General features: G+C 53.0%; 41 protein-coding genes and 2 pseudogenes (1 of these 43 cut by a window edge). 18 read left to right on the forward strand and 25 right to left on the reverse strand.

Annotation, left to right across the window (positions count from 1 at the left end):
• Window positions 1-112 precede the first annotated feature (112 nt).
• From IEX44_RS13150 to yjjJ, 3 genes are all read right to left on the reverse strand, one after another.
• Window positions 113-322, reverse strand: coding sequence for a helix-turn-helix transcriptional regulator (locus IEX44_RS13150; protein ID WP_229679086.1), 210 nt, complete (start codon window positions 320-322; stop codon window positions 113-115).
• A gap of 80 nt (window positions 323-402) precedes the next feature.
• Window positions 403-1,635: a MobV family relaxase gene (gene mobV / locus IEX44_RS13155; RefSeq protein WP_188694481.1), complete on the reverse strand. Its 1,233-nt coding sequence runs from the start codon at window positions 1,633-1,635 to the stop codon at window positions 403-405.
• 742 nt (window positions 1,636-2,377) lie between these two features.
• On the reverse strand, window positions 2,378-3,739 hold the full coding sequence (gene yjjJ, locus IEX44_RS13160; protein ID WP_188694487.1) for a type II toxin-antitoxin system HipA family toxin YjjJ: 1,362 nt from the start codon (window positions 3,737-3,739) through the stop codon (window positions 2,378-2,380).
• Between the two features lie 527 nt (window positions 3,740-4,266).
• Between yjjJ and IEX44_RS13165 the strand changes: the two genes are divergently transcribed.
• The 6 genes from IEX44_RS13165 (at window position 4,267) to IEX44_RS21370 (ending at window position 10,603) form a co-directional block, all read left to right on the forward strand.
• Window positions 4,267-5,043, forward strand: coding sequence for a metallophosphoesterase (locus tag IEX44_RS13165; protein WP_188694491.1), 777 nt, complete (start codon window positions 4,267-4,269; stop codon window positions 5,041-5,043).
• Between the two features lies 1 nt (window position 5,044).
• Window positions 5,045-5,737, forward strand: coding sequence for a metallophosphoesterase family protein (locus IEX44_RS13170; protein ID WP_188694494.1), 693 nt, complete (start codon window positions 5,045-5,047; stop codon window positions 5,735-5,737).
• Complete coding sequence (locus tag IEX44_RS13175; RefSeq protein WP_188694497.1) at window positions 5,737-6,267, forward strand: HAD domain-containing protein; 531 nt, start codon at window positions 5,737-5,739, stop codon at window positions 6,265-6,267. Before IEX44_RS13170 ends, IEX44_RS13175 begins: the two co-directional genes overlap by 1 nt.
• A gap of 50 nt (window positions 6,268-6,317) precedes the next feature.
• Window positions 6,318-7,646, forward strand: coding sequence for a type II toxin-antitoxin system HipA family toxin (locus IEX44_RS13180; protein WP_188694500.1), 1,329 nt, complete (start codon window positions 6,318-6,320; stop codon window positions 7,644-7,646).
• A gap of 563 nt (window positions 7,647-8,209) precedes the next feature.
• Window positions 8,210-8,671: a hypothetical protein gene (locus tag IEX44_RS13185; protein ID WP_188694502.1), complete on the forward strand. Its 462-nt coding sequence runs from the start codon at window positions 8,210-8,212 to the stop codon at window positions 8,669-8,671.
• 1,479 nt (window positions 8,672-10,150) lie between these two features.
• Window positions 10,151-10,603: a WapI family immunity protein gene (locus IEX44_RS21370; RefSeq protein WP_444544662.1), complete on the forward strand. Its 453-nt coding sequence runs from the start codon at window positions 10,151-10,153 to the stop codon at window positions 10,601-10,603.
• Between the two features lie 169 nt (window positions 10,604-10,772).
• Here IEX44_RS21370 and IEX44_RS13190 read toward each other — a convergent pair whose 3' ends face one another.
• From IEX44_RS13190 to IEX44_RS13210, 6 genes are all read right to left on the reverse strand, one after another.
• Window positions 10,773-12,104, reverse strand: a complete 1,332-nt coding sequence (locus IEX44_RS13190) for a HipA domain-containing protein (RefSeq protein WP_188694506.1) — start codon at window positions 12,102-12,104, stop codon at window positions 10,773-10,775.
• 211 nt (window positions 12,105-12,315) lie between these two features.
• Window positions 12,316-12,582 (reverse strand): helix-turn-helix domain-containing protein, encoded by a 267-nt coding sequence (locus IEX44_RS13195; RefSeq protein ID WP_188694509.1) that lies wholly within the window; start codon window positions 12,580-12,582, stop codon window positions 12,316-12,318.
• A gap of 584 nt (window positions 12,583-13,166) precedes the next feature.
• Window positions 13,167-13,322 carry a zinc-binding dehydrogenase gene (locus IEX44_RS21075; protein ID WP_229679088.1) on the reverse strand — a complete coding sequence of 52 codons (156 nt, stop codon included), beginning with the start codon at window positions 13,320-13,322 and terminating at the stop codon, window positions 13,167-13,169.
• Window positions 13,256-14,185, reverse strand: coding sequence for a zinc-dependent alcohol dehydrogenase family protein (locus tag IEX44_RS13200; RefSeq protein WP_229679090.1), 930 nt, complete (start codon window positions 14,183-14,185; stop codon window positions 13,256-13,258). Before IEX44_RS13200 ends, IEX44_RS21075 begins: the two co-directional genes overlap by 67 nt.
• A gap of 55 nt (window positions 14,186-14,240) precedes the next feature.
• A complete protein-coding gene (locus IEX44_RS13205) occupies window positions 14,241-15,245 on the reverse strand; it encodes a zinc-dependent alcohol dehydrogenase family protein (RefSeq protein WP_188694512.1) in 1,005 nt (334 codons plus the stop codon).
• Between the two features lie 54 nt (window positions 15,246-15,299).
• The gene (locus IEX44_RS13210) at window positions 15,300-16,037 is read right to left on the reverse strand and encodes an SDR family oxidoreductase (protein WP_229679093.1); all 738 of its coding nucleotides are present in this window, start codon (window positions 16,035-16,037) and stop codon (window positions 15,300-15,302) included.
• A gap of 152 nt (window positions 16,038-16,189) precedes the next feature.
• Between IEX44_RS13210 and IEX44_RS13215 the strand changes: the two genes are divergently transcribed.
• Window positions 16,190-17,119 carry a LysR family transcriptional regulator gene (locus IEX44_RS13215; RefSeq protein ID WP_188694515.1) on the forward strand — a complete coding sequence of 310 codons (930 nt, stop codon included), beginning with the start codon at window positions 16,190-16,192 and terminating at the stop codon, window positions 17,117-17,119.
• A gap of 377 nt (window positions 17,120-17,496) precedes the next feature.
• Here the strand turns inward: IEX44_RS13215 and IEX44_RS13220 are convergent, their stop codons facing one another.
• Entirely contained in the window at window positions 17,497-18,597 is a 1,101-nt protein-coding gene (locus IEX44_RS13220) for an NADP-dependent oxidoreductase (RefSeq protein ID WP_229679095.1), read from the reverse strand.
• 67 nt (window positions 18,598-18,664) lie between these two features.
• On the opposite strand from IEX44_RS13220, the gene IEX44_RS13225 reads away from it, so the two are divergent.
• Window positions 18,665-19,225, forward strand: a complete 561-nt coding sequence (locus IEX44_RS13225) for a TetR/AcrR family transcriptional regulator (RefSeq protein WP_188694518.1) — start codon at window positions 18,665-18,667, stop codon at window positions 19,223-19,225.
• 76 nt (window positions 19,226-19,301) lie between these two features.
• Here IEX44_RS13225 and IEX44_RS13230 read toward each other — a convergent pair.
• Window positions 19,302-20,463 (reverse strand): annotated as a pseudogene (locus IEX44_RS13230) (IS30 family transposase).
• Between the two features lie 742 nt (window positions 20,464-21,205).
• On the opposite strand from IEX44_RS13230, the gene IEX44_RS13235 reads away from it, so the two are divergent.
• The 3 genes and pseudogenes from IEX44_RS13235 to IEX44_RS13245 all read left to right on the forward strand — a co-directional run.
• Window positions 21,206-22,831: a toll/interleukin-1 receptor domain-containing protein gene (locus IEX44_RS13235; protein WP_188694522.1), complete on the forward strand. Its 1,626-nt coding sequence runs from the start codon at window positions 21,206-21,208 to the stop codon at window positions 22,829-22,831.
• Between the two features lie 1,198 nt (window positions 22,832-24,029).
• Window positions 24,030-25,382 carry a hypothetical protein gene (locus tag IEX44_RS13240; RefSeq protein WP_188694525.1) on the forward strand — a complete coding sequence of 451 codons (1,353 nt, stop codon included), beginning with the start codon at window positions 24,030-24,032 and terminating at the stop codon, window positions 25,380-25,382.
• Window positions 25,383-25,708: 326 nt separating this feature from the next.
• Window positions 25,709-25,879: pseudogene (locus IEX44_RS13245) on the forward strand (IS3 family transposase); the annotation flags it as partial.
• Here the strand turns inward: IEX44_RS13245 and IEX44_RS13250 are convergent.
• The 6 genes from IEX44_RS13250 to IEX44_RS13275 all read right to left on the reverse strand — a co-directional run bounded on the left by IEX44_RS13250 (window position 25,877) and on the right by IEX44_RS13275 (window position 33,484).
• Window positions 25,877-27,079 carry a patatin-like phospholipase family protein gene (locus tag IEX44_RS13250; RefSeq protein ID WP_188694528.1) on the reverse strand — a complete coding sequence of 401 codons (1,203 nt, stop codon included), beginning with the start codon at window positions 27,077-27,079 and terminating at the stop codon, window positions 25,877-25,879. The pseudogene IEX44_RS13245 and the gene IEX44_RS13250 overlap by 3 nt on opposite strands.
• A gap of 32 nt (window positions 27,080-27,111) precedes the next feature.
• Window positions 27,112-29,166: a tetratricopeptide repeat-containing protein gene (locus IEX44_RS13255; protein WP_188694531.1), complete on the reverse strand. Its 2,055-nt coding sequence runs from the start codon at window positions 29,164-29,166 to the stop codon at window positions 27,112-27,114.
• A gap of 30 nt (window positions 29,167-29,196) precedes the next feature.
• The gene (locus IEX44_RS13260; RefSeq protein ID WP_188694533.1) at window positions 29,197-29,586 is read right to left on the reverse strand and encodes a hypothetical protein; all 390 of its coding nucleotides are present in this window, start codon (window positions 29,584-29,586) and stop codon (window positions 29,197-29,199) included.
• Window positions 29,520-29,738 (reverse strand): pentapeptide repeat-containing protein, encoded by a 219-nt coding sequence (locus IEX44_RS21330; protein WP_373287788.1) that lies wholly within the window; start codon window positions 29,736-29,738, stop codon window positions 29,520-29,522. The genes IEX44_RS13260 and IEX44_RS21330 overlap by 67 nt, the downstream gene beginning before the upstream one ends.
• Before the next feature lie 181 nt (window positions 29,739-29,919).
• Window positions 29,920-31,590 carry a tetratricopeptide repeat protein gene (locus IEX44_RS13270; protein ID WP_188694539.1) on the reverse strand — a complete coding sequence of 557 codons (1,671 nt, stop codon included), beginning with the start codon at window positions 31,588-31,590 and terminating at the stop codon, window positions 29,920-29,922.
• Between the two features lie 1,267 nt (window positions 31,591-32,857).
• The gene (locus IEX44_RS13275) at window positions 32,858-33,484 is read right to left on the reverse strand and encodes a hypothetical protein (protein WP_188694542.1); all 627 of its coding nucleotides are present in this window, start codon (window positions 33,482-33,484) and stop codon (window positions 32,858-32,860) included.
• Window positions 33,485-33,502: 18 nt separating this feature from the next.
• On the opposite strand from IEX44_RS13275, the gene maoP reads away from it, so the two are divergent.
• The 5 genes from maoP (at window position 33,503) to IEX44_RS13300 (ending at window position 42,759) form a co-directional block, all read left to right on the forward strand.
• Window positions 33,503-34,249: a DUF413 domain-containing protein gene (maoP, locus tag IEX44_RS13280; protein WP_188694545.1), complete on the forward strand. Its 747-nt coding sequence runs from the start codon at window positions 33,503-33,505 to the stop codon at window positions 34,247-34,249.
• A 324-nt stretch (window positions 34,250-34,573) separates the two neighbouring features.
• Entirely contained in the window at window positions 34,574-36,415 is a 1,842-nt protein-coding gene (locus IEX44_RS13285) for a type I restriction-modification system subunit M (RefSeq protein ID WP_188694547.1), read from the forward strand.
• A 35-nt stretch (window positions 36,416-36,450) separates the two neighbouring features.
• Window positions 36,451-37,758 carry a restriction endonuclease subunit S gene (locus IEX44_RS13290; RefSeq protein ID WP_188694551.1) on the forward strand — a complete coding sequence of 436 codons (1,308 nt, stop codon included), beginning with the start codon at window positions 36,451-36,453 and terminating at the stop codon, window positions 37,756-37,758.
• Window positions 37,759-37,807: 49 nt separating this feature from the next.
• Window positions 37,808-39,655: a DUF262 domain-containing protein gene (locus IEX44_RS13295; protein ID WP_188694554.1), complete on the forward strand. Its 1,848-nt coding sequence runs from the start codon at window positions 37,808-37,810 to the stop codon at window positions 39,653-39,655.
• Window positions 39,652-42,759, forward strand: coding sequence for a type I restriction endonuclease subunit R (locus IEX44_RS13300; RefSeq protein ID WP_188694557.1), 3,108 nt, complete (start codon window positions 39,652-39,654; stop codon window positions 42,757-42,759). Before IEX44_RS13295 ends, IEX44_RS13300 begins: the two co-directional genes overlap by 4 nt.
• Window positions 42,760-42,906: 147 nt before the next feature.
• Here the strand turns inward: IEX44_RS13300 and IEX44_RS13305 are convergent, their stop codons facing one another.
• The 6 genes from IEX44_RS13305 to IEX44_RS13330 all read right to left on the reverse strand — a co-directional run bounded on the left by IEX44_RS13305 (window position 42,907) and on the right by IEX44_RS13330 (window position 52,609).
• The gene (locus tag IEX44_RS13305; protein WP_188694560.1) at window positions 42,907-43,632 is read right to left on the reverse strand and encodes a hypothetical protein; all 726 of its coding nucleotides are present in this window, start codon (window positions 43,630-43,632) and stop codon (window positions 42,907-42,909) included.
• 35 nt (window positions 43,633-43,667) lie between these two features.
• Entirely contained in the window at window positions 43,668-46,925 is a 3,258-nt protein-coding gene (gene zorD, locus IEX44_RS13310) for a type I Zorya anti-phage system protein ZorD (protein WP_188694563.1), read from the reverse strand.
• A 1-nt stretch (window position 46,926) separates the two neighbouring features.
• Window positions 46,927-48,666 (reverse strand): type I Zorya anti-phage system protein ZorC, encoded by a 1,740-nt coding sequence (zorC, locus tag IEX44_RS13315; RefSeq protein WP_188694583.1) that lies wholly within the window; start codon window positions 48,664-48,666, stop codon window positions 46,927-46,929.
• Window positions 48,663-49,403 carry a type I Zorya anti-phage system protein ZorB1 gene (zorB1, locus tag IEX44_RS13320; protein ID WP_188694586.1) on the reverse strand — a complete coding sequence of 247 codons (741 nt, stop codon included), beginning with the start codon at window positions 49,401-49,403 and terminating at the stop codon, window positions 48,663-48,665. Before zorB1 ends, zorC begins: the two co-directional genes overlap by 4 nt.
• A 12-nt stretch (window positions 49,404-49,415) precedes the next feature.
• Window positions 49,416-51,602 (reverse strand): type I Zorya anti-phage system protein ZorA1, encoded by a 2,187-nt coding sequence (gene zorA1, locus IEX44_RS13325; protein WP_188694589.1) that lies wholly within the window; start codon window positions 51,600-51,602, stop codon window positions 49,416-49,418.
• A 629-nt stretch (window positions 51,603-52,231) separates the two neighbouring features.
• The gene (locus tag IEX44_RS13330; protein WP_268238905.1) at window positions 52,232-52,609 is read right to left on the reverse strand and encodes a tyrosine-type recombinase/integrase; all 378 of its coding nucleotides are present in this window, start codon (window positions 52,607-52,609) and stop codon (window positions 52,232-52,234) included.
• 229 nt (window positions 52,610-52,838) lie between these two features.
• On the opposite strand from IEX44_RS13330, the gene IEX44_RS13335 reads away from it, so the two are divergent.
• Both IEX44_RS13335 and IEX44_RS13340 read left to right on the forward strand, forming a co-directional pair.
• Window positions 52,839-53,075: a hypothetical protein gene (locus IEX44_RS13335; RefSeq protein WP_188694599.1), complete on the forward strand. Its 237-nt coding sequence runs from the start codon at window positions 52,839-52,841 to the stop codon at window positions 53,073-53,075.
• Window positions 53,076-53,550: 475 nt separating this feature from the next.
• Window positions 53,551-55,212 (forward strand): arylsulfatase, encoded by a 1,662-nt coding sequence (locus tag IEX44_RS13340; protein ID WP_188694603.1) that lies wholly within the window; start codon window positions 53,551-53,553, stop codon window positions 55,210-55,212.
• Between the two features lie 174 nt (window positions 55,213-55,386).
• Here IEX44_RS13340 and IEX44_RS13345 read toward each other — a convergent pair whose 3' ends face one another.
• Both IEX44_RS13345 and IEX44_RS13350 read right to left on the reverse strand, forming a co-directional pair.
• On the reverse strand, window positions 55,387-55,800 hold the full coding sequence (locus IEX44_RS13345) for an Ohr family peroxiredoxin (RefSeq protein WP_188694606.1): 414 nt from the start codon (window positions 55,798-55,800) through the stop codon (window positions 55,387-55,389).
• A 109-nt stretch (window positions 55,801-55,909) separates the two neighbouring features.
• Window positions 55,910-57,671: the 3' portion of an ATP-binding protein gene (locus tag IEX44_RS13350; RefSeq protein WP_229679102.1), read on the reverse strand. 1,130 nt of this gene lie beyond the right edge of the window; 1,762 of the gene's 2,892 nt are visible here — the last part of the coding sequence; its start codon lies off the right edge, out of view — the gene reads right to left on this strand; it ends in the stop codon at window positions 55,910-55,912.

Raw genomic sequence — 57,671 nt, forward strand, 5'->3', positions numbered from 1 at the left:
CTGCATGCAGTATCAATGAGCAAAGAAAAAGGCCTGCATTGATGGCAGGCCTTGGCTGCTGGCTAGTCAACCCAGAGTCGGACGGGTAGGGCAGCATGCGGTGAGTGTTCCTTTATTCTTTACGATCAACCCTGGTCCGCTGCGAAATCCATTCCTGCAGCTCACTCATCTTCCACCCTGCTGCACGAGCGCCAATTTTGACGGGCAGTGGAAATGAGGGGTCGTGATATTTGCTATTTGGGTTCATCCGGTCGTAGATGCTGCTTTTGCTAAGACCAGTGAGTGCCTGGACAGTTACTCTTCTTACAATTGATTCAGTCACGATGGAAGCTCTCTTTTGAAAAGGTGTTGCTTGGTGGTTGGCGAGCCATGAAGCGCTTTTGGATTCTTGGCATTGGTCAATCAAGGGGATTTGCTGCTCCCTGGTGTGCCATTGGGGCTCTGGCTGCGCACTTCGGGTGCACTAGGTTGTTGAACCTGTCCCGGACGAAGTCCGCCTGACTTCCTTTCGTGTTGCTGCATCCTGAGCTGGTGCACGTCTTCTTCGAGCTTCTCGCGCAAGTTGGGTGTGAGGTCTTCTAGCAAATGCTGAAGCCAGAGTAGATCGCTGTTCAACTTCCGCAATTCATTGTTCTTTGTTGTTAAGTCCTGGTTCTTTTTGGTCAACTTGGTGTTTGCCTGCGCCAGATGTTCCAGACGTTCCTCATTGACTCGTTGCTTGTTGGCTTCGCTGATGCTTTTCTGAGTGATTTGCTCGCAGTACTTCCTCCATTCCTCGATTTCCCGGAGGTAGGCGGGGAGAGCTAGTTTTCGGCGCCTCTCGTGTTCTTCCCACTTTGAAAGACCATCTTGGTAACTGCGCTTGAGTGCCGAACTCGCCAGAAAACCAGGGTCAACAGGCTTCGGCAGCGTTTTGGGGTAGGTAGGGCAAGGCGGGATAGTGGGCGGTGGAAGAGAACCCTCTGAGGTCAACTGATAGAGCCGTTGGGGCGGGATATGTTTCCGTCCTGAGCCCACTTGCCCGCGTTCCAGTTGAAACGCCATGCCCAAGTGTTGATGCCAGTAATTCTGGAGCTCATGAAGTTTTTTCCGACCATCCAGCGTTGCTGCTGCGGACAGCTTGTAATGAGCGGGGCTTGTGTAGGAGTGTGTAACCGTCTCCAGCTTTCCATCCTTGCCCTTCTTTTTCTTGGGAATGAGCCGCCGTTGAGCGGATACCGAAATCAATGGCACTACATACGCAACGAGATGTGGGGTGGCTTCATCGAGTTGCAAATTAACTGCAATGACATTTGCTGACTCGTACATTTCCTCGAGCAGGTACAAAGCATTTTTGGCAAAGGTGTGCGGGTCAACCGGCATCGATTTACGAGACCAAGCCCTTGGGCTCGCAGTGATGAGGTATTCAATAGCCAGCACCGGATTAGGGGATTTCTTGCCAGCCAGAGCCACCCTTGCGTTGACAGCCATGAGCAGCGCGCGTGAGTTGGTTACCGGCTTCAAATCCTGATTTTGGTGTGTACGCGAAGCGTCGGCATTTGGGGTCGGAATTTCACGCCAGGTATGCTGGCCGCTGCCGAGAATGGCTGCTGCGGTTTTCAGTTTCGCAATCCGGAGAATGAGGTAATCGGTCATTTCGATGTCCTTTTGGAGAGGTGCCCCGTATACACACTACGGAGTGCGTAATTGGCATTGCTATCGGAGCTGTTCTTACTTGCGACGTGCGTGCCCAAGAGTGGTCGGTGGGAATGACGGATTTCCAGTGTTTCAGAGATGAAGGGAAGGTTCGAATGTGGCATGGCTGCGCCATTGTGTTAAGCGAGAGCCCAGCCTAGTGAACTGACAAGTGAAAAGAAAATCAGCAAAAATTTAACAGCCATAATTTGATCTGCTGTTTGATGTTGACGATATCTTATTTATTTAAGTAAATCAGTGGTTTGTATTTGATTTTTCAGTTTTTTAAAATTTGTTTTGTTTTTATTTTTTCATTAAAAAATATATATAAATCAGTCTGTTATGAAATTATTTTAAATTTTTTAAAACGACTTTTCGGGACTTGAAAAGCATGCACTATGCCGCGTTCCTCTTTGCTTCTAACTGATGTTGACGCGAAGTATTTTTGTGAAGATGTTTTGCGGTTGGGAGATATAAAAGCCTACAAAAAACCGGATTTTGGTAGGTAAATAATTGAGAATGATGTTTATTACCTACGAAAAACCTACAAAAAACCGGTTTTTAGTTGGATTGCTCTTGTTTTTGATTCGTTTGATCTTAAAGCAGACAAAAACCGGTTCTTGGGGGTAAGGGTTTCAGAGGGGGCTTTGTAGCTATCCGGGCCAGGGCGCTGCCAGGGAAAGAGGGGGGTACGTTTTGGCGTTTATGCCAACTGCCCGCGGAGGTTGGATAGAGTCGACACATTTTGTCGGCAGATTTTTTGAAAACTTTGACTGATTCTCAGATCGTCCGCGCAGAGCTGCCAGAAGTGTGTCGCTGCTTTTGCCGAGTGCTGCCAAACTGCTTCATCAGCAGAGGGTGGAAGTTCAGGCGCATACGGCCTCTCGAGAACAACCCCGTTTTTCATGGGCGCGTAGAACATCGGCAACATGTCATAAATAGGAGCCAGTAAGAGCCCGGGCCGAAAGGACAAATTGCCTTCATGCATGTCGGAATTTGCAATCAAACGCCCGAACCACCAGACGCGCTCTATCTGCTCGACTTGTTCTCCGCTCAGCCAACCTTCAGCGCACAACCGAGCTGCCACCTTGGGCCATGTGGTTGGTACAACCCCCAGCAGTGCGGCGTTGAGACTTCCCAGCGAGCATGTTGCTGATCGCCCGCTTAGCCCATGGCGGTCAAAACGACCCACTTCCAGAAAAGTTCGGCCAGCTAAGTGATAGACGCGACTTACGGATGCTTTGACATCCAAGTGTCTCGACAACGTTTCAAGGGCCAAGTGCTCGCAAATCAGTAAGTCGGCCCAGCGTTGGGTTGCGGCCGATTCGTCAGCGGCAGTGAACTTAACCAGGACATCAGTTGGTTGTCCCGCAATGATCCGGCTAGCTGTGAACTTTGGAAACTCTCCTCCCAGCAATGCGATGGGGACTCTTTCACCTCCATTGATTTCCGCCAGGCGGGGGTACGCTTCTTCGAGTTCAGCATCGCTCAGCAGAGTCTTGTTCGCAGATATAAATCGCTGATATGAGGCATCACCTAAAATCAGGTTCCCGGGTAAATCATGTCCTACCTTGACCAAGGCATGGACTAACTCGTCATCGGTCCAATCCTCAGGATTTCCTGATATCAGGAATCCCAGAATGTGCTGCCAGTCAACATGGCGCCCCAAAAAACCTTGGGGCCGGATGTCCATCAAGGGATAGGGCAAGCCGTCAAACCAACCGCCCTGTGATTCGCCTGGTAAGGGCCAACCTAGGTTGGTCGCCGTGATCAGCGCGGAACCTTCTGGATATACAAGGTCGAGCACACCAATCTGAGATCCGTGTCCTTCCCCATCAACCCGGTACAACGGAATCGGCATGGTCAGCCCACGTAGTTGGCGCCGCAATGCATGGCGCTCCTGGTCGAGGGCTCCAAGACTGACGATGTGACCCTTCAGTTCAGAAATCGCATGCTTAAGCGTTGATCGATCGGCCCACTCGGGACGTGCAAGCAAGCCGTCTGTAGAAATACGAGGGTTAGCACGCAACGCAGCAAGTAGTTTGTCTTGGGGTAACTTGGACATGCTGGCTCGCTCATGGATCGACGTATGAGTTGAAGGTAAGGCGGAAGTCTCTTCATCGCAATGCCCGAGAAAAAGCACCTGCGGGGATCCGCCACCTCCGATGGATATCTAGCCAAGTTCAGCACTTCTAGATACGGTCTGTTTTCAGGGGTTTCTTGGCCCCGGCAAAAAATGAAAGCATGCCATTTGTCTGCAATCCTCGACTTGTCGCTACACGTTTTCATCATTTTTGCGCCGTTTTCTTCGCACGTCATACCTCAAGTTCTTGAGCGAAAAACCACTGTGTACGTCTGCTAAAACCGACCAGATCTGCTCGATCTATAATTTCTCATTAATTACTAAAACTATATTGATGTTGACGTTTTTTAAAAATTAGCTTTCTTGTTTTGTGTAAACATTTGATAAATAACACAAATTTTAAATTGAGTAATTGAGGCGGGTTTTATTGCGATCTCGTGAAAACCAGGGTAAGCTTACAACACGGGTGCGACTTCCGCACCAGGCTACGAGGAAAAAGGAGGGGCTATGTGAACGTACTTCTTCTCAGCGATCTGCATCTCGAGTTTTGTGACCTGCGGTGTGACCTAAAAGATGGAGAAGTTGATGTGGTGGTTCTTGCAGGGGACATCCATACCGGTGACAGAGCTTTGGATTGGGCTACCAGGGAGTTCCGAAACTCGCAGGTGATCTACATTCCAGGCAATCACGAGTACTACCGCGGCGAGTACCACGAAGTGCTGGCCAAACTGCGAGAGGGTGCATCTGAACGGGGGATCCATCTGTTGGAGCGCAATACGGTCACTATCGATGATGTCAGTTTCTTTGGCACGACGCTCTGGACGGATATGGCGCTCTTTGGGCACGACCAGGAAGGCTCCCCAAGCGGCATTAAGGAGGCGGATCTCTATATGAACGATTTCAGGCAAATCCGGCTTAAGGAAGATGGTGGGGAGCGCCGCTTTTGTGCTGCGGACTCGGTTGAATTGCATAAGGAGAGCGTGACGTGGTTGCGGGATTCCCTGAGGAATCACAACGGGAAGTCTTTTGTGATTACCCATCATTCCCCCAGCTTTCGCAGCGTCCCCGACAGATACTCCCAATCTTTGCTGTCTGCTGCTTTTTCCTCAAATCTTGACGATCTTGTTGGTTTGGCAGATGTCTGGGCTCACGGGCATACCCATGATTCCTTTGATTACTTGGTGGGTAAATGCCGAGTTGTTTGCAACCCGCGCGGCTACACACGTCCTTGGAGCACCTCGCAGGAAAATATTGAGTTCAACCCTCGCATGATTGTGACGATCTAACATGCCTCGGCAAGAAGGCGTTTGGTTTGCCGGGGACCTTCACGGAGGGTTCCCGGAACTTATTCGATGCGCTCGGGACCTCCGTCCCGCGGCGATCATCCTTATGGGCGATATTGAGGCTCCTGCCATGCTGGACGAAGTTCTAGCTCCTCTACTCGAGCACACCGAACCGTGGTGGATTGTCGGTAACCATGACACGGATAGTCCGCAGACCTACGACCATCTATTCAAATCTAGGCTTGCCGACCGCAACCTGCACGGCAGAGTGGTCGACATCGCTGGGTACAGAATTGCGGGGCTGGGAGGTGTTTTCCGGAAACAAGTCTGGATGCCACCGCAAGGCCCGAAATTTGAGTCACCGCGGGATTATCTGGATAGCTGTGGCAAAGGGAATTGGTGGCGCGGCGGACTGCCGCTCCGCCATAGAAGTACGATTTTCAGATCGGACATGGGCTTTGCACTTGCCGAACGGGCAGACATCCTGGTCTGTCACGAAGCGCCTAGTTGCCATCCACATGGAATTGCCGCGATTGATGAGTTGGCGCGCACTCTCGGTGTGCGCCGTGTTTTTCATGGTCACCACCATCAGCTATATGTCCAACCTGACACCGGGTTGGGCTTCTCTACGGTGGGAACTGGCCTCCGCGGGATCGTCGACGTGTCTGGAGAGATCGTCTTCGCTGGGGAAAAGTGATGTTTAGACCAACCGGCTTAGCACCTCAGACTCACAGGCCCATATTGTTTCTAGATTTTGATGGGGTACTTCATCCCAATTGGGTGTACTGCGAAGAAGGCCGGCCTGTGATTAAAGAGGATCCTATCGATGGCACGCTCGGTGAGCTTTTCATGTGGGTACATCACTTGGATGCAGCTCTGAAAGACTACCCAGAGGTAAGAATCATTCTCTCTACCAGTTGGGTGAAGGGATACGGCTTTGAGCGAACTAAAGCTTATCTCCCCGAGAGCCTGCAGCTGAGGGTCATCGGCGGAACGTGGGATCCAAGTTTCAACAAAAGGGAATATGACAAGAAAACCCGCTGCCAGGAAATTGTTGCGTGCGTTGTCAGGGAAAGGCTAGAGCGTTGGTGTGCTGTCGATGATGACGTCTGGGATTGGTCGCCCAAATACAAGGAGCATCTTGTTGCAACGGACTCCAGGAAAGGGCTCGGTGATCCAGCTGCCTTAGCCAGGTTGGGCGAGCTACTCACGGCGATGGTCGTATGACAAAAACTACTAACTGTCAGGTTTGCTAATCAATATGAATCCAAAATTTTATGGACATCAAAAATACTCCGGTCTATGGCTGGCCTCCAGGCGAGGTGACGCCTCGGCTTGCCGGCACATTGGTAAGCGACAACGTAAATCGCCGCTCTGTGTTCACCTATGAGGCAGATTGGCTTGCGTCTGGTTATTCGTTTCTCAGTCCGGACTTTAAAGCGAGTCCACAGAGCCTCAGAGTACCTACCTCTCCAGGACAGTCTGGGCTCTACGGCTTGTTTCAGGATACGAGCCCCGATCTGTTTGGGCAAAAAGCTCAGGAAGTAAGGTTTGGTCGAGAAGTTGCTGGGCGCTTAGAGGCGGCTACTCGATGTCAGGTAAACGGTGCTGGTGCTTTAGCTCTTGGAGAATTGCTCCCGGAACGATTGCAACTCGTTGCACAAGAGGATTTTCTGGATCGATTGCGTGCACGCCGTCGAACCAAAGCGCCAGAGATCGAAATTGAAGAACTGATTTTGCAAGACCTTAAGCAATTGCCCGGCATCGGTGGAATGAAACCCAAACTTACCGTCCTCTCTAAGAGGGATGAGTACATTTTCAAATTTAAAGAACTAGGCGACGATCCGTGGTCACTACATGCTGAGTCAGCGTTGTTGGAAATGGCCAAAGCATCTGGAATCAATGCTTGTGATTCGCAGGTAGTGGAGCTCCCGTCAGATTACGGAAATGGAATTCTGATCAGAAGATTTGATCGATGTGCGGTTGCTGAAGGGCAGTTGAGAATTGGATATGCAAGTGCGGCTACAGTGGCAGGACTGGATCAACCCTCTCGAGTTAACGCAGATTTGACCATGTCCGCTACTAATACCGTTCCACCCCACAGGATCGCTCGCAGTTACCCGACACTGGTGGCCAAAATGCGGCGCTGGGTCGGGAGTGATGAACAGCATCGGAGACAAGCACAAGAACTGTGGCGGCGAATTGTCTTCAACCTGCTGACCCGGAATTGTGACGACCACCCACGTAATACGGGCTTTCTCTTCAATTCAAACTCGCGGATCTGGGAGTTGTCCCCAGCTTTTGATATTTCGACTCTGGTTTTGAATTTAGCTTTGCCCTGTGCTGCGTCGGATTATTTGGTCGAAACATCCACCCGTGCCCGTCGGAAGCCCTTGGGCGTGATCAACGTTGCGAATCGCGAGCGCTTGATTGACGCAGCGGAACTTCATTACTTTTGGGATCGTACCGCAGCCGCTGATTGGTTTGATTCGACCCGGGAATTGGTCCGAACGCGGTGGCGTGAATTTCTTGTTGAGACTGGAGTACCCGAGAAGTTCGTAGGGGCCTACGAGACCACCCTGGGGACCGATTGGCCGCAGCGCTGATAATAATATTATCTGCAAATGTAGTGATATGAGGGCGATTGAAATCATTGAAGTAGCCGCACAACTTGAGACGCTGACTGATGCAGCGATTCCAGGCAAAGAGTTTCTCTCCTGAGGGAGGGTGCGCTGCTCATTTTGGAGGGAATCGGAGTGATGGCAGGAAAGGCGGCGAATTTCTGATGACGTTTTATTCAATTTTCTGCAAGTAGATATGTGGCTTTCTTCAAATGGAAAAGTTATGACCGCACATTATCGAAGGATTTGGAGATTGCCACTTTTGGATTGCTGCGATGGTAGTGGGGACCAAATATTGGAGCTATCGGAAGAACTACTGATCGAATTGGGTTGGCCCGAAGGAACGCTCTTGCTGATCGAATCGCATCCTGAGGGGGTGTTGCTTAGGAGAACTGATCAACTGCACCCGACACAGGCACAAGATGGGGTTGTGCCGGAATAATCTACTCACCAAAAAATCTTAGATTCCTTACCAAGGTTAATCGTTGAACGACGATTAACCTTGCACGAGTTTTTTGTAAATTTCTTGCTTTTAATGGGGATTTAATATGTTTGATTATGTCGAAATTAAAGAAGAAAATATTGTTGGTCTTTCGAATGAATTGAAAAATTATCTTCTGAGCGTTTTTGGAAGAAAAATTAAATGTAGTCCGAATGTTGTTTCTAATTCTATCGAAGTTTCTTCCCCTGAGTGCGCGCTCTATCTTAGGGTCGGGGGGACTTCAGTAAATTGGCCAAAGAATACACTCGTCATCGCTCGTCTTGGCTTTAAGGAAACTAGATATGGTCACGGGGCAAGGCTCCTTAGGTTCTTCTTGGAGACACAGGGTGTTCATGGTTGCAGCTATATTGGCATTGAGTCTGCCAATGAGAAAGCCGTAGCTTTTGGTATGAAATTTGGCTTGGCCTGCCTTCCTGGCTATTCCGACATGCTTGCGGCTTCTATAGAGGTTGTTAGGGAGCATCTGCTCGCACATGGAGTTATGCACGAAGAAAGGGAGGTTTACTAACCATGGGCACATGTCTCGATGTGTGATTCGGCCCGCGCCCGGGCGACGGGGTGTAATGTGGAATTACACTCCCTCTCTGCATGAAGGTTTTGATGCTTGGGTGGCGGGTGCAATGACCGTTCACTCCTTCGGTGCGCGAGTGGGCCCGCGTCCGGGCGAGGGGGTGTAACGTGGCATTGCACCCCCTCTCTGCATGAAGGTTTTGATGCGAGGGTGGTGGGTGCAATGACCGTGCACTACCTTGGTGTGCGATTCGGCCCGCATCTGGGCGACGGGGTGTAACGTGGCATTACATCCCCTCTCTGCATGAAGGTTTTGATGCGTGGTTGGCGGGTGCAATGAACGTTCACTTCCTCGGTGTGCGAGTTGGCTGGCGTCCGGGCGAGGGGTGTAACGTGGCATTACACCCCCTCTCTGCATGAAGGTTTTGATGCGAGGGTGGTAGGTGCAATGACCGTTCACCCCCTCAGTGTGCGAGCTGGCCCGCGAACAGGCAATGGGGTGTAACCAGCGTCGTCAATCACGTGAATGTGATGGAAACCAACTGTGTTTTTCCTAAGTGCTACGCGGGAGACAGAGAAGCGGCCTAGGTTGCTTCTTTTTTTCTTGGGCTTGAATCTTTTACGATCGGTATTCCGATTGAATATTAATAAGGGGACCGTAACGTGGCATTACACCCCTTGCCTCGGGATGAGGTTTTACTAGGTGAACGGGGGGGGCAAAAAGACAATCCATCCGCTCGGCGTTTGACCTAGAACGTGTTCTGACAAGGGGGTGTAACGTGGCATTCCACCCCCCCGGCATGAGGCTTTACTGGGTGAACGGGGGTGCAAAAAGACAATCCATCCGCTCGGCGTTTGACCTGGAACGTGTCCTGACAAGGGGGTGTAACGTGGCATTACACCCCGGTCTCGACAGATGTTTTAATGGGCGAACGCCGTGTACACATTACTTGGGTAATGTGTACATGAGCGACCTTAAGTGGTCGGCACTAATTGTGAAGAGCCAGGATAGTGCGTGCATTGGGCCCGCGCCTTAGTGCAGTGATCCAAGCACAAGCGCATGGCTTGCTTCGATATGACTGGGAAGTTGAGTGTCGGTCGCTTATATGCACCGAACTGGAAATGATCTGGCGATGACCGCCAATTCACCGAGCAATTTTGCGTAAGAGCGGGAACGCCAAGATTTTAAGAGAGGAGTTGTCTGAAAAAGTAGAGAATAGATTCGAGAAAGAGCGTTGTTTGTCGGAAAATGTCGCGTTTAGCTTGTTTTATGTCTAAAAACTGTCGTGGTAGCTGGTTTTATGAAAAATGCGATCACAGCAATCATGAGGCCCGGATTGCCTTCTTCTACCTAGGGCAGGTTGTTGGCCGAAGTGGTCACGAGGGTCGCTGGGTTAAATTGCTGATGTCGGCCAGTTGCTGATTCTCACTACATCGCTACACTCCAGTCATTGGCACTCTCAAGTCTGCATAAGTAATGCCACTACTCCTTTCAAACCCAGAAGGTTTTACCGTCGAGTTCGATGTAGATGGCTACCAATTTCCTTCGTCCAAAGATCACTGGGACAGTAATTGGTTATATGTCAAAGGGAACGTGCATCATCCTCGAGGCTCATGGACCTTCCGCGACCCATCGCTAACGACGTTTGAACTTGAGCAACTAGCCGCTTGGTTTCGCCAACTTCGGCCATTGTCCAGTTCGATACGGCCATGTTTTTTTACTGAGCCCTGCCTTACGTTCAGTTTTGCCGACGAGCCAGAGCCAACCATTAACCTGGCACTCTCTCATGAATGCTCTCCCCCCTGGCTGCAAGGCCAAGAGCGCCTCGACGGCATTTCAATGTCTTTCCCCACGAAATCAACCAATCCTGGCCACTTGGAGGGAGCTGTCCTGGATATGTTAAAGAAATTTCCAGTCCGTTCCGCGTAATGTTATTACGTATTAGATGCCTTGTTACCAGGATGCGAACTTCCGTTTTACTGCGTCAGGTGGGTTAGGTTTGGGTGCAAATCAACAGCAAGTGCTTGGCATGCCAGACACCCTCATCGAACTGGAACACAAGCTCAGGTAGTTGACCAACCAGCCCGACCCCGGGATATCAGCTGAGTTGCTGGGCCATCTCCTGGATCACAACGTGAACTATGGTGCGAACCAGTCGTTCTTCGCCGCTCAGTGGGGCGCCCAGTTCCTTTCGATGTTGCCGAAGTAGGTCATTCTCGCTCAGCATCTCTTCGTATAGTTGCTTCGCCTGGCCGACGATTTGGCTCACCAGATTGTCCAGCACACGTTCGGCCGGCTTCTTGGGCAGGCCCAACTTCACGCCAGCGGCAATCAGCACCCCCCGATTCATCTGCTCGAGTCGCGCTACGCCGTCGTCTAGCGGCCATGCCATTTCTCGGTTCTTCCAGTTCGCGCCTCCACCATCGCGAAAAGCAGTTGTGTCGTATACAGCCTCGGACAGCAGATCGTAGGTCGGGGTCAATTCAAAGCCGGTGCTGAGCATGAAAAAACTCAGGTTCTTTAGATGAGCGTCGGTATTCCCAACGAGCACGTTGAATACCAGCCACTCAAACAACTTCAGGCGTGACTGAAGTGTGCTTCGGCTGCGTTTAGCGAAGGACTCGAGCCGCAACAGGCTCCCTTGGCTGTATTTGTAGACGGCAGCCAGATTGTCGAGCTGACAGGCATCGATGATGTGTCGGCGCTGCCAGATGCCGTCCTTCTCAAAACGGTCAAAGCGCTCGACCAGGTAGACTGGGGAGGGTGTGTAGTGCCGAAAGACCGCAGGCACCTGCATTTGAGTGTGACCCAGCCGACGAGCCAGACTCATCACAAACCACTCATTGATAACCGAATGAGGGTAGGCCTCATGCTCATGGTTCGGTTTCAGGATGTGCGTTGACATGGACGCACCCTCCGGCTCGTACAACACCCCATCCTCGTACACTACGGCTAACTTGTTCTGGGCGCCAGCCAGCGACATCCGTTTTGGTGCCTCATGGGAGAGTGGCAGACGTGGCAAGTTTTCGATGCGCCGTTGCAAGTTGGCATCGTCCAACAAGCAACGCAGCCCATCTGCAGGGACATCAGCCCCCATTGGCAGTAACGTCAACGAACCGGCAGACTCCTGACCGTAGTGCTCGAGCAGGCCGAACGCATCGCTGGCTGTTACTTTGGCGTCGTTGGCCAGTGCTTCGCGGTGTGCGGCCTCCGGCAGCAGGTTATCGAAGTACCACTGCACCGGACGGTTGGTCCCTCCGTCGAGCAGCTGTCCCTCCTGAAGTGGCAAGTGTGGGCTGAGCGGAAATGCCGAGCGCAGGGTTAGCCAGCTCGAGTCGTACTGGAATGCCCATATGCTGCCGACCTCGTCCAGGCGACCCACCACTTGGTGGTTGATGTAGACCATCAATTGTCGGGCTGGCAATTCCATTACGATCCCTTTTTATTCAGTTTCTTTAACTCGGCGCAGGAAATACCGGGCAGGCTGCTGTCTCCCCGAGAAGCGTGCTGGATTAGTGTTTGTCCAACCCCATCTTGAGGCACTAGCCAAGAGGCACGCTTCAGAGGGAGCTTTTTACCCAGCATCAGCTTTCAAATTCAGCACCCTGATATGCGGTCAGTAAAAGCTTCAAACAATTACTTCAAGGGCTTCCCGTTTTTTTCGCACGCCGGACCAATTCCTTCTCGGCCCCTTCGGGAAGGTCAACGATGACCTCAATACCGAGGGCCTCGAGAACCTTGAACAGCTTGCCCCACTGCACGGTATCTGCACCGTTTTCGAGCCGCCCCATGAAGTTCTCGCTGACACCGAGAATCTCGGCAAGCAAGTCCTGCCGAATGAACTGGTGTTTCCTGGTTGCACGCACCAGTTCACCAAGCTGGTCGGGGGAGTCGAGTTTGATTTTCATGAGAGCCTCCCGAGACATCATCAAGTATTCCTTTGTAGACGAAGGATTATAATCACAAGGAGAAACTTTGCTGACAATTTCCTTCATTTATGGGGGATTATTATCTGATACAGGAGTGAAAAGGCGCTTTTCCTGAATCAGTGAAGGATTACTCAACAGGAAAAATGAAAATGGAAATTTTCCTTCGTTGAGAGAGGATTTTGCGTCTCAGACAAAGATTGCAGGAGCTTCTGCAGACTCCGTCGAAGTTGGTGTTTTTCTTATGAGTGCTTTCGTAACATGACACGACCGCCGTCGTAGTCATTCTTACTAGAGATAGTAGATCGCATCGCAGGGCAAACATCCGTAGTTTGCTGTTCATCTGCTTAGAGTTGATTCGGATGCTTATCGGCCGAAGCGGACGTTCTTACTTCATGGCTTCGCCGTCCGTTTTCGATCCAAAGCGGACGCGCTGCCCAGCAACAGCGCCTGACTTGAAGTCCGTAAAATTGTCAGCATCGCTCTCCTGATCTCCCAAAAATGACCGTACCATGAGTGGAGTATGGTGTTTTATAGCCGGCCGCCATTCCTTCAAGAAGTGAGCGCTACAACGTCACGACTATTTTGCCGATCTGTTGATTGGACTCGAGATACCGATGCGCATCGACAATATCCTCAAATGAAAAACTGCGGTCTATCGCTGGCTTGAGCGCCCCCCGGCAAGTCCGTCGAGGATAAAACGGGTTGCGCGGGCAAGGCACTCGGGGTCATTGACCACTTCACTGAAGACATATCCGCGCACAGTCAGGCTTTTGCGCAATGCTGTTTTGAGCGGATACAGCGTCGGCTCCGGGCTGAGCGCACCATGAACAATCAGCATGCCAAACGGGCTCATGGCCTCGGCAATGTCGGCGAGTTGCGGGCCACCTACCGCATCAAAAGCAACCTGTAATCCCTTGTCACCGGTCATTTCTCTTATGCGCGCCAGTAGGGGTTCTTCTTGTGTGGCAATAACATGCTCGGCACCGCCGGCAATCACTGCAGCCTTCTTGGTGCTTGTCAGTGTCGTGCCGATGGGCGTAGCTCCGAGCATTCTGGCGATCTGTATCGCTCCGAGCCCAACACTGCTTGACGCTGCTGTAATCAGTACCGTATCACCCGGACTCAAAGCTGCCGTTTCAACCAGTGCGCCATAGGGCGTCAGGTATTGCATCCAGGCTGAAGCAGCTTCTGCAAATGACAAACCGGCCGGCTTGAGGGCCAGATATTGCTGCGGCACCACCAGCTCGTCTGCATAGTAGCCATAGCGGGAAGCGCCAAGCTGGGGAACAACACACACAGGATCCCCAATCCGCAAGTCGTTAACCTCTGGGCCAACTCCAATCACGACCCCAGCAGCCTCGTAGCCTACGGTCGAGGGTAGAACTGCCTGCTCAATGTACTGGCCACGCCGGAACATGGCGTCGGCGCGATTCAGCGCAAGCGCTTTCACGGCAATCCGCACATCGGTTGATGCGAGGGTCTGTCGCGGCAGGGTTTCAATTTGCAGGACTTCGGGACCGCCCAGTTGATGAAAACGCACAACCCGCACGGTTTGCCTTTGGTTATCAATACTTATGCTCATCGCGATACCTCCTGCCGATGGCGCCACGCGACGCGGACGCCATCGCAAACAGCAATCAGGACTCAATAACGTCGATCACAACCTTGATATTGGCACCTTGTTCGACGGCATCATGTGCGGCCATGGCTTTATCAAGTGTGAACCTGCGTGAATCGAGCACTGCGCGAACCTGACCGGCTTCCACCAGCGCGGTGACGCGACGGAGAATCTCGCCGTGATGCGCACGGCGCTCGCCACTGAGCATCGGGTGCAACACGAAGACACCACTGACGTCTGTCGAGCGCAGGGACGATGAGGCCAGGTTATGCGGTCCGAAGGCAGCGCAGCTCACTACCCGGCCATAGTGGCGGGTAGCGCCCAGCGATGCTTCCAGCGTAGGACCACCCACAGTGTCGTAAATGATGTCAAAACCCTGACCCTGGGTATATTCCTGCAAGTACTGCTCTAGAGGGGTCTTGGTGTAGTCAATGGCCGTCGCGCCCAGTTCTTTGACCAGCGGCAGCTTGTCGGTGCTAGTCGTCGCAAACACCTTTGCGCCGAGTGCTTTTGCTATCTGGACAGCCATATGGCCGACGCCACCTGCGCCGCCTTGTACCAGAACGGTCTGACCTGGCTGGATATTGGCACGATCCACCAGGCCTTCCCATGCAGTAAGGGCGACCAGCGGAATGGCTGCTGCTTCACGCATGGAAATGTTCTTCGGCTTCAGGGCGATCAATGCAGCATCGACATTGGCATATTCAGCCAGAGAGCCCTGCAGGCCTCGCACGCCCCCGGTCAGGCCGTAGACCTGGTCGCCGACGGCGAATTCGACAACGCCAGCGCCGATTGCAACGATTTCACCGGCCAGGTCAGTACCCAACACAGCTGGCAAAACCGGCATGGCATAGGGTGCCTGACCGGTCCTGATCTTGTAGTCGATCGGATTCACGCCGCTTGCATGGATTTTGACCTGCACTTCGCCTTGGCCAGGCGCGGCAAGATCAATCTGTGTGTCACGGAAAGGTGCACCTTCGTAATTGTCGAGAATAAGTGCACGCATGGATGTTTTGGTAGTCATGGTTATGTCCAGAAAAGCGGCCTCCGGCGCCAAACCAGAGGCTGAAAAATACAATCAGAATTCCTGCACTGTGGGACGCAGAACGATCTCGTTGATATCTACATCGGCGGGCTGTTCGATGGCATACGCAATGGCGCGAGCAACCGAGTCAGCTGGAATGGCAATCTTGTAGAAGTCTTTGACGAAGGCCGAACTTTGCTCGTGCGAGCTACCCAGTTTGAGCTCGGTGTCGATTGCACCCGGTTCAATGGTGGTGGTCCGGATTGCGCCACCCACTTCATGCCGCAGACCTTCCGAAATGGCGCGCACTGCAAACTTGGTGCCGCTGTATACAGTGCCACCGGGGCTAAACACCTTGATGCCGGCAACGGAGGAGATGTTGATGAAATGCCCGCTGCCTTGCTGCTGGAAGACCGGCAAAGCCGCAGCGATGCCGTAGAGGACACCCTTGATGTTGATGTCGATCATGCTTTCCCATTCGTCCACTTTCAGTTCTGACAGTGGCGCGATTGCCATCAGACCTGCGTTATTGACCAGAACATCGATGCGGCCAAAAACGCTCAGGGACTTGCTGATCAGGGCTTTGACATCGTCGACGGCGGTGACGTCGGTTTTCACGACTTCAACCTTGCCACCCTTGGCGCGGATGTCCTCGGCGATGGCTTGCAGTTTCTCTACACGCCGAGCGGCAAGTACAACCGAGGCACCAAGGCCGCTCAGGTGACGTGCCGTTGCTTCACCCAGACCACTGCTTGCGCCAGTAATAACAATAACTTTGCCCGCGATACTCATGATTTTGCTCCTTGCTGTACACGGTTAAATGAAAAACGAATGCTTTGGATGCGTGACAGTATGAGTGAGCCGATAAGCACAGAAAATGGAAGTGTTTGGATTTCAAAAACAACTAAAATGGAATAATTAGGATCAACCTGCAGGAACGCACCGTGCTTAACCGTCTGGAAATGCTGCGTATTTTCATTGCCACCGCTGAAGCGAGTAGCTTCAAGGAAGCTGCAGCACGCCTCGGCATCTCACCACAGGCTGTGACGCGTGCGATCAAAGAGCTTGAACAGCTGCAGGGCGAACTCCTGTTTCATCGCAATACACGCAATATGCGCATCACCAGCTTTGGAGAAACCCTGGCAGGACAAGCCCGGGTGAGTGTGGGAGCCCTTGACGAGCTATTCTTGCGTGACAAGGCTGAGGCAGATTTCGAATCAAGCGGTCTCGTGCGGGTTGCCGCACCGGTGGGTCTGGGGCGATTGCGGTTGCTGGATGTCCTGACCGCGCTCGCTGTCGAGCATCCACGCATCACCTTCGATTTGCATCTGAGCGATCAGCACTCTGATGTGGTGGACGAAAAAATCGACATCGGGGTCCGCTTTGGCTTCATGCGGGACAACCGCTTTGTTGCCCGCAGGGTGACGAGTCAGCGCTTCCATGTGGTGGGCACCCCCGATCTGATCCGTCAGGTCGGGGCGCCGCAGGATATCGGGCAGCTTGATACGCTACCCACCACCGCTTTTCTTGATGCCAGTACCGGCCGCGCCTGGCCCTGGTTATTCAAGGGCGGAATACAATGCAATCCCGCCCGACCACGATTCACCGTCAATGATGGCGAAGCGGAGTGTCGCGCCGTCCTCGCCGGGCTCGCATTTGCCCAAATGCCTTCTTTTCTGGCTGAGCCCTATATGGCATCGGGTGAGCTGGTTCCCGTATTGGCCGAACTGGAACCGGAACCATGGGATATCTACGTATATCGCCCCCAGAAAGGCCCTGTGCCCGCACGTATAAGGCTGGTACATGACCGCCTTGTTGCGGCACTGGCGGGAACATCCGGAGTCAGCGGGACTGAAGCGGCGGCAAGCCCATGAAGGGCGTGCCACCTGCGATGTTCTCCCAAGTTTGACTAGGGCAGCGATTCAGTGTCCATGGATGCGTAGGTTTTCGATTCAGGTGATGGACGCTTTCCAGTGCAAAGCGGACTTGCGCTGCCGCATGCGCCAACTTCCGCTTCGGCCGAACACCTGCCAGCGGTTGTTTAGTACTGGCGCCAAGTCGGCCTTCCATCGCATCTCACCGTTCTGCTGCGGCCGCATGCAGGCCAACAGGTGGACCGGTGTCCGACTGCAAACAGGAGGGCAACCCGCCGGACCTGACTACGGATATCTCGACCATCAACGTGAAACAATCGGCCTCGCACCACAGCTCCAGGGATATCCGAAACATGTGATGCGAGAGGCGAGTGCTGTCACGACATACGGTCAGGGATCAGAATCAACTTGCCCCGAGCCTTGCCACTAAGGCTGATTTCGAGTGCGGCACGCCATTCCTTGAGCGGGAAAGTGCGTGCAACCGGAATCATGAATCTTCCATCTGCGGCTAGGCGGGCAAACTCACCCAGCACAGTATGGCGCAATTCGCGGGCGAGCCTTTCCGCAGCTGCCGCATCAACCACCGGCTTGCCGGTGTCATCAATAGATATACCCTCGTCAGCATCAAAACTGGTACGCGTACCGAGCCTGGCTGCTCCTGCGAAATCAACGATGGTGAGTACTCGCCGGGGATCATTTCCGACAGCCTGAATCAGGTCAGGCAGTGAGCTGAAAACCGAACTTGATACGTTGACCGGGGCAGTATCGAGTGCAAGATCTACGGAGCTGCCAGCGAGCGTTTTGATACGCTCAGCCATGCCCTCGCCATAATTGGTTACCTGCGCACCAAATGCGCGCAGCTGATCCGCATAGGTTGCCCCGGCCGTTGCAAACACCTGCGCGCCGCGAAGGAGTGCAATCTGAACTGCGGCAAAGCCAACGGTCGTCCCTGCGCCATGAACCAGGAGCTTTGTACCGGCCACCACCTGTAGTTGATCGAGACTACGGTAGGCCGTTTCCACCGCCATCGGTAATGACGCTGCCGCAACATAGCCAAGGCTGGCCGGGATAGCAGACCAATAACTGAGCACTGAAAATTCCGATGCACCGGCAACTGGCATCCCCACATAGTCAGGCACGCCGAGCACCCGGTCACCCGGGACGACATCCGTTACGCCATCACCGACAGCATCGACCGTTCCAGCTACCTCAAGCCCGATACCTCGCGGCAGGCTGCCGGGAAATAGACCTCGGCATAATGCCCAGTCTGCCGGCGTCAGCCCACAGGCGTGTACAGTCACCCTGATCTGTCCTGGACCGGGTACGGGAATGGCTGTTTCCTCAAGGTTAAGGACGTCAGCGGGTTCTCCAAAGTACTGAAAGCGAAGGGTCTTCATGGTGATGGATTCCTGGTGATCATATTGGATTTGGCAGGCGACGGATGACCGGGCCGCTTGGCCAGACTTGTGCAATTCCATGCATGAGATAGAATTGTCAGTGACTGACTTTACCTCGTAATGTCAGTCACTGACAATAGGGTTTGGTATGCCTCGGAATCGTGAAGTAGTACGGCGTCTTCTTCAGCAAGCGGCGCTGGCGTTATATGACAAGCAAGGATATGAACAGACCACCACGGCCGAGATTGCCGCTCAGGCGGGGGTGACGGAGCGGACGTTTTTCCGTCATTTCGCTGACAAGCGCGAAGTATTGTTTGGGGGGGAGGAGCTGCTCATTGGCATGTTGGTCAATGCAATCCAGAATGCCCCGGCACACTTGGGGCTTCTGGACACTCTGCTGGTAGCGTTCAAGGCGGCAGAGCCTGTGTTTATCGAAAATCAGCCCTTGTATGAGCCGCTGCGCAGGATTGTTTCCAGTAGCCCGGCATTACAGGAACGTCATCTGGCCAAGGTGCAAGCGATGACTGTCGCTTTGACCATGGCGCTAAGGGAACGAGGCGCAACAGAACACATGGCGAGCCTTGCCGCACAGATGGGGATGTCTGCGATCAGTCACGCAATTCTTGCCTGGCATAAAGAGAGGGCGGGTACGCCGAACGAACATCTTGAAAAAGTGTTCCAGGACATGCGTGCGCTATCCACAAATTAGTGCATTGATGGCTTCTTCAGCCGCTGTGTTGCGGCCGGAGTATGTGAGGCCGCAATGTCCGCTTTTGCTTATGGATTCAACCGGTCGATGCAACAGCCTGTTGGAATCGTTGTGCCGGTGTCTCGTAATCCAGTGTTTTCCTGGGCCGTTCATTCAGCCGCCCGGCTACTGCATCCAGTTCCGCCTGGGTGTAGGCCGATAGGTCTGTTCCCTTGGGGAAGTACTGTCTCAACAACCCATTCGTATTTTCATTGGTCCCGCGTTGCCAGGGGTGCTGCGGGTCGCAGAAATAAACCTGGATGTCGGTGGCCAGCATAAAGCGTTTGTGGTCGGCCAGTTCCTTGCCACGATCCCAGGTGAGTGATTGATACAGCACAGTTGGCAGCTTGCGGGCCTGTTTGATGAGCGCGTTCACGACACTCCCGGTGTCTTTGCTCCTCAATTTCACCAGCATCACGTAACGCGTCTGCCGCTCTACCAGCGTGGCAATCTGGCTGTTCTTGCTGCCACAGAGCAGGTCGCCTTCCCAGTGGCCCGGCAGTGCTCGATCCTGAACCGTGGCGGGACGTTCACGGATGGAGATGGCATCGGTGATCCTGCCGTGATCTTCTGCCTTTTGCGTGTAATGACGTGAACGCCGCATGGCGCGGGTGCGCCGCAAATGAGCCAGCAACTCTTTCTTCAGTGCGCCGCGAGCCTGTATGAAGAGGCTGCGATAAATGGTTTCGTGGGACACCTGATTGCGCTCGTCGTGGGGATGCTCACGCTTGAGCCAGCCAGCGATCTGCTCTGGCGACCACTGCCTTTGCAGCCGGTCTGCCACAACCTCCGCCAACGCTGGATTCTCGACCAGTTTACATCGCTTGGGCCGATGCGCCCGATCCCATGCCGCTTTATCAGCATCAGCGGCCCGATAGGAAGCACATCCGCCATTCCGCCGAATTTCACGACTGATCGTCGAGGCTGCGCGACCCAGATGGCACGCAATGCATCGAATGGGGTTTCCCACCGCCAAAGCGCGTGAAGTCTCTTCTCTTTCGGTGAGGGTGAGTGCCAGGCGGGCGCGTTTTTCTGGGGGCGGGACGTATCCCGCCAGTCTGAGCCAGGATGCCCAGAATGGACGAATGATTGCGGTCAAACAGTTGAGCGATGTGTTGAAGCGATTCGCCTTGCTGCCAGCGATCCCACATCAGTGCTTTCTGGCTTTCCGAGTAGTAAATCCTGGGGCTTTGTTTCATGTGCCACACTCCTCCTGCTTGCGCAGGTTCTAGTGTGTTGCATCGACCGGTTGAATCCACACTTGGCGGACATACTCCGCCAGTCACCCTCCCATCCGCTTTGGCCGATCAGCTGCCCGCTGTAGGTCAATACTGGCGGCTAACTGCCTATACCGAGGGTTAACTCGACCAATTCGCCTAACCCCGGTCAACGAGCCACTGCTCGCACGTACTCGACGTCATTCTTGTCCGTGGTTTGTGCCAAAGCCAGCTAATAACGAGCGTGTGCGTGTACACATTATTTGGATAATGTGTACATGGTCTAGCAAAAATAAAGCTAGGGTGGCTGACAAAGTCCTGCATTCGGCCAAGTGCAGACTTGGATGTGTTGGGGATTCAGTTGAAAGTTTATTTATAAAATTGGCGACAAAACTTTTTGCAGTCTCTGCTGATGCCTAATGTGCTCGTTCTACTTTATCCGGAGATTGATACCAAAGGGGCACGGTCCGGCGCGTTTGCCTTGGGTTAGTTTCTGTCGTTAACCAGAGACGCTGGGCTTCACTGACGCAGTAGTGGCGCGTTTAAGTCCCTTGTCGGCACCGATTGCTTGGGCCGTGTTGCTGCAGACTCGCTTGGTGGACAGGTGTAAAAGTGACTTTCTTTATCGTTCGCGACTGCTGTTGGTCGAAAAGATGCTTGAAATCTGCATTGCTTCCAACCACGCTGAGATATCTATCTGCTCGAATTCTGAGAGGAGCAGCCCGTGAAGCATTTTCCTTACGATATCTTCTTGTCCCATCGGATTGGCGATAATGCTCACGAGTTTCGCGACAAACTAAAGGCTTGTGGCTGCACCGTCTGGTTTGACGAGAACCGAGCTCTGATGGACCGGCGACTTTTCCCATTGATCCGTAAGGCACACGCCGAATCGCGAGTGACGATCGCCTACCTCTTGCCTTGCCAAGCGCCTTCACCTTGGACTGTGCTGGAGATGTTAACTGCCTTACGCAACGAGCGGCATTTCGATATTAAATGCCTCTTTATATACGGGCCTTTGGAGGCGTTCGACTTATCCCGTTCTTGGTCGCTGCCCGAGGAACTCAGTACGGCTCTCGCCGACCCGGTGCGCTGGCTCGAGCACGATGTAACTCTTTTCGCTGGCCGGATAAGAGCGCTTAACAGGGAATTGATGCCCATCAATCCATTCGCTCCCTTGTCTCGCGCCCGCTACATTGCGCGACTGCGCCGCTCCATAGAGGGCTATCTGCGTCGACCCGTCGAAGCGCTAGACCCTCCGACGTCGACTGATCTGCCAACGGATATCGTGGGGCATTCCATCGTCTCGAGTCGGCTACGCGTAGCGTCGGCTACTCTCGGTTGGTTGGAAGGCAACGAAACAGAGCATGATTTGCAGTACTCGGCCTTTGGTTTGCGTGGGTTAGAGCAGCATTTTTCTGAGGGATCAGCCGGACGGACACTTGAGGAAGTTACTCTGTTGTCCACGCTCTGTTGTTGCCTAGTGAGAGCTGAAAGCACGAATACAAGAGCGGAGGGTATGTACCTGTTAAAGGCGATATCGGCCGATGTCGGGCGGCGACGCGCAAACCGCTTGCTGAAATGGAGCTTGAAAAGGGAGTCGGAATGGTCGCTAATTCAACTTTTTATTTCTGAGGCCGATGGCGACGGACCTCAGGCGCAGGCCGGACAATTTCCCGGGTTGGAAGCCGCTCTGCTCCAGTCCGAACAGGCCCCCCCAAAAGAGGCGCTCGATTATGTCCATCCAGATGTCCGTATGCGCTTCGATACCCGCAGTCAGATGAACCCCGAGGATCTTCCTTTTGAATACCGTCTCGAGCTGGAATTGCATTGGCTCCGTATGTTAGCCGCCGAAGTGCGTGACGCGGGGGAAGGGCAGATTTCACTGAATACGTTCAGCGAGCGAAACAGAATGCAGATGATCGAGATGGAGTTGGCCCACCGGAACTTGAATACACTGCTTGCTCAGGCTTATAAGACACCGGTGCAAACCCAGCTAGAGGATGCACTAGGTCGCATCGCACATGTTGAGCGTGACTTGGTCGAGACCAGCGAGCACCATGACGGTGCGCCTTTGACTAGCTTTGCGTTGTACTTTATCGACTATCTACTCCCGATTTTGGGGCTTGGGATTTTAATCGCGCAACAACCTAAGGAATTCAAACTGCTCGGAGAGAGGTGCTGTGAGATTTTCTCCAAGTATACCCAGCTAGACCCACAAGAGTTCATCGCCTACCGCGCCTATTGGTCGGCTTGCACAGAATGGCGAGAAGCAAATGGGGCGGGTCTAGCAGATCATCTCCTCCGGCGCGCTTCGAAATATGGACTCCATGCGGAGATCACATCTCCATAGCTATCAACTGATAGAGGTCTGTTCTAACCTGTATCGGCACCTTTTGCGCGGCTCGGCTCTCGCTAAACATGGCTCGTTGGCGGCGATTACGGCAATGCGCGTCGGCTTCGGGTCTGCTTGGTTTGGTGGTCTGCAGTTCGCAGTTGTAGCTTTCGAAAGTCGGATTGTCTGCCGGGTTCAAAATGCTGCTAAGCGGGTTTCCTTCTTCGTACCCTTTTTGCTCAGTGGTACCGTCAAAAGGTTCCTTCAGTCGTTCGGATATCTGTACGCCAATGATAGATCGAAGGTTGTGGAGGGGACTGCAATCAGGTCCGATCGCGCATGGCCTTGGATAGCACAAGCTCAGTGCAGGTTCTAGTAAACCTACATGATTAAGACGTAGCAACTGATAGTGTGAATCCTCGTGAACGCGCCATGCAGGGCCATTAGATAATTTCATTTGCAGAGACGTCGGCGTTCTTCAGCATGTATACCTCCGCCGGTGGTCAAACGCTCCTTGTCCAAATGGTCACACCCCGTAGCCCTTTGATTTGCTGGTAGTTACGCTGTGTACTGTGACCTGTCCCTGCCCCGTAACTTGGGCAGACTACTAATCGTCGGAAAATTCGGACCCACGACTGTAGATTTAGTACGCTCATCAGAAGCCGCGAGTTCATTCTCCCTCGTGAGTTTCTGGTCAGAGTCGGCTCGGGTAGAGGCACATCCAACTGAAACGGATTGCTCTCCGGGACTTGGCTGTTACTGTTCATCTTTAATTTTGCCATCTAGAAGATATGGCTGACCGTTGTGGTCCATGAATTTCATGTTAGGTCGTGACCGCTGTAAGACCGCGTGGGCCAATTGATTTATTTACCCTAGCATTTGGGGGGCTTACAGGAGTGCTGCTCTCTTTTTTGGACTGTTCGGGCGGAACGCTACCGGAGGCCTCTGCAGTTTCAATGTGGTTGTTTTGTAGGGTGGCTTTACGACTCCTATGGCTGGTGGGCGTAAATGGAAGGAAATGACCAAGAAAAGCCTATGCGTTGGTTTTGTGATATTTCATTTTAATGAGTAAAAAGCTAAATCTTTTGATTTTCCATCGCGAAGCAATGTCTGCGATGGGGCATCAACCTAAATTTGGTCAGAAAAAAGGGGGAATTCAGTATCGTAGATTCATGATCTAGTAACGCCATGGGTACGGCTATGAAGGAGCAGGGCAATGAGTTCACTTAAAATTTTTGTCAGCCACACAACGGAATGCGCAGATCTGGCAAAAAGCCTAAGAACATCTTTACTTGCTTTGCAAGCAGGCGGCGAGTTGGATATAAGAATCCATGAAGAAATGCCTGGTGGCATTGACTGGAGAAAATGGATAGAGCAAAACACGCGGCTTGCGAACGCTTTTGTCTTCTTATACCCCCATTCTGACATTGATATGGGATGGCCGAATTTTGAGGTGGCTCGTTTTTTGGGAGGGAATGAAGAAGATCGAGAAAGTAAAGTGGTGTGGATACGCAATCCAAAAATAGCAAAGATGCCAGCAGTATTCGAGCCCCATCAGGCCTATGATGCAACCCAATCAGGAATTTTTAAGTTTTTTAAAGAAATCTTTGTGGATGGTCTTTTGACAAACGGTGAGCCATTAAATGTCGATGTCAACAAACCAACCACCAGCCACTATGGGACTGCTAATACTATTGCAAAAGAATTGGCTGAAAAATTCGCCAAAGCCGCAGTAAGACCACAATATCACACACGGCGCATACAGATCTCGCTTGCCTATGACAAATCTGGCATTTTGGATGCTGAGCAATCTTTAGTACAGGGGAATTCGGATGGTATGAAAATGATTGGAAGGGGGCCCGATGCCTCCGTAGATTGGGCTACGGTGCGAGCAGCGCTAAGTAGGTCAGTTGACTGGCCTGCCGAACTTGAACATGAAATTTCAGCATTTGGTGCTGGTGCACTTCCCCCAAGTCTTTCGCCCTTTACTCTTGATGATGAAATCTATATTCCAGTTATATCAAAAAGTGAAATCGTTCAGACATACATCGGACGTATTACTGTTATCTTTGTAGCTGCAAATATGGGCCGGCTGAGAACAATGCTCGAATGGAAAATGCCTGAGACTATGCCGGGTCAGATTGCTGCTTTTGTTATCCTTGTTCGACTGATGCTACGGGTTCGTTATGATGTCTTGGAACCTAGATATCAAGAAGCCAAATTTCATTCTCCATCTTACAAACGTCGTATTGAGATATGTGAGGCAGTTCTGGCTGGATTTGATTTGGTGCGAGTAGAATCTCAAAGAGTCGGAACTAAGGGGCTTGACGCATTCTACATGATTTTTGATGCTTCTCTTAAGTCGGGATTGGTGAATAATAGCGAAGATTATTTGAAAAATATAAAAAGGTTGAAAATGCATGCAGATTCTCTTCGTGCATTAGAGAAAGAGGAAGAAGGAAAAGAAGATGAATTGGTGAGTGTTTTGGATGATTTGTTAAAAAACAATGTTCGCTGGCTAGGAATGGCAGCAATGCAATTTGAGCTATTTGTTAAAATGTGGCAATAAACTTGGGGGATGCGGTGATTGCCGATGGTTATCGGTTTTTAGCAAAAATTAAAATTTTTATTTTCACCCATAATTAATCTGAATGATGCAGTATTCGGCATTGAAAACTAACCCACATAGAACATATTCTCGCAAGACAACAAGTGGGAATTATGGGGTGATCGACGTCGCTATGTTGAGCATCATATGGCATTGGTTTTTGGGGCATGTGCCGCTGCGCGGGACTGCACGGAAACGGTATCTAATGCAATGCGGTTTACCGTTAAATCCGCTCGGAGATCTTGCTGCCGGAATAAGCTTACGACACTTCCTGGCAAACTCGATGACAAGCTTTATATGCGTGGCAACCCGAGTGCGATGGTAGTTTGGTGAGCCACAGTGATAGTGGGTCCTGGTATGTTGGCCTCCGGTACAGCGAACGTCTGGCGGAAGCAGACATAGAGCCGTCGGTGGGCAGGAAAAGAAGGGGGGGTAGCAAACTCGCTCAAACTCTTTCACCCTAAGCGGACATTCGCGTCGAATGCCTCAGGGAAGTGCGCCGCGTCCACCTGTTTTTCTGCAACGGCCGCACCCAGCCGGGTCAATCTGTCGAGATTCTGCGGCCGGTCCATCTCCTGCATGTTCGCCAAATAGGCGGCGTCTACCACCTCGCCTACATCTAGGCCCGCCTTTTCGAACCAATTCTCCGTGAACACGGCATTGTAGCGGTGATAAGTGAGCATGCCACCACCTTCTCCCAATGCTGGGCCAGCTGTCCCCATCTCACGGTCGATCGCGCGCGCGGTTGGCGTGGGCTTGGATATCCACTGCATCACTGTTTCCACGAGGTCGCTGCAGTCTTCCATCAAATTCTTGAGCGCTAGCAATGCCTGTGCGGCCGCGGTGTCGGTGCCCAATTTGGAGAGATCGACACTAGCATTGGCCTTGCCCGTGCCCACTGAAACCAGCAGGAGTCTGTCGGCACCCGGCTTCCAGCCGAACTTGTAGCCATCCATCGTCGCGACCATTAGGGCCTGAAGGGAAGGGTTATTGTGCGGACTGACTCCTCCGTCGACGAATAGCCCAACGGTGTTCTCTCGCTCTGGGGACTCATTGGAACGAATGGAGATCTCTTCCCCTGCGAAAAAAGTCGGAGCCGCCGTGCTGGCACGCACCACTTGCCACAGTGGATACTCGCCGTTGGGAATGGTCTGCAACCGCTTGGGATTCGCATTAAAGTACATGGAATTTGGGTTGTTGGTCATCGCCCAGGTACTGCCGGTATCCAATCGCTTGGTCACGACAAGCAAACCGGTGTGGAACTCCGTGTCCTTCATCATTTTTGTACCGAGCACATCGCGCAATGCTTTGGCCACGGCATCGGCATCATACTTCTCCAGCACGGCACCCCGGCGCCAGAAGCTGCGTTTAAAGACAGTGTTGCCCAAATTACGATAATGGTTTTCGATTTCGTTAACCGCCATCCCCTTGGACAACCCGGCTGCGATGATAGCGCCCGTAGAAGTGCCGGCAATGAGGTCGAAGTAGTTGCACAGCCGCATGTTGGGATCGTTGAACCGATCTTGCAGTATCCTCTCGATCTTCTTTAGCACCTGCAAGGTCATCATTCCTCGCAGGCCCCCGCCATCGAGGGTTAAGATGCGCTTGGGACCTTCCTTCGGGTCCAGATGTTGTTCGAATGTGCGGTAGATAGCCATGATTCCTCCACTGATTGGAGTCGGAAAAAAGATCAATTGGCGGTCAGGGACCGACTGTCAATTACTCTGACATATACTCCACCTGCGTTCTCCGCCAACCTAAGCATTTCCGCTGTACCGTTCGGAGACATATCGCCCTTGTTGTGATCCCACAACGCCAACAGCGTGACTTTATTGGCGCCCCAAGCTTGTGCTTGGTGAAGCATCCAGCGATTACCGCGTGACCAAGGGGTCATTGAGTGTTTGAAGAGCCACTGTGGTAGTCCTGCGTCGTCGCTTAGTACAAAGGTCCGCCCAAGGGGCTGAGCATCAGCCAGAGCAAAGAAACGGTTACGCCAGTCGATGTCGTAATCCTTGAAGACTTCGCTGGCTACAATATCGCGGCTCATAGGCAGGCACAGCCACGTCTTGATTCCCAAAGATTGGCATGCCTCCAACGCCAAAATATCTGCGCCCGGCGCCGCTGAAACAAGCACGCTGCAATCATCGGCCTCGTCGTTGAGCTGTTTAAGCGCAGCCTCAATAAGTGCACGCGCACGGCCCTGCTCGCTGGCGGGAAAACGTGGCGTATACAAGGTCGCTCCGGTGCGATCCACATTGTGACCACTGAAAATGACGAGATGACGCTCGATTTTCTTCGTGGGCGTACCACGGGATTCTACGGCCACCGTGATGGGCTCATCGAATGCACGAAACACAGCTTGTGCAGCAGGCACGCCAATGCCTAGCTGCTCGAACAGCTCAAGCTGCCCTCGTGCGGCGTCCCAGAAAAAAGTCCCCTTGGGCACGGCGTCCCGGTAGGCGTCCACTACAACTGAATAGTCGGCCCCCGGCGCATCATCTAGCCGGTCGAGAAATAGCAGGTCCGCGGCCGCGATGCGGGCCCAGATAAGGTCGTCACCCAGTAGCATTGCGCAGCCACGCTCGGTAGCTGCCTTCACGATATGTGTGAGTGCGGCTAAATTATCCTCTAAGTCCTCCAGATAGCGACTGGCACGGCGTTCGATGCCTGCGAACAGGTTCTTGAACCGGGTGCTCATGGACAGCGACTTCAGGATGTGGCCCATCTGCAACGCGGCGAGGCCTGGGAAAAAATGATTGAGATCGACCCGGTAGGCTTCCCGATAGGCATCGTACGCGTCTCGAGCCCGGGTATCGATGGCACGCTCGCGGCGCTCTTCCTGTGTATCGAGATTCGCAAAGTCCAGCCGCCACAAGGTCTTCAGGTTGCGGCCCCGAAGCGCTAGCGCCTCCGCATGTTGGGCCGACAATAAATTCTGACCCGCGAGCAGATTCTGTATCGCAAGGTTGGAACGCTCGAGATCGGCCGGGTCGCCATGGATCTTGTAAAGACGCTCGTACACGTTGGCGAGGGCATGGTTGGCCTCCACGTCTCCCTTATCACCCGCCAACACTTCTTTCCACGTGCGCGCGGCTACCTTGAAATCCTTCAGAGCCCACTGTTCGCGCCCGACGAGGCGAAGCCCTTCACGCTCGAAAATCTCGCCGCGTACATCTTCCGCCAGTAGACGCAACCACCCTTTATCCTTGCGAGAGCGGGCCAATTGCACTTCCTGTGTGAAACTAGGTGGCACAGCCCCAATGCTTCTACTGTCAGCTTGCTGGAGCTTAGGCATCATCAGAAAGATGGGGCTATCCGTCTCGCGGTCCAGGGCTTGCGCCGCATTGATCACATCGATCAGTTTCTCTACGTCTTTCCCAGGGTCTGCCCATGAGTACTCCATGTAGCGCAAACCCGCGATGTCGAAGGGTGCTCGGTCATTTGAAGGAGTGCCCTTTATCAACACTGTATATTTTTTGCGTAACGCGTGCCGCACGCCCAATTCGTAGAATACATTGGGGTTGTGTACCGTGATATCGCAGATGACTACAGCTGCGCGCAAAATAAGTTGGAACATGTCCTGGTGTATCGGTCCCGAGCCCTGCACAATAGCCGTCGTACCTCCGACTAGACCGCATTTCTCCATGGCGGGCTTGATCAGCTCCCGGTCGACCATATCAAAGTCAATCAGCTCTCCGCCTGAGTCTTTTTTCTCACCAAATCCCCGAATCACGAAGCAGTCCATCGCGCGCCTCTTTTCGTCTTCTTGCTCTAGTCACTCGTCCAGTTCGTACAACTCCTCGAATTTCTTCGCACTGACAGCATAGGCGTCAGCCCCATCGGCTTCGTTTGATACAAGCCAGTCGCCCGAGTCGTAGTTGGTGCCACCTTCCTTCGTTGTCACGCGGCCGGCTTCAGCCGCTTGCACGGCCCAGACTTTACCGGTCTTTATATACAAACCATTACTCTGGACCGTATAGGTGTTCGCGAAAGAGTCAGCTTCCACCGTGTACACATCGCCGTTATTGTTCACCAGCCAATCATGAGGTTTACAGCGTTGCTCTTCGCCCCATTTCTTGTAGGTGAAACCTTCAGTGTCTAGCTTGAGTTGGACCGCGACCACGGGTATTCCCGGTCGGCGGCGGTAGCGTTGTCGTTCACCCATGAGGGATCCTTTAGTCCGGCGCGGCATTGATTGATCAAGTTGGCCCGTCGAAAGCGCACATCTCGCAGGTTTGCATACGATAGGACGGTGCCCGAAAGATCGGAATTCCTGAGCGATCTCTTCGGCAACTCGATTCCAGATAAGTTTGGCACAATGAAAGGATTGCTCAGCCTCCACTGGTTCAGGCGGTTGAACCCTTTGCTATCAAAAGGAACATTAGATCATTGGTCATTGCCGCCCATTTGTCTGGAGAGAATGGTGGTGATAGTTGTCGTTGGCGCATCACTTGAGCGAAGGGTTAGGCGCCATCTCTGAGATTTACTCGGCCATTACTTACAACGTCCAGTCACCGCTTCGAATCTGGCCATGGACCCAAAATAGTCTTACGCTGAGGTCATCCAGCGCATGAACGCTGAATTCAGCCTCAGTCGGGCGGTGCGAGAAGGCAACTGCGTGGTCGTCAGGGAAGGCCGAAAGAGCATGTACGACATCTCCGGGAATGTCACAGGGTCGCGGATGCAGCCAGCAAACGATCGTGCTGCGAGGATGATTTAGCATTTGATCGACAACGTGAGTTCGAAGCCCGTTGTCGTCCAGCAAAGCCTCAGACAAGAATATTAGATACAAGCTCCCATTTGTGCGGAGACTGAATAGCCGCATCTCACGGTCGTTGTCTTCCATCGTGGCGAATGGTGGGTACGAAGTCTCCCCCCACTTGTCGTCGTGTAAGGCAGCGAAGGATCGCTGATCGACAAGCCAACGCATTACGCGTCGTACATCTTCCTCATCCTTTCTATGGAAGCAGTGAGCCAGCATCAGCTCCCTGGGGGCGATTTGGACTGGTTCAATTGCGTTAGAACGAGGGTCGAAGCGAAAAATTCGCTTGTTTTTTCGTGCAGCAAGGTCGCGCTCAAATGCGCACCAGAATGACTTGTTTGATGCCTTGCTATCGATGAAGATCACTCCCTCCGCGTCTAATACCCCACTGATAAGTTTGTCGCTTACAAAGTCAGTGGGAGGAAGATTAATCGCTTCAAACACTACGGGCTGCACGTACCTCGGGAGTATTTGGAGGAGTGCGTTAAGCGCTTTTCGATCCGAGTAGGCATGCGAGATGAAGCAAAATGTCGGAAGTGCTAAAGAGTCCTCTACGCATGCCTGCGAAGCCGCATCACCGCCAAGTAGCGGCTGAAGCATCTGCTTAAGGCGATGATTGTTTTGCCGGCTGCGAGCCGCCTCCTTGCCACCAGGACCCTGATGGGCAGTGAAGTATTTTGCTGCGGCGTCGGACAGCGCGATGGCTTCGCGTGCGAGTACGGGATCGTTTACCATCTTCGCGTGGTATGCCAACGCGACTGCCAGCTCATCCCGAGCCATAGTCACTTCGATTGAATCGTCTCCATGCGTTTGAGCGGCGTAGTCAGCCGCTTGGCGACCGTGTGTCACCGATTCGGCAAAACGTTCGGTGTGCAGGTAAACGCGTGCGAGATATAGGCAGCAAACGGCTAATTCAGGTCGTGCCGAAACCCCAGCAAGCTCGAAGACGCTCTTTGAATCCAGCAGCAATGGCAAAGCCATATCATACTTACATTGCCGGAAATACATCATTGCGAGCTCATCCTGCTCTATTGCTCGCTTCAAGTTCTTTTTGGACGAAGAACCAGCACTCGATGTCGTTCGAGCCCGTAACTGTTCTTCTATGGTGAACGAATGTCCTTGTCGCCGGCAGATGTCCATTTGGACTCGTTCAAGGCGGACGCGCATAATGTCTTGGCGGTCGAATCGGTCGAAAATTGCAAGCGCCTCATCGATCGCCTCGCGTGCCTCCTTGATCTTTCCCAACAGATGCAGCGCTTCGGCAAGATCGACAAGACTCATTCCCACAGATACGGAGTCGCTGGCGAAGACTTCGAGTAGAAGCTGATGCTTGAGGGAAAGAAGTGCGAAAGCACGTTGGCCATTTCCACGCTCAAGCGCTGCGCGCCCGTCTGTGGTTAGGTGCATGATCTGTGTCAATACGGAAGAAGTATCTGAGTCGGCAAGATCATTAGAGAGCGGCTCTCTGTGGAGCCCTCTTGAGGATGCGGTACGCGTTACGCGAAATGCCCTTGTGACGCCTAAAAGTAGAAGTGATAGGCGACTGGAGCGCAGTGTACGGAACCACAGGCTCAGCTTGTGGCGAGCCACTGCGACTATCGTATTAGCCGGGGACTTAAAGACCACGTCGCAAACCCTCTAGTTGAACAAAGCTGCGTCACAGCCCGACCCCCTATTGCTGCGGCGACTGAGATCCTGAAATGCGAGCTCAACAGCCAAAAAATCACGATGACTGAACGGACCTACTGGGCCCCCTGACTTACCCGCCTGCAGCAACACGCGGTGCCAGCTCTCAACAGGAAACGCTATTGCCAGTTGTAAAAGCACCCCCTTCGTTCTCCACGAAACACTGACTCGGAGAGTCGTACTGGTATTGCCTCTCTGGGCATGATCTAGGCGAGCCATGTAACGAAAAGGCTAACTCGTTATACCCTCTAGGTCATATAACGTTAATAGTACGGACAGGTAATATTCGCTTTAAATAATTGAATCGATTGAGTCATATCGCTCGGCAGCCCGTGTAGTCAAGCCAAGCATACGGATGGAGGGGCGTGCTGTACGGTACGGTCATTGTGAAATAGCTAGTGGCTATTTGACTTATCAACCAACATCCTGTCTGGCAGAGATGTTGCCGAAAAGGCTATATACCCGACCTGGGGTCGAGCACTGAGGAATAGGGTAGCAATTCTCTTCGCTGATTTCTGCCAACCCTAAGCGGTTGCCGTTGCTCTGCACAGCAATCTCTTCGTGCAGGAAGTAGCAGTATCTGGTGACCTTGTGGATTGTTAAGGGTGCCGATACCAGATTATTGCGACTGCCTTGGTTTTACTTTGGGGTGCCATTGGGTTGAGCGGCGTTGTCATTAGCCCAAACAAAACCTGAGCAGCAAATCGGATACGAGTTTGGCGGGTTCAAGGCATACGCGGCTGCAGCGAGGTGCGGGTGATATCCGTCAATTGTAGTTCCCAGCTGAGGAGGTAAAGACCGAATGCTTTGGTCATTAACGGTCTTTGCAACCAACTCGGTTTTGATGCAGCAAGCTCTACGTACACATTATCTGCATAATGTGTACATGGGACGAGGTCCGCTGATGTGGCTCCCCGACTTTTGCGAAAGTCCATGTTTTATTTTGCGAGCTTCCGCCTTATAAACTGAAGCAGTCGCGCCGTGATTGTTATTGCGCCCTCGCCTTGGATCGCTTGCCTGCCGCCCAAAAAATGAAGTCCAGTGCCTTCTGTTCCGAGACTTGGGCTTCGTTGCATGTAAATTTTTCTCGAAAGAGCGTCCGGGTGAAATTTAGTTGGTTGTTCGTCAAGGTCTGTTCGTACAATCTACGCAACTTGCAATAGAAAGACAGGTACGTGTCAAGACGTACCTCGAAGGGCTTGGAGGGATGTGGTGGCTGAAACCCAAACAGGGATGCAACTTCAGCATCGTAGATTGGTAAGCGCGGGTCGACCGTTGCTGCGAGCTTGGTTGCGAACGAAAACTGCAAAGATTGCTGGCCTTTCCGATTTGGGAATTTCCAGAGCTCCTTCACAATGCTCACCAAGTCGGCTCGCCCAGCCTCTTTGGCATCTTGCATTAGATCGAAGTACCGTTGCTTGAATTTTGGGGTAAGTCCCGCGTTGTCTAAACGGTAAAAAGATCTGAACATGAATTGAAAAACTGCATCGGCCCCTGGGTCGACAGAAAGATATCGCTCTGATAAAAAACGATAAACATCAATGGACTCTTTATTGAGTGCATCGAGAACGAGGCTAGCACTGGTTTCAATCTCGAGGGGCAACAGCAGTGACATCTTGATTCCTAGCCAATTATGACTGAACAGTTCGAATCGTTTGATCTAAATGAGACGTTTTTTACGGCGGACGAGCTTGCATGGGTCCGTAAATATGGACCCGCGCTTGATGAGCTGGTGCGTGGTCTGCGGAGTCCTAAAACTGATGCTCAAGCATCCTTTCTGCGTGTTGTTCGTGGCGATGCACCACCTCTATCTCCGGCCGAGCAGCTTTGGGTAAGAGTCTTGCTGGCACGGGAAGTCACACAACTCCGCACTAAGATTGCCGCCCGTGATGCGCTCCTCGAATCCGTAGCGTCCGTGCGAAGTTCCATCCTAATTCAAGAACTTGGTATCGAATTTTTTGAACGGTCTAACCATCCCGCTATGCTACGCGTAGGTGCCGATCACTACTTGAAAAATGATTCGACTGACCCAACAAAAACATTCGCTTTGGCTCTTCAGGCGTCACAACTTGGCGATGGGCAGAGCTCTTACATAGTCGGGATGCTCTACGAATATGGCATAGGTATTAGCGAGGATCGCAACGAGGCCAATAAGTTTTATCGTTTGGCCGTAAAGCGAGGAGTTGAAGAGGCCCAAGCGAAAATATTTGTGAAGCCGTCACTTCCTTCTGCGAAGGAAAATCACCTGCTGTGGCCAAGCCCTAAATCCACTTCGCGCGAATCCGAAGATGACTGGAATAACGGTGATGACTTTGATTCTGGTGCATGGGAACAAATCCTTGGTGGCCCTGAAGAGGCAGTGTTCGAGCGCGAAGAATAGGTATGTATACACCGGCGTCGTAGCTATTTTAGGGGAATACTCCTTTTAACTGTTGCGATGTTCAATCAGCGTGCGAGCTGGATACTTGCCCGTATGATCGATGCTCGAACAATATGAGGACAGCATCCTTGGGCCGTACCCTGCAAGCCTGATTTGTTCCCCCGGACGACCCAGGCCTAGCTTCTTAGCTACACCCGCCTTTATTGCCTTTCAGCCCCCGCCAGCAACCGTTAGAATCCCCGACTACCTCGCGCTCGCGGAATCGTTTGCGCGTCCTATTCTCCGGTCACACATTAACTGCGCTGGCTTTGCACGAGCACATTCATGAATCACCAAGCCCTATCTTCCTTCATCTGGTCGGTTGCCGACCTGTTGCGAGGCGATTACAAACAATCTGATTACGGCAAAGTCATCTTGCCGTTCACGGTGCTGCGTCGTCTGGATTGCGTATTGGAGTCAACCAAACCGGCAGTATTGGCCGAGTTTGTCGCCAAGACACAAGCAGGTTTGAACCCGGACCCGTTCCTGACCCGCAAGGCAGGGCAGTCGTTCTATAACACTTCGCCGCTGGACCTGACCAAACTGCTGGGCGACCAGGACAATATCCGCCAGAACCTGTATGCCTACATCCAGGCCTTTGCGCCTGCGGCCAAAGACATTTTTGAGCGTTTTGATTTCTACACGCAGATTGAGCGCCTGGCCAAAGCCGGTCTGCTTTATCTGGTGACCGAAAAATTTGCCAATATCGACCTCCATCCAGATGTGGTCGACAACGCCCAGATGGGCTTGGTGTTTGAAGAACTGATTCGCAAGTTTGCGGAAATCTCCAACGAAACCGCCGGGGAGCACTTTACCCCGCGTGAAGTTATCCGCCTGATGGTGAATCTGCTGTTCATCGAAGACGACGACGTGCTCACACCCGGTAATGCCGTGGTGCGAACCATTTATGACCCAACCGCAGGCACGGGCGGCATGTTGTCGGTAGCGGGTGAGTTTTTGCTGGAACACAACCCCAATGCCCGCCTAACCATGTTTGGGCAGGAACTGAACGATGAGTCGTTTGCCATTTGCAAGGCAGACATGCTTATCAAAGCTCAGGACGTTGGCAATATCGTCGTTGGCAATACGCTCTCGGAAGACGGCCACGGCAGGCGCAAGTTTGACTACATGCTGTCCAACCCACCCTTTGGCGTGGAATGGAAAAAGGTCGAAAAAGAAGTTCGCAAAGAAGCCGCTGACAAAGGCTTTGATGGCCGTTTCGGCCCCGGCCTGCCGCGCGTGTCCGATGGCTCCATGCTGTTCTTACTGCATCTCATCAGCAAAATGCGCCCCGCCGTGGACGGCGGTAGCCGCATTGGCATTGTTCTCAATGGCTCACCACTGTTTACCGGTGGCGCAGGCAGCGGCGAAAGTGAAATCCGTCGATATGTGCTGGAAAACGACCTGGTCGAAGCCATCATCGGCCTGCCGACTGACATGTTCTACAACACCGGCATTGCCACCTATGTGTGGATTCTGTCCAACCGCAAGCCCGACGACCGTAAGGGCTTTGTGCAGCTTATTGATGCCAGCAGCTTCTGGCAGAAAATGCGTAAAAGTCTGGGCTCCAAGCGCAAAGAAATGAGTGATGACCACATCGACACGGTAACTCGCCTGTTTGGCGGCTTTACCGAAGCAGAGCTCATCACCGTTTTTGATGCCGCTGGCCAGCAAGTGGGTGAGCCGCAACTGGTGACCAATACCGATACCCCGCCAACTGCTCCGGAAGACGGCCGGCTCAAACGCGTACCCATTGCCCGTATCTTTGAGAACAAAGACTTTGGCTACACCACCATCACCGTCGAGCGCCCGCTGCTGGATGAAGCTGGCAAGCCGGTGCTGGGAACAAAGGGCAAGCAGAAAGGCAAGCTGCAAGCAGACAGCGCATTGCGCGATACCGAAAACGTACCGCTGGCGGATGACATTGCCGCCTACTTCAAGCGCGAAGTGCTGCCGCACGCGCCAGATGCATGGATTGATGAAGAAAAAAGCAAAGTGGGCTACGAAATTCCGTTCAATCGCCACTTCTATGTCTTCGAGCCGCCGCGTAGTTTGCACACCATCGACGAAGAACTGAAGGCGGTGTCAGCTAGCATAATGGCGATGCTTGGGGAGCTGGCGGAATGAGTTTGCCGAGGTATGGGGAGTACAAGGATAGCGGCATGTTATGGCTTGGTCATATACCTGCCCACTGGGAGCTAACCCGTCTTAAGTACTTACTGTCGGGTGTTGGTGCAGGTGGTACCCCTGATACTGATAAAGAAGGTTACTGGTCGTTAGACGATTCGGGTACGCCGTGGGTAGCGATTGGCGATTTGTCAGGCAGGGCAAATGTCTTAGAGACTGCTAAATCTCTAACAGGAGATGGCATTGCAAGCAAAGGGCTGACTATTTGGCCTCCTGGGACACTTTTATTCTCAATGTATGCAAGTTTGGGGCACACAGCGGAATTGATGGTGCCGGCAGCAATAAACCAAGCAATCTTGGCCCTACAACCTACAAAACAGACGAATCAGCGTTTTTTGAACCGTTGGCTGGAGTTTTTAAAACCCAGACTCAAGGAGCAGGCTAGCAGCAATACCCAAGACAACTTAAATGCAGAAAAAGTCCGGAATCTACTCGCGTTGGCGATACCTATTGAGGAGCAAACCGCCATCGCCGCTTTCCTCGACCGCGAAGCCGCGAAAATCGACGCGCTGATTGCCGAGCAGGAAAAGCTCATCGCCCTGCTGGCCGAAAAGCGCCAGGCCACCATCTCCCACGTCGTCACCCGTGGCCTCAACCCCGCTGCGCCGATGAAGGATTCCGGGGTGGAGTGGCTGGGTGAGGTGCCGGCGCATTGGGTCATAACATCTCTGGGGAAAGTTGCTTCAGAGCGGTGTGATGGCCCATTTGGCTCAGGTATCAAGTCTGAGCATTACACGGAGGAAGGGGCCATTGTGGTCAGGCTTCAGAATATCCGTGCTGGTGCGTTCAATATCGGGGAGCCGGTCTATTTGGATATGGTCTATTTCCAGTCTGAACTTCGGCATCATGAAGTTTTTGAGGGCGATTTATTGGTTGCAGGGCTAGGTGATGGGAACAACCTGTTGGGACGTGCGTGCGTTGCTCCTGAGGGACTGGGACCAGCTTTGGTGAAAGCTGATTGTTTCAGATTTCGTCTTAATACCGAGCAAGCCATCTCAGAGTTTGTTGCTTGGCAACTCAACGCTGGAGCTGCTTACGATGCGGGTGTACTTGCAACGGGAACCACTCGCTCACGCATCCCTTTAAGCACGATGGCATCTCGAAAGGTAGCGCTGCCGCCAGCTCACGAGCAAAGGGCTGTTGCCGACTTCATCCGATGCGAAAACAGCAAGCTCGACGCTTTGAGCCTAGCAGCGGACCGTGCCATTTTGTTGTTAGGTGAACGCCGCTCCGCCCTCATCGCCGCCGCCGTCACCGGCCAAATCGACGTACGAAATGTTTGAGTGTTCCCACCTCGGATAAGTGTAAGAGCAAACAATCAACGGACTAAATATGAGCCAATTCGACAGCACTAAGCGTTCCCTAGATGACGTTCTTCGGGATGTGAGCAACGGCAAGATTCAGTTGCCGGATTTCCAGCGTGGCTGGGTCTGGGATGACAGCCACGTGCGTAGTCTGTTGGTCAGTATTGCGCGCTCATTTCCTGTTGGTGCTGTCATGCTGCTGGAAACCGGTGGCGAGACACGCTTCCAGATTCGTGCTGTCGAAGGGGTGGATTTACCTGCCAATGCGCTGGATGCCGAACTGCTAATTCTGGATGGGCAGCAGCGCCTGACAACGCTGACCCAAGTGCTGTCGCTGGATAAGCCTGTTGCCACACGCAACGAAAAAGGCCGCGCCATTGAGCGCTATTACTACTGGGATATTCAGCGTGCGCTGGACGGCGTGGAGTTTCTGGAAGATGCCATCATTGCTGTAGAAGTGGATAAATGCCTGCGCGAGAATTTCGGTCGTGACTTGAAGCTGGACTTGTCTTCCCCGGAAAAGGAATATCAGCAGCTCTATTTCCCATGCCGCCAGACGCTCAATTCCGATACTTGGGAAGAAGGATTGCAAGAAACCTGCCCAGAGCATTTCGGGACTTTCATGAAGTTTCGCAAACAGGTTCTGCAAGCGTTCCGCAACTATCAACTGCCCGTCATTCAGCTCCACCGCACCACCAGCAAGGAGGCTGTTTGCCTTGTCTTTGAAAAGGTGAACACCGGTGGGGTACCGCTCAACGTGTTTGAATTGGTGACCGCCACGTACGCGGCTGATGGCTACAACCTGCGCGATGACTGGTTTGGCAGCACAGCGCGCAAGGTCGAATCCCGCCAGAAGCGCCTGGCCCGAGAGCCGGTACTGACTGCGGTTGAATCGACCGACTTGCTTCAAGCTATTGCCATGCTCTACACGCTGAAACGGCGAAAGGCCGATTTGGCGGCGGGCAAAACCGGTAAACAGGTAACTCCGGTGAGTGCCAAGCGTGCAACCATTCTGGAAATGCCACTGGTGGCCTATCGGGAATGGGCTGATGTCACTGAACAGGGTTTCAAGCGGGCGGCCAAGTTTTTGAAGCGGGAGTGTGTGGGCGACGGGCGTGATTTACCCTATCGCTCGCAATTGGCCCCGCTTGCCGCTGTGCTGGCATTGCTGGAGGAGCGCTGGAAAGAACCCCGTATCTACGAAAAACTGGCGCGGTGGTACTGGTGCGGAGTGCTTGGCGAGTTGTACGGCGGCGCCGTCGAAACGCGTATCGCCATTGATGTGGAGGACCTGCTGGCCTGGATTGAAGACAGTGATGCCCCCGAGCCCCGCACCATTCAGGATGCAGCGTTCCGGGCAGACCGGCTAGACAGCATGACTTCCCGCCTTAGCGCGGCTTATAAAGGCCTCAACGTTTTGCTGTTGCGCGGAAATGCGGCCGATTTTTTCTGGAAAGGAACAATCTCCGAACTCGAAGCGGAAGACGTAGCGCTGGATATCCATCACATCTTCCCGCAGGACTGGTGCGAAAAGCAGGGCATCAGCAGGAAGCAATACAACACCGTGGTCAACAAGACGCCGCTTTCCTACAAGGCGAACCGCATGATTGGTGGCGTGGCTCCGTCGGTCTATCTTGGCAAACTGCAAAAGCATGAGCAGGTGAAGATTGATGACGACGAGATGGATGCCATTTTGAAGACCCATGCAATTAACCCGGCGTTGCTGCGTCAGGATGATTTTGAAGGGTTTTATGCCAGCCGCAAGCAGTTGTTGCTTGCCCTGATTACTGAAGCGATGGGCAAATCGGCTCAAGCTGTGGAAGGCGAGCAGATGGCCAGCCTGTATGACGAAGACGACGAAGTGGTGCAAGCATGAATCTGCACCAAGAACACCACTTCGAAGCCGCCATTTGCGAACACCTTGCCGCCAACGGCTGGCTGTATGGCGAGGGTGATGCCAACCGCTACGACCGTCAGAATGGTTTGTTTATGCCGGATTTGCTGGCGTGGCTGGAAGAAACCCAACCCGATAGCTGGCAGCGGTTGATCAAAACGCATGGCGCGGATTTGCCAGTTCGTTTGGGTGAACGGGTGCGCAAGAACCTGAACGACCGTGGGGCGCTGGAAGTTTTGCGGCGTGGGGTAGAAATGCTGGGGCTGCGCCAGCCGCTGGATATGGTGCAATTCAAGCCTGCTCTGGGTCTGAATCCGCAGCTTCAGGCACGATATGCGGCGAACAGATTACGCGTGGTGCGGCAGGTGCGGCATTCGGTAAATCGCCTCGGTGAAGAAATTGACCTGGTGCTGTTTGTAAACGGCATTGCCGTTGCCACCGCAGAACTGAAGTCGGACTTCACCCAAAGCGTGGCCGATGCGGTCGACCAATACCGTGAGGACCGCAATCCGTTGCCCAAAGGCGGTATGGCAGAGCCGTTGTTGTCGTTCTCCGGCGGGGCGATGGTGCATTTTGCGGTCAGCCAGTCTGAGGTAATGATGACTACCCGGCTGGCAGGCACGGACACGCGTTTTCTGCCGTTCAACCGGGGCAATCATGGTGCGGCGGGCAACCCGGTCAATCCCCAAGGTTATGCCACGTCGTATTTGTGGGAAGAAGTCTGGGCGGTGGATAGCTGGCTGGAGATTCTGGGCCGCTATCTGATTGCCCGGCACAACGACAAGAAACAACTGGCCAGCGTGATTTTCCCCCGCTATCACCAGCTGGATGCCACGCGCAAACTGATTGCCGATGTATTGGCCAACGGGGCGGGGCAGCGCTATCTGGTGCAGCATTCGGCCGGTTCGGGCAAAACCAATTCTATTGCATGGGCGGCGCACTTTCTGGCGGAACTGCACGACGCAGAACACCACAAGGTGTTCGATAGCGTGCTGGTGGTGTCAGACCGCAATGTGCTGGATGCCCAGTTGCAGGAGGCGATATTCAGTTTTGAGCGCACCACGGGGGTGGTCGAAACCATTACCAATGATAGCGGCAGCAAAAGCGCACAGTTGTCGCAAGCCTTGAAAGACGGCAAGAAAATCATCGTCTGCACCATTCAGACCTTTCCATTTGCACTCAAAGCCGTGCAGGAATTATCCGCAACCGAAGGTAAACGCTTTGCGGTGATTGCGGATGAAGCACATAGCTCGCAAACCGGCGAGGCAGCTGCAAAGCTCAAGCAATTGTTGTCGGTAGAAGAACTGGCCGAGCTGCAAGACGGCGGTGAAGTGGGTGTGGAAGACGTGCTGGCCATTCAGATGGCTGGGCGCGTGGGCGGGGATGCGGGCCTGACCTACGTGGCGTTTACTGCCACGCCCAAGGCCAAAACGCTGGAGTTGTTTGGCCGCAAAGGGCCAGATGGCAAGCCCGAAGCGTTCCATGTGTATTCCATGCGCCAGGCCATTGAAGAAGGCTTCATTCTGGATGTGCTGAAGAACTACACCACCTACCAGCTGGCTTTCAAACTGGCGCACAACGGTGAGGAATATGATGAGCGCCAGGTAGAAAAAAGCGAGGCCATGAAAGGCATCATGCAATGGGTACGGCTGCACCCGTACAACATTGCGCAGAAAGTGAAAGTGGTGATCGAACACTTCCGGGAAAACGTCCAGCCGCTGCTGGATGGCCGTGCCAAGGCCATGATTGTGGTGTCCAGCCGCAAAGAAGCGGTGCGCTGGCAAAAGGCGCTGTCCGTCTATATCCAGCAGCAGAACTACCAACTGGGCCTGCTGGTTGCGTTCTCGGGCGAAGTCGATGACCCGGAGTCTTACCCTGAAGCCGTGACCGAAAGCAGCAAAGACCTGAATCCCGGCCTCAAAGGGCGTGACATCCGCGAGGCATTTGCGGAACAGAACTTTCATCTGCTACTGGTCGCCAACAAATTCCAGACCGGGTTCGACCAGCCTTTGTTGTGCGGTATGTACGTCGACAAAAAGCTGGGTGGCATTCAAGCCGTCCAGACCCTGTCTCGCTTGAACCGGGCATATCCGAACAAAGACACGACCTACATTCTCGACTTTGTAAACGATGCCGGTGAAATTCTCGCCGCCTTCAAAACGTATTATGAAACGGCCGAACTGGAAGCCACGACAGACCCGCATCTGGTCTATGACTTGCGTGCCAAACTAGATTCCGCCGGTTATTACGATGACTTTGAAGTTGACCGCGTTGCTCGTATAGAGACCGACCCCAGAGCTACGCAGGCGCAGTTGGTTGCGGCTATTTCGCCGGTAGCAGACCGCTTGCTCAAGCGTTTCAAAGCTGCCCAGGATGACCGGGCCAACGCAGAAGCTCGCAAGGATGGCAGCGCGGCGCAATCAGCCAAAGACGTCATGGATGCGCTGACGCTGTTCAAAGGTGACATGGGGGCGTTCGTACGTTTATATGCGTTCTTGTCGCAGATTTTTGACTACGGCAATACGGATATCGAAAAGCGCTTCCTGTTTTACAAACGCTTGATTCCGCTGCTGGAGTTTGGGCGCGAACGCGATACGGTCGATTTGTCCAAAGTGCAACTTACACACCATACACTGCGCAACAAAGGCAAGCAGCCGCTGGCCCTGAGCCATGGCGAATCACCCAAGCTACAGCCGATGGATGCAACTGGAAGCGGGGCGGTGCAGGACAAGGAAAAAACCTGGCTGAATGAAATCATCCAGAAGGTGAATGGCTTGTTTGAGGGTGACCTGTCGGACGATGACCAACTGGTTTATGTGAATGGTGTCATCAAGGGCAAGTTGCTGGAAAACGAAACGCTGGTCCAGCAGGCTGCGAACAATAGCAAGGAACAGTTCGCCAATTCACCCGACCTGAGTCTGGCGATTATGCATGCCATCATGGATGCGCTGGAAGCGCATACGAACATGAGCACCCAGGCACTGGACTCTGAGCGTATCCGCGAGGGCTTGAAAGACACATTACTGGGGCCTGCCCAATTGTATGAGGCATTGCGGATGAAGTCTGGGCGGCAGTCTCGACTTTAGAATGCGTTGTGTTTGTGGCGACCAATTACTCTTTACCGTCGAACAATTGCGATTGAATAACTTTTTTGGGGGTTCATTAGCTTATTGCGCAAGGCAAATTTCCCCCAAATAACTTGGAAAAGTGGAGTCCGGTTGGGAATAGCCATGTTATAGATAGAGCGACCACAAAGTAACCACGGTGAAGACCAATAAAGTTAAGCCGACAAAGGGCTTTCTTGGGGTCACGCTATGAATCAGCCTGGCAAGAATTACTGGCAGCAAGACGATAGATGCTGAGACAAAGGCGAGTGGTACAGCAATCAACCAAGTGAGGAGGTAATATACGCCAAAAAAGAAGGCAAAGATCAGAGATGTTGCACAGCCAATAACTATCGGATTGGCTAGGTGTGGAACTTCCCAAGAAAAGGGGAGGGGAAATCGATAAAAGACTTCTGCGAAGATTTGAGTAAATGGCGTATGAAGCAAGAGGTCCAGAGCTCCAGCTAAAAGAGGGCCACAAATCATCAATAAAGCCTGTCCGCCGAATTCTCGAGCGGTCTTTTTATGGTTAAGGCTCCACCTTATTGAGTACCAGCCCAAGATGCTGCCGATGCCAATCAGTGACAGAAAAGCCAAATTCTTTTGGTTTAGACCCACAAATTTACAGAGAACAATGGCTAGAAGAAACGAAAATATAGCAATGAACCCATAAATTCTGCTTAATGAAAAAAGACTATCTATTATTTTTGCATCTTTTAGTTTTTCGTTGAAATTTCCGTAACCGTCCTCGATATGGTTAACTAGAGCATCAATTTTTTGATTTTGCCGAGCCATATCTCCGGCCCAGTAGAAACCGATAATTATCTGGATAATGGTAAATAGTGGTTTAAGCATGTTTGCGAGTGTAGGGGGTGGTTGCAATCTGGGTGCTAAGTTGCTGTTACAGCAAGTTCATGCAAACTAATGTCACTCGAACCATTGAGCATATCACCAGCGAGTTCACGTTTTTTGCTCAATAGCTGATCGAGCGTCGCTTCAAAAGTCTGGAAATCTTTGGCAGTTACAGTTGGGTAATAAACGTGGACGTCTTTTGTCTGACCTATTCGATATGCTCGGTCTGTCGCCTGATCTTCTTTTGCGGGATTCCAGGTGCGAGTAAAGTGAACGACGTGGTTAGCTGCTTGTACATTAACGCCGAAACCCACCGCTGTGGTCGACAAAATAATGACCCCAAATCCCGGCTGTTGCTGGAATTTGTCGATTAACCCTTGCCGGCTCTCTCCCCGTTCACTGCTGGCGTTTGTATCGCCGTTGATAATGATGGGTGAGAAGCCGAATTTGGCTAGGACAGCAAGTTGTACCGCTCGCTGAATGTCGCGCAATTCAGTGAAGACGATGACCTTCTCGTTCTTTTTCTGAATGAGCTCAAGAGATTCCATCAGCCATCGCATCTTGGGAGATACATCGAGCAGTGCTCCTTCCGGGCGCACGCTATGCGGATGTGCGCAGACCATTTTCAAGGTGTGCAACAAGCCCAAAATGGCGACATTCTGCTCGCTTGCCTTGGCAAACATGACCTTTTTCTGCTGGTACGCAGCGATGGCTGATTTGTATAAGCGCTCCTGGAATGTTGCCATGTTCAGCGAGCGACATGTGCCATCTTCCAGCTTGGCCGGAAGATCCTTGGCGACATCGGCCTTGGTGCGGCGAAGTAATTGCGGCTCGACCAGAGCTCTTAACCGTTGTAGCGCAATCTTATCTTGCTCGGTTTCACTTTCAATTGGTCTTCGGTAGGTTCTGCCAAATTCATTTAGCGACCCCAAAAGGCCAGGCTGAATGAAGTCAAACAAACACCACAGGTCGGTCAGTGAGTTCTCTACAGGCGTTCCGGTGCATGCGACGCGAAAACGGGCCGGTATCGCTTTTGCGGCTTGGGTTACCAAGGCTGCTGGATTTTTGATTTTCTGTGCTTCGTCGCAGACAACGATCGCCCAATGTTGCCGAGCCACTGAAAACACCTGGTCTCTCAGTGTTTCGTAGGTAGTGAGCACAATTCGTGCATTCCCGCGCCAACCCGGTCTTAGCAAATTCAGGATGCCTTGCATTCGAAGGTCGTTAGGGATTTCATGCTTTTTGAATTTTGCGTCGGTTAGGGTGCTGCCATATAACTTCAGCGTGACCAATGTATCGGCATAGAAGAAATTGCGTAGCTCCCGTTCCCAATTATCCAAAAGAGATACCGGCGCAACGATCAATACGGGGTCACCCTCTGGGTACTGTTCGATATAGTGGATGATGAATGTCAGGAGTTGGAGTGTCTTTCCCAGCCCCATGTCATCGCCCAATAAACAGCCAGTTGCATGGGTTGGAGCACTCTCGAACAAATGCTGCAACCAAGCCACGCCTTTACGTTGATGCTCCCTGAGCAGCACGGATTCCTTCAAGGCTTCGGGCACCGCAGGTTGGGCCGCATGGCCCAGGAGTAATGCCTCTTCCCGACTCGCGGCATAGCCCGTCTCGTTGATGTTATGCTCAATGAGCAACACCGCCTTTTCGGGAGGAGGCTCGCCACCAGCACCGGCTTCCGATTCAGACTTCTTGAATTTCTTCGCCCACTCATCTCGCAGCTCAATAGCTGTCTTCACTCCCATCGGCAATTCGATACCGGGCAGCACAACATCCTCTTTTTGCTGACTGATGGCTTCTTCTATACGCTCACTAAAGATCTCGAAGTGTTCGTGCTCTGATGAGTCCCACTTTGCTAGCAAATCTCCATCCATCCCGAGATGGTTAAGCAATTCCGGAGAAAGCCATTCTTCGCTTTTGCCTTTGGCAAGAAAGGGCGAGCTCACATCTTCTGCTACACCGATACCTTTTACCCGCTCGCCGTATTTTTCGAGATCCAGTACATCTGTGAATTCAACGCCGGCAGCCTCCTGCTGCCATCGCTCCAGCAGCGACTCAAGACCGCGCAACGCTTGCAGATCGAAGTCGCCGAGCTCTAGTTCATAACCTTCCCAGAAGCCGCAAGGCCGCTCTGCTGCGAGCTTTACCCTCAACTCTGCGACGAACGGTGCAAAATGGCTCGGCTGTTTGAAATCAATGATTGAGTCAGGCAGAGGCTCTACGGTGCGTGGGCTAAGAGTGAGCCTTACGTAATCAATTTTTCGGAGGGGGCTGAGCTCTACATCAATAGAGAACCGGTGGAAATGAATACCGGCATCGGCGAGACTTTTTTCGTACTGTGCGGGGTCTAGTACCTTGACCGCGTCGTCGCCGAGGAGTGCGTAGGGGTTTTTGATAACGGCGAGGGCGTCATCACCGCTTACGCGACGCCCTGGCATTCTCTTGATTGTTTCCAGCACGGTTTTTACTTCAGGGCTAACCAAAATGTGGGTTAGTGATCCATCCTCGTTGCTAATGTGATAGCGATCCTGGACCTGCTGATAACGGTCAAACTGGTCTAACCATCCGGATGGTTGGTCTTCAAATTCAGGCGCAATCTCGATCACTGCATTGCTTTGAAGTTCAGACTTACGAAGATCGAGCTGCAAACTATCCGGACGAAGCACGATGGTGTCCATGAGAAACCCATCCATACCCGCATGCGCTTTCTTTGCTAGCTTGCGAATTTCGGCCCAACCAATTTGATTGGTCATTTCGCCCGGCGTTTCCGACTGCCGCCGTGAGAATGCTTGAATAGCCTGCAATAGCACCCAGTTCACTGCAGAAAGCAGTTCTGTCTTCCCCTGAACATTTGTTACGGCTCCGACCCGAGCCAATTCGGTGATCGTTTTACCATCAGGTTGGCGCCAACCCTTGATAGTGATTTTAAAATCAAGATCCGCAAGCCCACCCCGGCTAGCAAGTAATGGTGTCACAGTAGAAACAGGCGGCAAACCAAGAAGTGGCAAACTCGTCCGGTGCTCCTCGTTCGCCAGAAGTTCGTATAAGTGATGCCATGGCAATACCCATTGTTCGATGGCCGGACTTAGGTACCCCTCTTCATCCAGCTGTCCCAGATAGGAAACAGTCAGTTGGTCATCTAGTGGCAGCGCCGCTAGTTTGGCCGCGGGGAGCATGGGGAAAAGCAATCCGGATTCATCAAACGTCGGTTTGACTGTATTTCCCTTTCGATCTGCAGGCATGTCATCTGAGACACTCTTGGAAAACAGCTTTTTGAACATATCAATTTATCCAAAAACCGCGACTTGGAACGAAGCGAAATCCCAAGCGACGAAGTTGTTTTGCGAGCTCTGTCGTCTCGTCGAACGTTATAACCCAGAATGCGCCACCTGACTCTCTATAGTCTTGGGTCTTGATCTGCTCAGGCTGGCATTCAATCATGAACAGCGCGGCCTCAATTGCTTTCGCGATCAGTTTTTGCTTTTCATTCGTTGGTATAGAGCTTTTGGGCGCCTCCTTTGTGCTCGCTACAACGGGCTTGATGCGTGCAGTTGGGCTGGCTGCGATGGTCGCTGCATTTTTCGGTGTCCACTTTGACCATACCGAAGGCGAAATAGGCGCAGGGGAGGTAACGGCTCCATTTGGAGCGATACCCAAGCGGGAAAGAACTACATCTGCCTTTTGCTGCCAATTGGACATATGTAGCAAGCGATCGGTAGCTGCTAGTTGGTCCTTTAACTCATCGAGGCGGAAATGGCGCGAATCAGGATTAAATGGAACCCCGGATAGCGGGTAAACGTAACAAGCATTGCCTGTTCCTGAGAACTCCACAAAGTAACAACCTGCAATCTGCATGATGAATGCGTTATTTTCTCTCGGGCCGCTAGTTAGCTGGCTGGATCGCAACTTGTTTTTTTCTCTGAACTCAACAAAATCGGGAGAGCGGTCGGATGCAGCATCTTGGCCCATCACGATTTTTGTAAAATTCATTTGGTCTACATAGCGCAGCCAGAAATCCAGCCTCGCTTGGTCAACGCCACTTTCGCCCTGTAGAAGCTTGAAGAAGTGCTCAAGGTCGTCCTTCGCAAACCAACGCAGAACCATTTTGCACACGTCATCGTCAACGTGGACAGTCCACCGGTTTTTTGTGGATTTAATCTGCGGGCTTCCCCAAGCCTCAATGGATTTTTCTTTGAGGTCGGGGTGGGCGATATCCCGCTTGGCAGAATGTGCGTAGCGGCTGAGTATCGCGGCCAAAATGTCATCGCTGAATCGCTTATGTTGCGTCATTAACGCAACGATTTGATCGATCCGTTGCTCGAAGAAGTTGTCATCTATCTCAAATAACCTGGATAGTTGGCGATGTATAACGCGTTGCCAGAGCCAGCTATTTTCAGGCACAGGCAGGTAGTCTTGCGGTGCCGCTCCTTCTTGGAGTGGCTGATCGAAGGTGATATCTGCTAGCTGATAACCCGGGTTATCGCCAAATAGGTCGAGATGCTGAGAGATGACCGCTAGCCACCGATGCTCACGCTTTTGCTGATGCCGCAGGCCGAGAAATCCACGGCTCAGTTGCTGTCTGAGCTGCTGCCAGCAGGGATTGTTTTCTGGAGAGTCTCCAGGGTAAGCAAAGTAGCTGTATGTCAGGCCGAACCATGCATTGCGTGTGAGCGTGGAGTTCTGTATTTGAGCCTCAACGTACTGATCCACTTTGTGAAAGACGTGGGGATCTTCGAGAACGCTAGGTTGATCGTCGAAACTTTCACTTATGCCCCAACTAATGAGCTTCCAGTCTCGTCTTGTGAGCTCAGAAGAGCCGGCGCGTAGTCGGCGGATTGCGTCACGGCGTAATTCCGCAGCTGGCTGGCGTTCTTTGCCCTGATCAAACTGAGTTGCCAGTCTATTGGCGGTCGCGGCCAAGCGAACAAATGCGCCGCTGTTCGATCTATTGTCGACGGCATGCGTGAAGAAATTTGTAGCTTGGGACATTCGCTGCGAAAGGAGCTCTAGCGCTGAGGTCATGGAGTTATATTCAACTGGCAAACTTCTGGCTTGGTTATGTGAAATTCAGGCAGGCTCTTGTTTGCCTCGCTGCGCTCCTTTAATCCGTAGAACTGCATCCTGAGTTCTACTCGGCGGCTCGCCTCTTTGCTCTCTTTGGCGTTGTTGAACGAAACTCCGCCCGCAAGGAACAACTGCCTGACGTCTTCTCGTTGCGCGTCGGAAAGGGCACCCTCCTTGGCAAATCGCGAGTCGAGCAGTGAGCACATAACCCACTCTGAGCGCTCCAAGCTTAGGTGAAGGTTATATAGATACGAGCCATCGGTATCGGTAAAGCCTTCAATAACCACCTGTTTAAACCACTTTTTCCCTTCCTCGCTCGCCGCTGCGTCCAGCACTAAAGGAACTACTGCTTGAAGCGCGAGTTTGCCTTGGTCTGCCAGACGATAATCGTTGTGACCGAAACGACCGGCCTCACCAAAATTAATGCGATTGTCTTTGCAATCGACGACGATTGATTGGTTTAGCCCTTTCGCTTTGACTACCAGTTGTTGGCACAACTTTGCGATGTCGCGGGTGCGATCCTTTTCGCCTTGGGTTTCCATAGCGATGCGTTGGGTCACAGTAATCAATGAGGCAACCATGACCACCAGGAATAAAATCATGAGGGCAGTCATTAAGTCCGCATAGGAGATCCAGAAGGGTTTTTCCCCTTCTTCCTTATTACGTTGAGCCGGCGCCGCGCGCATTCCGAACATACTTCAATGCCCTCAGTGTTGGCGCGTTCTAGACGTCTTTTGGACTGTCTCAGCAAGGTCCTCGATATTTTCGGTGAGAACGTCCACCCCACCGGCAAGTGCTTTCACAGCTTTGTCCAGCTCAGCATCCAGACTACCCAGAGATTTGCTCAGGCTACGTTCGACCCCAGCTCCAAATTCATCGAAGCCTTTACCCAGTACGTCCGTAACTCGGTCGACGTAACTACTGGCCTCTTGATTTAGCTCATGCATGCGGTCATTTACCGTTTTCAGATCCTGGGTAATTTGCCCTCGCATGCCAGCTTCTGCTTGTGCATTAGCGATGACGCCTTCCAACGCAGACAGCGTCCCCTGGATGGCATCACGATTCGCCCGATAATCAGCCAATACCGTACTCAGCTCTCTGGAAGCACCATTGAGTTCGTTGCTCACGCCTTGTACTTGTTGCACGAGCTGTGAGGATGCGAGAGTGGTCTGAGACACACGGTCTCCGGCCGCTTCTATGCGTTCTGCCGCCAGACGCATCTTGTCCGCGCCGGCTTGCATTCCGTTCAGGCTGCGCTCGGTATGTTCCATTAGTCGCTGGATGGTTTGATCCGTCGCGGTGCGTTCTGTGGTCAAGGTTTCGAGCAGGGACTTCACTTGCTCGTTCAGGCCCGTAACAAGTGATCGGGTACCCTCGTGAAGGTGGTCTTGAGCGCTTTTCGCAGCCGAATCCATTTGCATTCGGTTGTTTTCGAAGGTGGACAACATACCCTGCATATTCTGGCCAAGCTGCTCAACTGTTGCGGAAATGCGTGACATAGTGTCTTGCTGACCTTGGCCGACACTGTCACGGATACCATCAATAAACGATTGCATTTGATCGGACATGGCGCGTTGCCTCGACTCGCTCTCTGTGAAGAGCTTCTCGAGTTGTTCGGCCATCTTTTGCCCTGCGGATTCACCATGCTCCCCTACAGACGACACGGCTTTTTGCAAGCTGGTTACCATTTCGTTCATCGCCGCCTGCATAAGGCTTTGACCACTCTGCATATCTTGCAGGGTTCGGGATAATTGCTCGTGCACGGCGGTACTTGAAGACTCGCTTGCAGACCGCATGTCCTCGACTAGTGCAGCAAATCCCGTTTGCATTTGCTGCATCGAGGTAACTGATTGCCCAAGCATTTCGTGCAAGCCACTGAATTGCTGACCAAATGTGCCCTTGAGCTCTGCCATGAATGCAACCAAAACGTCTTGAAGCAGGTTTTGGACTTTCCCGCTTTGATCTCCACTAGCCGATTGCACCGAGTCTGCGATCTTATTCAGTGGATCGCGAAAACTATCTTCAATTGAGCTGCTGATTTGGGATGCGATATCTCGGCCCGTCTCTTTGTAGCTACCTGACAGTGTCTCCCCAAGCCTGATGTTTTCTCTTACCTGCGTTTCAACCAGGTTTTGCAGCATCTCGCGCAGATCTGTAACAAGGCTGTCCTTGAGTTGTCTGGTTTGCTTGGAGTTTTCCTCGCTTGCATTGACCAGAGCTGCCAGGTATTCCTCTCCCACGCCTGCATCAAAAAGCCGATCTATGGCCTCGTTCAGTTTTTCCAGTTCGGCGTAGCAATTGCGCAAATGTTTTTTCTCGGAATTTGTGACATACATCGCAATGAGAATAGCCAAAGCGGACGCAATGAATGCATCGCGAACTCCGTTTAATAGCAGGCCGACGCTGTCGTTAATTCGAGCTGGGTCCGAAGGGTCGAAGTAAAACAGACCAACTAATAAGCCAGCGAATGTGCCAATAATCCCGATGCCGGTTAACACCCCAGGTAGGTGCTTGAAATACTCCGTACGGAGCGGAGTATCGATCAGTGATTGAGAGCTAAAGAAATAAGCGGCAGGTACTGTCGAACGGGATCGAACAACTCGAACTTCGCCTTCATGAAGCTCATGCTGGTCGTGGAGCGTTTCTTGATACTCCTGCCAGACATGCCGAAATCCAGTTTCCTGAAAAATCTGGTCTAGCATCGCGCGCCGTTTGCTGACTTCAATATCTTTGACAGAGTCAATTTTTCCCGTGGTTTGCTTGATCGCGCGCGCGAGACGGCCAGCTGGGATCCTGTAGTGCTTCAGATATTTGACAAAAAACCATACCAAAAAAATGGCCACTACGATTGGGGCAGCCATTTGAATTACATGTGGAGATATTTGATCGAACATGCTGAATCCGGGGATTGGCATCGCACAATTTGAAGAAACTTAACTGTTTCCGTATCCCGTTTTCACGGACCAGGTTTCATGTGCAGTGCATATTTTGTGTGTCGGCGACTCGGGTTTGTTTTTTCTTACGGTGTACGTGTACGAAACTATGACAAATGCGTGCTTCGGGCCTGTGGGCGGTAATTTTGCCAGCGGGATTGCTGAAGCTGCTATACGGGGATTGTAAGCAATTTCGATTGGTACGGAAATTCGAATCGATGTGTATCTGTGAAATGTCGACGGTATACAACAGAGGACATGTTGAGGAGCCAGTAGAAGGGATGAGGCACGGTAGGCGAGCTCACTCCGCCGGGAGAACTGCGTCCCACAGCAAATTACATTGCCTCCAAGCAAATGGCCGGTGTCTACTTCAATTTCGGTTGAAGTTATGAGTGATTTGACGGCCTCTCAGGAGGTGAAATATTCCGGCTTCGGAACTGGTGGGTTCGATTCCCAATTGGTCAGCAAGAGAGATTGGGGGTGACTTTGGGGGTAACTTTCTCTCGATTTTTATAAATAAAACCAAGTATTGTTGCGGGATTCCGACATGTTTCGATTCCGACCTCGGCACCAACAGGAAATCAAAGAACTTAGGCTACTTCGGTGGCCTTTTTCTTTTTCTGGCCTTCTGAACGCAGTGTCAGATTTGTGACGCGCCCGGCGGCGTGAGCCGGATGACCGACCGAAAGATGCGCATACCGCATGGGCATTTGCAGGGTTTTCCACCCTCCCAGATCCTTCAACGTGTGGATATCCGTGTCGTTTTGGGCATGCCATGACGCCCATGTGTGGCGCAGGTCATGCCAGCGGAAATTCTGGATACGCGCATGCTCCATTTCCGCATGCCAGGCGTGATGCACAACGGTGGGCCAGTCATGCATCGGCCGCCCTTGTGCATCTGTGAAGACATGCCACTGATGTTGTGCGACCCACCGCCTGAAGTATCTAAAAGTCCTGATTTCTCCCACAAGCTGCAAATCCTCCGCTGAAAAGCTTTGGCGGGATGTCTATTCTCGCGTTTTGTGTGGGGACGCCCCAAAGCTCAGGCTTATCCGATAGGGCACCAGCCCCTCGCTTCGATAGTTTTCGCTTTCTGTCAGCTAGAGGTGCAATAAGTTATGGGAGTCATCAAGAGCCTGCTGAGATGGGGGGTTACCCAGCGCGCCAAACTTGGCGCTTTGGTGAGCGGCAACTTTGATGCGGCCCGGAGAATTGAGCCGGGTGTTGCCGACGCTATTGGCATTGCGCACCCCCATTCCGTTGCAAGGTGCGGATGATGATTTCAGCGCGGCGGTGAGTGCGCGGCAACAAGCGTTGCTGGATTTTTACGCGGCGGGTCTGGCGGCCTATGCCGGCGATCAGGATGCCTGGCAAGAAGCGCTGGCCCGTGCCCTGCGGATGGAACCAGAAAACCCGTATTTTCGGAGTTTCTAACCTCATCATTGGTGGGCTTCGGGGGCGACAAACCGTTGCGCTCGTTGGCGGTAACAAATTAAAAGCGGGATTTCTTGCGCTGGAAAATAACCTGTCCTAACTTGCAACAGGCATGCGTATTTTGTATGCATCTGTTTGTTTTTTGTAAGTGTAGTCGCGACATGGCAACCGGTTTTGCGACATGCCCAAAACGGTTCCAGCCTGCGATACAAACCATCCCGTTTTTGTAGCCATCACGGGATGCCACTGCTACTGCCAGCGGCGCGCGGTAGAAATGTCACCTATTCCAAAGACCGCATATACGTAGTCCAGAAAAACAATACGTTTCATCGCGCCACTCAACCCTCGAAAGACAGACCCGCACCAGACCAGGGCCGAGGGATGTTGTCATTGGCACTGCGGACTGTGCCACGCACTCTCAAAAAATGCTTCAGCAATGGGCAGCGCGCTGCCTACAACACTCGGAGAGTAAGTCATGAGCAAAACAGCAAGCGCGTTACTGCGCTATTTGGGGAGCCTGATACTTGCGCTGGTAGCGTTATCGGGTTGGAGCACAGCGGCCAACGCAGACGATAGTACGTCGGGTGGGCGCAAACCCAATATCGTGGTGATTTTTGGCGACGATATCGGGATGTGGAACGTCGGCGCCTATACCCACGGCATGATGGGCCACACCCCCAATATTGATTCCATTGCCAAAAACGGCATGATCTTCACCGATCATTATGGTCAACCCAGTTGTACGGCGGGCCGCGCTGCCTTCATTCTGGGTCAGTTGCCCGTCCGTACCGGTATGACCACCATTGGTATCCCGGGCTCAACCCGTGGCGTGCAAAAAAGCGACCCGACGCTGGCTGAAGTCCTGAAAACGCAAGGCTACGCCACGGCGCAATTCGGCAAGAACCATCTGGGGGATCGCAATGAATTTCTGCCGACGGTGCACGGCTTTGATGAGTGGTTCGGCAACCTCTACCACCTGAATGCTGAAGAAGAACCGGAAGAACTGGATTACCCGGGCCAGAAAAATCCGAAGTACAAAGACAAATATGGTCCGCGTGGCGTGCTGCATACCTGGGCGACCACTACTGATGACGCCACGGTTGATCCGAAATTTGGCAAGGTGGGCAAGCAAAAGATTGAAGACACCGGCCCGCTGACCCGCAAGCGCATGGAAACCATCGATCAGGAAGTGACTGACGAAGCGCTCAAGTACATGGATCGGGTAGGCAAGGGCGATAAGCCGTTCTTCATGTGGTACAACTCCACGGCGATCCACATTTGGTCCCACCCCAACCAGAAGTACCTGCAGATGGCCGTGGATGAAGGCCGGGCCGAGCAGGACGTCGTGCGTGCCCGTATGCTGGAGCACGACGAGCTGGTCGGCAAGATCCTGCAAAAGATCAAGGATCTGGGGATTGCAGATAACACGATCGTGGTTTACTCCACCGACAATGGCAACGAGTTCTTGTTCTTTCCGGATGGTGGATATGCGCCGTTCCGTGGCGAGAAGGGCACCACCTGGGAAGGTGGTCTGCGCGTACCGGCCATGATCAGCTGGCCGGGGCATATTCCGGCCGGACGTGAAGGCAATGGCGTCCAGAGTCACGAAGATCTGTACGTGACGCTGGCGGCAGCGGCCGGTTTGCCCAATCTGAAGGATGATCTGCTCAAGGGTTACAAGATGAACGGCACCAGCTACAAGGTGCATCTGGATGGGTACAACAATCTGGATTACTGGACGGGCAAAACCGAAAAATCAGCCCGGCGTGAAATCTTCTATTACGACGAAACCGACCTGATGGCGATCCGCGTGGACGCCTGGAAAATGGATATCGGCGTCAAGCACCATGGCAGCTGGTTTGACGAAAAATCCTATCCAAGCGTGCCTTACATTACGAATTTGCTGATGGATCCGATGGAAAAAGTCACGCCAGATTCCGAAGAGTATCAATATGAAGGGCGCAAGTTCCTGGCAGAAAAACTCTGGGGACCGACTGCGGCGACGCCATTTTTGGCGGCGCATCTGAAGAGTTTGCAGGACTACCCGCCTAGCCAGGGCGCAGATACGCTCAGCATGAAAAAAGCGATTGAGGGTGCAATGAAGAAGATGGATCAGCCGAACGCCAGTAGTAACTAAGCAGGCTTCGAGTCGATGGCGTGAGTACCGGAAAAGCAACCCTGATTCAGGGTTGCTTTTCCTTTTTGCGGGTCTGGTCAGGCCGACGCGGGCTCTTTGAAGGACTCATAGAGCCGGCCTCAGGCTTGCTCAAGCCGTCTGTAGCTGCTGGACAGTAAACGCGCAGGGAGGGAGTCAGGCGAAGCTGAGTGCCACGCGTATGTTGCCGGGTGTCACCCTGGCGTACAGGCAAGTCTGGTGTGCGGCATCAATGATCGCTTGCGCCACATTGCGTTCCAGTTCTGGCAGGCTGATTTTCAGGCGAGCGCCCAGAAAATAGCCCTCTGCTGCATCTTGCAGATCGATCTCGGTGTTGATGGCGAAGGCGGGGGGCAGCGAAACGTTCATCTTGCGGGCGGCCAGTTGCATCGCGCCTTCAAAGCAGGCCGACCAACCGGCGGCAAAGAGCTGTTCCGGGCTGGTGTCGGTCTCCCCTGCTGCGGGTGGTGCGAGCAGGTCTTTCAAGCGTCCGTCGACGCTGCGCGCTGTTCCGTTGTGGCCACCGATCGTCTGGACCTTTGCCGTGTAAATCACTTTGTGCTGTTCCATAGCCGATTCCTCGATGCAGTGGCAGGTTGTTGTTCATCGTGGCGGACTGGCCAAGGCTCAGCCCGCGTCACCTGATGCAATCCTGAGGCTGTACCGGTTGGCTCGCACGTTATGTGTTGTGATCAAGTGTTAGTTCGGTGCCATTCTCGTCAAGTTGCTGCAGCAAAGCGCTCGCCGCGATGAGGTCTGCCGTCTCAAAACCCGCTTCAAAACGAGCGAGCGTGGCCGCCAGCAGATCGCGCGCTTCCTGGCGCCTGGTTGATGCCCACATCCGGGCGAGGTCCGTCGCGGCACGCAGCGTCCAGGAGAGGGCGCCCTGGCGTTGGCTCAGCGCTAACGATTCAACAAGGCATGCCTGGGCCTGTGCGGCGTCATCCCGCTCGGCGTGGCGCAATGCTCTGGCCTTGACCCGCAGCAGTTCTGGCAGAAAATAGAGGTCTCCGTTCGCTTTAACTTCTGCAATGGTGTGGTCGACGAGTTCGAGCGCTTCTCCGATCTTGCCCGCAGCCCCCAAGCCCTCGGCCAAGGCCAGACAGAACCCGGTTGTCAGCAACTCATAACGCGATTCATGCAGTTCAGCCAGACAATTGCGGATGGCCTCGATGCCTTGCTCAAGATGCACACCCTTGCGGATGGCAAGCTCGCCTTTCACACCCCGGCCGACTGCGAGATAAGGCCCAAGGGAGTGGGCTTGTGCGCAGGCAATGAAGCGATCAATGTCAGCCTCGGCGCGCGCGAGATCACCCACCCACACATACACTGAGACGGCCCAGATCAGCGCGATGCACAGCGTGACCGGATGATCCAGTTTGCTGGCGTCCTCTACGGTACGCTGCGCCGTTTGCAGCGCGAGATTTGCATGGCCTCGCAGCCAAAGCGTTCGTGCCAGTGCAATGCTGGCGCGGTTGCGGTGGTCAAAGCCGATGTAGATCGTGCTCAAGCGCTTGGGCTGCGCGGGTGCGGCGAGGGCCGCCTCCAACAGCGCACGCGCTTTGATCTGGTCGCCGACCAGATGATGGCACAGCCCCATGATGGCATTTGCGGTCGCGATCGTTGCCGGATCGGCACTATGGGTCGCGACGGTCATGCTGCGCTCCGCTTCGCAGAGCGAGGCTTTGAAGTTGCCAACGCGCTCGTCAAAAATCTGGAGTGCGCCCAGCAACTGAACCTGGCTGGGCGCATCGCCAAGTGCTTGTGCAAGTTCCAGGCTCTTTGCGAGCGCCACGCGGACATCATCCGTGTTGCCACGGGTGAACATCAGCGAAAGGCCAAGCGCGGCGAATAACTGCATTTCGGCGCGCATGCCGTGCCGCGCTGAGTCCAGAACGGCGAGTGCACGTTCGGCCCAGCGGCGGCACTCGATCAGAAGCGATGTCGCCAGCAGTACCGGGGTGGCTGTCGCCGCCAGGGCGACGGCGAGATCGACATCCCCTTGCGGCCCGAAACTCCATTCCAGGGCCGCGCGAACATTGGCAATGTCGGCAGAGGCGCGGGTGCCATTGGCTGCGGGCGAGACGGGGAGATCTTCCAGATGCCGAAGAACATAAGCCGCATGGCGTCGCGCCAGACCTTCGATCTGTTGATCGGATTTGGACAAGAGATAGTCACGCGTGCTTTCCAGCAGCCGGTACTGGATGAGCGAGCCGGTCAGATGCACCGCCAGCAGCGATTTCTCGGCCAGGCAGGCCAGGGTATCAACCACGTCTTCTTCAGACAGCGAGCCAGCAGGCACAACCTGTCGTGCGGCGGCCAGGGTGAAGTCTCCAACAAAGACCGGTAGCTGGCAGAGCACCAGTTTTTCCTGGTCATCCAGCAAGTCGTAGCTCCAGTCGAGCGTCGCACGCAGCGTCTGGTGACGAGGCAACGCATCG

Origin of the sequence: Silvimonas amylolytica, assembly GCF_014645555.1 — a bacterium.
GTDB classification, from domain to species: domain Bacteria; phylum Pseudomonadota; class Gammaproteobacteria; order Burkholderiales; family Chitinibacteraceae; genus Silvimonas; species Silvimonas amylolytica.

Coding starts and splice junctions, on each gene's coding strand:
- IEX44_RS13275 (WP_188694542.1), bottom strand. CDS start 33,484: ATGTCACTGCTGTTGCCCCTCGAGATTGAAACCAGTGCTAGCCTCGTT.
- IEX44_RS13220 (WP_229679095.1), bottom strand. CDS start 18,597: ATGGAATTGCACAAGTCTGGCCAAGCGGCCCGGTCATCCGTCGCCTGC.
- IEX44_RS21370 (WP_444544662.1), top strand. CDS start 10,151: ATGCCACTACTCCTTTCAAACCCAGAAGGTTTTACCGTCGAGTTCGAT.
- IEX44_RS13340 (WP_188694603.1), top strand. CDS start 53,551: ATGAGCAAAACAGCAAGCGCGTTACTGCGCTATTTGGGGAGCCTGATA.
- IEX44_RS13200 (WP_229679090.1), bottom strand. CDS start 14,185: ATGAGCATAAGTATTGATAACCAAAGGCAAACCGTGCGGGTTGTGCGT.
- IEX44_RS13250 (WP_188694528.1), bottom strand. CDS start 27,079: ATGGCTATCTACCGCACATTCGAACAACATCTGGACCCGAAGGAAGGT.
- IEX44_RS13170 (WP_188694494.1), top strand. CDS start 5,045: ATGCCTCGGCAAGAAGGCGTTTGGTTTGCCGGGGACCTTCACGGAGGG.
- maoP (WP_188694545.1), top strand. CDS start 33,503: ATGACTGAACAGTTCGAATCGTTTGATCTAAATGAGACGTTTTTTACG.
- IEX44_RS13290 (WP_188694551.1), top strand. CDS start 36,451: ATGTTATGGCTTGGTCATATACCTGCCCACTGGGAGCTAACCCGTCTT.
- IEX44_RS13210 (WP_229679093.1), bottom strand. CDS start 16,037: ATGAGTATCGCGGGCAAAGTTATTGTTATTACTGGCGCAAGCAGTGGT.
- IEX44_RS13175 (WP_188694497.1), top strand. CDS start 5,737: ATGTTTAGACCAACCGGCTTAGCACCTCAGACTCACAGGCCCATATTG.
- yjjJ (WP_188694487.1), bottom strand. CDS start 3,739: ATGTCCAAGTTACCCCAAGACAAACTACTTGCTGCGTTGCGTGCTAAC.
- IEX44_RS13185 (WP_188694502.1), top strand. CDS start 8,210: ATGTTTGATTATGTCGAAATTAAAGAAGAAAATATTGTTGGTCTTTCG.
- zorD (WP_188694563.1), bottom strand. CDS start 46,925: ATGTTCAAAAAGCTGTTTTCCAAGAGTGTCTCAGATGACATGCCTGCA.
- IEX44_RS13295 (WP_188694554.1), top strand. CDS start 37,808: ATGAGCCAATTCGACAGCACTAAGCGTTCCCTAGATGACGTTCTTCGG.
- IEX44_RS13305 (WP_188694560.1), bottom strand. CDS start 43,632: ATGCTTAAACCACTATTTACCATTATCCAGATAATTATCGGTTTCTAC.
- zorB1 (WP_188694586.1), bottom strand. CDS start 49,403: ATGTTCGGAATGCGCGCGGCGCCGGCTCAACGTAATAAGGAAGAAGGG.
- IEX44_RS13345 (WP_188694606.1), bottom strand. CDS start 55,800: ATGGAACAGCACAAAGTGATTTACACGGCAAAGGTCCAGACGATCGGT.
- IEX44_RS13270 (WP_188694539.1), bottom strand. CDS start 31,590: ATGCACCTAACCACAGACGGGCGCGCAGCGCTTGAGCGTGGAAATGGC.
- IEX44_RS13335 (WP_188694599.1), top strand. CDS start 52,839: ATGCGGCCCGGAGAATTGAGCCGGGTGTTGCCGACGCTATTGGCATTG.
- mobV (WP_188694481.1), bottom strand. CDS start 1,635: ATGACCGATTACCTCATTCTCCGGATTGCGAAACTGAAAACCGCAGCA.
- IEX44_RS13205 (WP_188694512.1), bottom strand. CDS start 15,245: ATGACTACCAAAACATCCATGCGTGCACTTATTCTCGACAATTACGAA.
- IEX44_RS13240 (WP_188694525.1), top strand. CDS start 24,030: ATGAGTTCACTTAAAATTTTTGTCAGCCACACAACGGAATGCGCAGAT.
- zorC (WP_188694583.1), bottom strand. CDS start 48,666: ATGACCTCAGCGCTAGAGCTCCTTTCGCAGCGAATGTCCCAAGCTACA.
- IEX44_RS13190 (WP_188694506.1), bottom strand. CDS start 12,104: ATGGAATTGCCAGCCCGACAATTGATGGTCTACATCAACCACCAAGTG.
- zorA1 (WP_188694589.1), bottom strand. CDS start 51,602: ATGTTCGATCAAATATCTCCACATGTAATTCAAATGGCTGCCCCAATC.
- IEX44_RS13180 (WP_188694500.1), top strand. CDS start 6,318: ATGGACATCAAAAATACTCCGGTCTATGGCTGGCCTCCAGGCGAGGTG.
- IEX44_RS13285 (WP_188694547.1), top strand. CDS start 34,574: ATGAATCACCAAGCCCTATCTTCCTTCATCTGGTCGGTTGCCGACCTG.
- IEX44_RS13300 (WP_188694557.1), top strand. CDS start 39,652: ATGAATCTGCACCAAGAACACCACTTCGAAGCCGCCATTTGCGAACAC.
- IEX44_RS13225 (WP_188694518.1), top strand. CDS start 18,665: ATGCCTCGGAATCGTGAAGTAGTACGGCGTCTTCTTCAGCAAGCGGCG.
- IEX44_RS13255 (WP_188694531.1), bottom strand. CDS start 29,166: ATGGACTGCTTCGTGATTCGGGGATTTGGTGAGAAAAAAGACTCAGGC.
- IEX44_RS13260 (WP_188694533.1), bottom strand. CDS start 29,586: ATGGGTGAACGACAACGCTACCGCCGCCGACCGGGAATACCCGTGGTC.
- IEX44_RS13195 (WP_188694509.1), bottom strand. CDS start 12,582: ATGAAAATCAAACTCGACTCCCCCGACCAGCTTGGTGAACTGGTGCGT.